Origin of the sequence: Peribacillus sp. NPDC096622 (assembly GCF_044762665.1) — a bacterium.
GTDB classification, from domain to species: Bacteria; Bacillota; Bacilli; order Bacillales; family DSM-1321; genus Peribacillus; species Peribacillus frigoritolerans_B.
The window spans coordinates 173,015-230,213 of record NZ_JBIWES010000007.1; the positions used below are offsets into that span (position 1 = coordinate 173,015).

General features: G+C 40.5%; 63 protein-coding genes and 2 other annotated features (2 of these 65 cut by a window edge). Of the genes, 45 read left to right on the forward strand and 18 right to left on the reverse strand.

The window, feature by feature from the left end:
* The 3 genes from ACIQYG_RS14880 to ACIQYG_RS14890 form a co-directional block, all read left to right on the forward strand.
* Positions 1-727, forward strand: the 3' portion of a protein-coding gene (locus tag ACIQYG_RS14880) for an SDR family oxidoreductase (protein WP_402839197.1). 59 nt of this gene lie to the left of the window's left edge; only the last 727 of its 786 coding nucleotides appear in the window; its start codon lies off the left edge, out of view; the stop codon is at positions 725-727.
* Positions 728-734: 7 nt separating this feature from the next.
* Positions 735-1,637, forward strand: a complete 903-nt coding sequence (locus ACIQYG_RS14885) for an NAD(P)-dependent oxidoreductase (RefSeq protein ID WP_402839199.1) — start codon at positions 735-737, stop codon at positions 1,635-1,637.
* Positions 1,638-1,702: 65 nt separating this feature from the next.
* Positions 1,703-2,068, forward strand: a complete 366-nt coding sequence (locus tag ACIQYG_RS14890) for a hypothetical protein (protein ID WP_034314117.1) — start codon at positions 1,703-1,705, stop codon at positions 2,066-2,068.
* 99 nt (positions 2,069-2,167) lie between these two features.
* Here the strand turns inward: ACIQYG_RS14890 and ACIQYG_RS14895 are convergent, their stop codons facing one another.
* Complete coding sequence (locus ACIQYG_RS14895) at positions 2,168-3,316, reverse strand: aminotransferase A (protein WP_402839201.1); 1,149 nt, start codon at positions 3,314-3,316, stop codon at positions 2,168-2,170.
* 154 nt (positions 3,317-3,470) lie between these two features.
* Between ACIQYG_RS14895 and corA the strand changes: the two genes are divergently transcribed.
* Together corA and ACIQYG_RS14905 are read left to right on the forward strand one after the other, a co-directional pair.
* On the forward strand, positions 3,471-4,445 hold the full coding sequence (corA, locus tag ACIQYG_RS14900) for a magnesium/cobalt transporter CorA (protein WP_402839203.1): 975 nt from the start codon (positions 3,471-3,473) through the stop codon (positions 4,443-4,445).
* A gap of 329 nt (positions 4,446-4,774) precedes the next feature.
* Positions 4,775-5,680, forward strand: a complete 906-nt coding sequence (locus tag ACIQYG_RS14905; RefSeq protein ID WP_402839205.1) for a chemotaxis protein — start codon at positions 4,775-4,777, stop codon at positions 5,678-5,680.
* Positions 5,681-5,735: 55 nt separating this feature from the next.
* Here the strand turns inward: ACIQYG_RS14905 and ACIQYG_RS14910 are convergent, their stop codons facing one another.
* On the reverse strand, positions 5,736-6,242 hold the full coding sequence (locus tag ACIQYG_RS14910; protein WP_402839207.1) for a YkyB family protein: 507 nt from the start codon (positions 6,240-6,242) through the stop codon (positions 5,736-5,738).
* Positions 6,243-6,533: 291 nt separating this feature from the next.
* The gene (locus ACIQYG_RS14915; RefSeq protein WP_402839354.1) at positions 6,534-6,845 is read right to left on the reverse strand and encodes a hypothetical protein; all 312 of its coding nucleotides are present in this window, start codon (positions 6,843-6,845) and stop codon (positions 6,534-6,536) included.
* A 162-nt stretch (positions 6,846-7,007) separates the two neighbouring features.
* On the opposite strand from ACIQYG_RS14915, the gene ACIQYG_RS14920 reads away from it, so the two are divergent.
* On the forward strand, positions 7,008-7,388 hold the full coding sequence (locus ACIQYG_RS14920; RefSeq protein ID WP_402839209.1) for a fluoride efflux transporter FluC: 381 nt from the start codon (positions 7,008-7,010) through the stop codon (positions 7,386-7,388).
* Positions 7,385-7,747 (forward strand): fluoride efflux transporter CrcB, encoded by a 363-nt coding sequence (gene crcB, locus ACIQYG_RS14925; RefSeq protein ID WP_402839211.1) that lies wholly within the window; start codon positions 7,385-7,387, stop codon positions 7,745-7,747. Before ACIQYG_RS14920 ends, crcB begins: the two co-directional genes overlap by 4 nt.
* 171 nt (positions 7,748-7,918) lie before the next feature.
* Here the strand turns inward: crcB and ACIQYG_RS14930 are convergent, their stop codons facing one another.
* Positions 7,919-8,782, reverse strand: coding sequence for a metallophosphoesterase (locus ACIQYG_RS14930; RefSeq protein ID WP_402839213.1), 864 nt, complete (start codon positions 8,780-8,782; stop codon positions 7,919-7,921).
* Positions 8,783-8,942: 160 nt separating this feature from the next.
* Between ACIQYG_RS14930 and ACIQYG_RS14935 the strand changes: the two genes are divergently transcribed.
* From ACIQYG_RS14935 to ACIQYG_RS14950, 4 genes are all read left to right on the forward strand, one after another.
* Positions 8,943-10,802: an SLC13 family permease gene (locus tag ACIQYG_RS14935; protein ID WP_402839215.1), complete on the forward strand. Its 1,860-nt coding sequence runs from the start codon at positions 8,943-8,945 to the stop codon at positions 10,800-10,802.
* A gap of 199 nt (positions 10,803-11,001) precedes the next feature.
* Entirely contained in the window at positions 11,002-12,207 is a 1,206-nt protein-coding gene (locus tag ACIQYG_RS14940) for an EAL domain-containing protein (protein WP_402839217.1), read from the forward strand.
* 74 nt (positions 12,208-12,281) lie between these two features.
* Complete coding sequence (locus ACIQYG_RS14945) at positions 12,282-12,509, forward strand: hypothetical protein (protein WP_127777019.1); 228 nt, start codon at positions 12,282-12,284, stop codon at positions 12,507-12,509.
* Between the two features lie 182 nt (positions 12,510-12,691).
* Positions 12,692-13,171 carry a DUF3993 domain-containing protein gene (locus ACIQYG_RS14950; protein WP_402839220.1) on the forward strand — a complete coding sequence of 160 codons (480 nt, stop codon included), beginning with the start codon at positions 12,692-12,694 and terminating at the stop codon, positions 13,169-13,171.
* Positions 13,172-13,266: 95 nt separating this feature from the next.
* Here ACIQYG_RS14950 and ACIQYG_RS14955 read toward each other — a convergent pair whose 3' ends face one another.
* Together ACIQYG_RS14955 and ACIQYG_RS14960 are read right to left on the reverse strand one after the other, a co-directional pair.
* Positions 13,267-13,500, reverse strand: coding sequence for a glutaredoxin family protein (locus ACIQYG_RS14955; protein WP_402839222.1), 234 nt, complete (start codon positions 13,498-13,500; stop codon positions 13,267-13,269).
* Between the two features lie 91 nt (positions 13,501-13,591).
* Positions 13,592-14,551 carry an MBL fold metallo-hydrolase gene (locus ACIQYG_RS14960; RefSeq protein WP_402839224.1) on the reverse strand — a complete coding sequence of 320 codons (960 nt, stop codon included), beginning with the start codon at positions 14,549-14,551 and terminating at the stop codon, positions 13,592-13,594.
* Positions 14,552-14,734: 183 nt separating this feature from the next.
* Here ACIQYG_RS14960 and ACIQYG_RS14965 point away from each other — a divergent pair, with 183 nt between their 5' ends.
* The 4 genes from ACIQYG_RS14965 (at position 14,735) to ACIQYG_RS14980 (ending at position 17,430) form a co-directional block, all read left to right on the forward strand.
* The gene (locus ACIQYG_RS14965) at positions 14,735-14,974 is read left to right on the forward strand and encodes a YkuJ family protein (protein ID WP_034314086.1); all 240 of its coding nucleotides are present in this window, start codon (positions 14,735-14,737) and stop codon (positions 14,972-14,974) included.
* Positions 14,975-15,089: 115 nt separating this feature from the next.
* Entirely contained in the window at positions 15,090-15,236 is a 147-nt protein-coding gene (locus ACIQYG_RS14970) for a hypothetical protein (RefSeq protein WP_402839226.1), read from the forward strand.
* A gap of 120 nt (positions 15,237-15,356) precedes the next feature.
* Complete coding sequence (cbpB, locus tag ACIQYG_RS14975; protein WP_402839227.1) at positions 15,357-15,797, forward strand: cyclic-di-AMP-binding protein CbpB; 441 nt, start codon at positions 15,357-15,359, stop codon at positions 15,795-15,797.
* 127 nt (positions 15,798-15,924) lie between these two features.
* A complete protein-coding gene (locus ACIQYG_RS14980) occupies positions 15,925-17,430 on the forward strand; it encodes an MDR family MFS transporter (RefSeq protein WP_402839228.1) in 1,506 nt (501 codons plus the stop codon).
* Between the two features lie 41 nt (positions 17,431-17,471).
* On the opposite strand, the gene ACIQYG_RS14985 is transcribed toward ACIQYG_RS14980, so the two are convergent.
* Entirely contained in the window at positions 17,472-17,750 is a 279-nt protein-coding gene (locus tag ACIQYG_RS14985; RefSeq protein WP_402839230.1) for a hypothetical protein, read from the reverse strand.
* A 192-nt stretch (positions 17,751-17,942) separates the two neighbouring features.
* On the opposite strand from ACIQYG_RS14985, the gene ACIQYG_RS14990 reads away from it, so the two are divergent.
* The 4 genes from ACIQYG_RS14990 (at position 17,943) to ACIQYG_RS15005 (ending at position 21,582) form a co-directional block, all read left to right on the forward strand.
* Positions 17,943-18,827: a transcriptional regulator CcpC gene (locus tag ACIQYG_RS14990; protein ID WP_063231999.1), complete on the forward strand. Its 885-nt coding sequence runs from the start codon at positions 17,943-17,945 to the stop codon at positions 18,825-18,827.
* Between the two features lie 124 nt (positions 18,828-18,951).
* Positions 18,952-19,662, forward strand: a complete 711-nt coding sequence (dapD, locus tag ACIQYG_RS14995) for a 2,3,4,5-tetrahydropyridine-2,6-dicarboxylate N-acetyltransferase (protein WP_402839233.1) — start codon at positions 18,952-18,954, stop codon at positions 19,660-19,662.
* A gap of 74 nt (positions 19,663-19,736) precedes the next feature.
* Positions 19,737-20,861, forward strand: coding sequence for an N-acetyldiaminopimelate deacetylase (locus ACIQYG_RS15000; RefSeq protein ID WP_402839356.1), 1,125 nt, complete (start codon positions 19,737-19,739; stop codon positions 20,859-20,861).
* A gap of 61 nt (positions 20,862-20,922) precedes the next feature.
* Positions 20,923-21,582, forward strand: coding sequence for a potassium channel family protein (locus ACIQYG_RS15005; RefSeq protein ID WP_063231996.1), 660 nt, complete (start codon positions 20,923-20,925; stop codon positions 21,580-21,582).
* 736 nt (positions 21,583-22,318) lie between these two features.
* On the opposite strand, the gene rnjA is transcribed toward ACIQYG_RS15005, so the two are convergent.
* Together rnjA and ACIQYG_RS15015 are read right to left on the reverse strand one after the other, a co-directional pair.
* A complete protein-coding gene (gene rnjA, locus ACIQYG_RS15010; RefSeq protein WP_034314071.1) occupies positions 22,319-23,989 on the reverse strand; it encodes a ribonuclease J1 in 1,671 nt (556 codons plus the stop codon).
* Positions 23,990-23,992: 3 nt separating this feature from the next.
* Positions 23,993-24,202: a DNA-dependent RNA polymerase subunit epsilon gene (locus tag ACIQYG_RS15015; protein ID WP_034314070.1), complete on the reverse strand. Its 210-nt coding sequence runs from the start codon at positions 24,200-24,202 to the stop codon at positions 23,993-23,995.
* Positions 24,203-25,087: 885 nt separating this feature from the next.
* Between ACIQYG_RS15015 and ACIQYG_RS15020 the strand changes: the two genes are divergently transcribed.
* A complete protein-coding gene (locus tag ACIQYG_RS15020; protein ID WP_402839236.1) occupies positions 25,088-25,855 on the forward strand; it encodes a Cof-type HAD-IIB family hydrolase in 768 nt (255 codons plus the stop codon).
* A gap of 46 nt (positions 25,856-25,901) precedes the next feature.
* On the opposite strand, the gene def is transcribed toward ACIQYG_RS15020, so the two are convergent.
* Positions 25,902-26,456: a peptide deformylase gene (gene def / locus ACIQYG_RS15025; protein ID WP_402839239.1), complete on the reverse strand. Its 555-nt coding sequence runs from the start codon at positions 26,454-26,456 to the stop codon at positions 25,902-25,904.
* Between the two features lie 241 nt (positions 26,457-26,697).
* The gene (locus tag ACIQYG_RS15030) at positions 26,698-26,853 is read right to left on the reverse strand and encodes a YjcZ family sporulation protein (protein ID WP_402839240.1); all 156 of its coding nucleotides are present in this window, start codon (positions 26,851-26,853) and stop codon (positions 26,698-26,700) included.
* A gap of 207 nt (positions 26,854-27,060) precedes the next feature.
* Between ACIQYG_RS15030 and ACIQYG_RS15035 the strand changes: the two genes are divergently transcribed.
* The 7 genes from ACIQYG_RS15035 to ACIQYG_RS15065 all read left to right on the forward strand — a co-directional run bounded on the left by ACIQYG_RS15035 (position 27,061) and on the right by ACIQYG_RS15065 (position 34,764).
* On the forward strand, positions 27,061-27,723 hold the full coding sequence (locus tag ACIQYG_RS15035; protein ID WP_402839242.1) for a YkyA family protein: 663 nt from the start codon (positions 27,061-27,063) through the stop codon (positions 27,721-27,723).
* Positions 27,724-28,367: 644 nt separating this feature from the next.
* Positions 28,368-29,483, forward strand: a complete 1,116-nt coding sequence (pdhA, locus tag ACIQYG_RS15040; protein WP_076366782.1) for a pyruvate dehydrogenase (acetyl-transferring) E1 component subunit alpha — start codon at positions 28,368-28,370, stop codon at positions 29,481-29,483.
* A gap of 3 nt (positions 29,484-29,486) precedes the next feature.
* A complete protein-coding gene (locus ACIQYG_RS15045) occupies positions 29,487-30,464 on the forward strand; it encodes an alpha-ketoacid dehydrogenase subunit beta (protein ID WP_034314063.1) in 978 nt (325 codons plus the stop codon).
* A gap of 120 nt (positions 30,465-30,584) precedes the next feature.
* A complete protein-coding gene (locus ACIQYG_RS15050; protein WP_402839245.1) occupies positions 30,585-31,943 on the forward strand; it encodes a dihydrolipoamide acetyltransferase family protein in 1,359 nt (452 codons plus the stop codon).
* A 3-nt stretch (positions 31,944-31,946) separates the two neighbouring features.
* Complete coding sequence (lpdA, locus tag ACIQYG_RS15055) at positions 31,947-33,359, forward strand: dihydrolipoyl dehydrogenase (protein WP_402839247.1); 1,413 nt, start codon at positions 31,947-31,949, stop codon at positions 33,357-33,359.
* Between the two features lie 277 nt (positions 33,360-33,636).
* Positions 33,637-33,894 carry a hypothetical protein gene (locus ACIQYG_RS15060; protein WP_306804763.1) on the forward strand — a complete coding sequence of 86 codons (258 nt, stop codon included), beginning with the start codon at positions 33,637-33,639 and terminating at the stop codon, positions 33,892-33,894.
* A gap of 42 nt (positions 33,895-33,936) precedes the next feature.
* Entirely contained in the window at positions 33,937-34,764 is an 828-nt protein-coding gene (locus ACIQYG_RS15065) for a polysaccharide deacetylase family protein (RefSeq protein ID WP_402839249.1), read from the forward strand.
* 26 nt (positions 34,765-34,790) lie between these two features.
* On the opposite strand, the gene ACIQYG_RS15070 is transcribed toward ACIQYG_RS15065, so the two are convergent.
* Positions 34,791-35,225, reverse strand: a complete 435-nt coding sequence (locus tag ACIQYG_RS15070) for a DUF1885 family protein (RefSeq protein ID WP_137018837.1) — start codon at positions 35,223-35,225, stop codon at positions 34,791-34,793.
* A gap of 363 nt (positions 35,226-35,588) precedes the next feature.
* On the opposite strand from ACIQYG_RS15070, the gene ACIQYG_RS15075 reads away from it, so the two are divergent.
* Positions 35,589-35,714 carry a GapA-binding peptide SR1P gene (locus ACIQYG_RS15075; protein ID WP_402839252.1) on the forward strand — a complete coding sequence of 42 codons (126 nt, stop codon included), beginning with the start codon at positions 35,589-35,591 and terminating at the stop codon, positions 35,712-35,714.
* Positions 35,715-35,859: 145 nt separating this feature from the next.
* Here ACIQYG_RS15075 and ACIQYG_RS15080 read toward each other — a convergent pair whose 3' ends face one another.
* A complete protein-coding gene (locus ACIQYG_RS15080) occupies positions 35,860-37,317 on the reverse strand; it encodes an aminotransferase class I/II-fold pyridoxal phosphate-dependent enzyme (protein WP_402839254.1) in 1,458 nt (485 codons plus the stop codon).
* 408 nt (positions 37,318-37,725) lie between these two features.
* On the opposite strand from ACIQYG_RS15080, the gene ACIQYG_RS15085 reads away from it, so the two are divergent.
* The 9 genes from ACIQYG_RS15085 to trpA all read left to right on the forward strand — a co-directional run bounded on the left by ACIQYG_RS15085 (position 37,726) and on the right by trpA (position 46,179).
* Complete coding sequence (locus ACIQYG_RS15085) at positions 37,726-38,685, forward strand: NAD(P)H-dependent flavin oxidoreductase (RefSeq protein WP_402839256.1); 960 nt, start codon at positions 37,726-37,728, stop codon at positions 38,683-38,685.
* A gap of 57 nt (positions 38,686-38,742) precedes the next feature.
* Positions 38,743-39,018: a UPF0223 family protein gene (locus tag ACIQYG_RS15090; RefSeq protein WP_402839258.1), complete on the forward strand. Its 276-nt coding sequence runs from the start codon at positions 38,743-38,745 to the stop codon at positions 39,016-39,018.
* Positions 39,019-39,087: 69 nt separating this feature from the next.
* Positions 39,088-39,318 (forward strand) — a binding site (T-box leader).
* Between the two features lie 35 nt (positions 39,319-39,353).
* Positions 39,354-39,591 (forward strand) — a binding site (T-box leader).
* A gap of 159 nt (positions 39,592-39,750) precedes the next feature.
* On the forward strand, positions 39,751-41,145 hold the full coding sequence (trpE, locus tag ACIQYG_RS15095; RefSeq protein WP_402839260.1) for an anthranilate synthase component I: 1,395 nt from the start codon (positions 39,751-39,753) through the stop codon (positions 41,143-41,145).
* On the forward strand, positions 41,142-41,747 hold the full coding sequence (locus ACIQYG_RS15100; protein WP_402839262.1) for an anthranilate synthase component II: 606 nt from the start codon (positions 41,142-41,144) through the stop codon (positions 41,745-41,747). The genes trpE and ACIQYG_RS15100 overlap by 4 nt, the downstream gene beginning before the upstream one ends.
* A 27-nt stretch (positions 41,748-41,774) precedes the next feature.
* Complete coding sequence (gene trpD / locus ACIQYG_RS15105; RefSeq protein WP_402839264.1) at positions 41,775-42,797, forward strand: anthranilate phosphoribosyltransferase; 1,023 nt, start codon at positions 41,775-41,777, stop codon at positions 42,795-42,797.
* A complete protein-coding gene (gene trpC, locus ACIQYG_RS15110) occupies positions 42,797-43,573 on the forward strand; it encodes an indole-3-glycerol phosphate synthase TrpC (protein ID WP_402839266.1) in 777 nt (258 codons plus the stop codon). Before trpD ends, trpC begins: the two co-directional genes overlap by 1 nt.
* Positions 43,574-43,583: 10 nt before the next feature.
* Complete coding sequence (locus ACIQYG_RS15115; RefSeq protein ID WP_402839268.1) at positions 43,584-44,201, forward strand: phosphoribosylanthranilate isomerase; 618 nt, start codon at positions 43,584-43,586, stop codon at positions 44,199-44,201.
* Entirely contained in the window at positions 44,202-45,407 is a 1,206-nt protein-coding gene (gene trpB / locus ACIQYG_RS15120; RefSeq protein ID WP_402839270.1) for a tryptophan synthase subunit beta, read from the forward strand.
* The gene (gene trpA, locus ACIQYG_RS15125; protein ID WP_402839272.1) at positions 45,400-46,179 is read left to right on the forward strand and encodes a tryptophan synthase subunit alpha; all 780 of its coding nucleotides are present in this window, start codon (positions 45,400-45,402) and stop codon (positions 46,177-46,179) included. The genes trpB and trpA overlap by 8 nt, the downstream gene beginning before the upstream one ends.
* Positions 46,180-46,430: 251 nt before the next feature.
* On the opposite strand, the gene ACIQYG_RS15130 is transcribed toward trpA, so the two are convergent.
* Positions 46,431-47,051 carry a YktB family protein gene (locus tag ACIQYG_RS15130; RefSeq protein WP_402839274.1) on the reverse strand — a complete coding sequence of 207 codons (621 nt, stop codon included), beginning with the start codon at positions 47,049-47,051 and terminating at the stop codon, positions 46,431-46,433.
* Positions 47,052-47,245: 194 nt separating this feature from the next.
* On the opposite strand from ACIQYG_RS15130, the gene ACIQYG_RS15135 reads away from it, so the two are divergent.
* Complete coding sequence (locus ACIQYG_RS15135) at positions 47,246-47,443, forward strand: hypothetical protein (RefSeq protein WP_402839276.1); 198 nt, start codon at positions 47,246-47,248, stop codon at positions 47,441-47,443.
* Positions 47,444-47,804: 361 nt separating this feature from the next.
* Entirely contained in the window at positions 47,805-48,608 is an 804-nt protein-coding gene (locus ACIQYG_RS15140; RefSeq protein ID WP_402839277.1) for an inositol monophosphatase family protein, read from the forward strand.
* Between the two features lie 95 nt (positions 48,609-48,703).
* Here ACIQYG_RS15140 and ACIQYG_RS15145 read toward each other — a convergent pair whose 3' ends face one another.
* The gene (locus ACIQYG_RS15145) at positions 48,704-48,886 is read right to left on the reverse strand and encodes a YlaF family protein (protein WP_402839279.1); all 183 of its coding nucleotides are present in this window, start codon (positions 48,884-48,886) and stop codon (positions 48,704-48,706) included.
* A 124-nt stretch (positions 48,887-49,010) separates the two neighbouring features.
* Here ACIQYG_RS15145 and typA point away from each other — a divergent pair, with 124 nt between their 5' ends.
* The 3 genes from typA to ACIQYG_RS15160 are packed head-to-tail and all read left to right on the forward strand — an operon-like array spanning position 49,011 to position 51,478.
* The gene (gene typA / locus ACIQYG_RS15150) at positions 49,011-50,858 is read left to right on the forward strand and encodes a translational GTPase TypA (protein WP_283917343.1); all 1,848 of its coding nucleotides are present in this window, start codon (positions 49,011-49,013) and stop codon (positions 50,856-50,858) included.
* 22 nt (positions 50,859-50,880) lie between these two features.
* Complete coding sequence (locus tag ACIQYG_RS15155; RefSeq protein WP_402839282.1) at positions 50,881-51,189, forward strand: YlaH-like family protein; 309 nt, start codon at positions 50,881-50,883, stop codon at positions 51,187-51,189.
* Positions 51,190-51,193: 4 nt separating this feature from the next.
* The gene (locus ACIQYG_RS15160; protein ID WP_402839358.1) at positions 51,194-51,478 is read left to right on the forward strand and encodes a hypothetical protein; all 285 of its coding nucleotides are present in this window, start codon (positions 51,194-51,196) and stop codon (positions 51,476-51,478) included.
* A gap of 468 nt (positions 51,479-51,946) precedes the next feature.
* Here ACIQYG_RS15160 and ACIQYG_RS15165 read toward each other — a convergent pair whose 3' ends face one another.
* Both ACIQYG_RS15165 and ACIQYG_RS15170 read right to left on the reverse strand, forming a co-directional pair.
* A complete protein-coding gene (locus ACIQYG_RS15165) occupies positions 51,947-52,147 on the reverse strand; it encodes a YlaI family protein (protein WP_072272690.1) in 201 nt (66 codons plus the stop codon).
* Positions 52,148-52,292: 145 nt separating this feature from the next.
* Positions 52,293-52,892: a YhcN/YlaJ family sporulation lipoprotein gene (locus ACIQYG_RS15170; protein WP_402839284.1), complete on the reverse strand. Its 600-nt coding sequence runs from the start codon at positions 52,890-52,892 to the stop codon at positions 52,293-52,295.
* A gap of 266 nt (positions 52,893-53,158) precedes the next feature.
* Here ACIQYG_RS15170 and ACIQYG_RS15175 point away from each other — a divergent pair, with 266 nt between their 5' ends.
* Positions 53,159-54,490, forward strand: a complete 1,332-nt coding sequence (locus ACIQYG_RS15175; protein WP_402839286.1) for a PhoH family protein — start codon at positions 53,159-53,161, stop codon at positions 54,488-54,490.
* 62 nt (positions 54,491-54,552) lie between these two features.
* Here ACIQYG_RS15175 and ACIQYG_RS15180 read toward each other — a convergent pair whose 3' ends face one another.
* Positions 54,553-55,056, reverse strand: a complete 504-nt coding sequence (locus ACIQYG_RS15180) for a peptidyl-prolyl cis-trans isomerase (RefSeq protein ID WP_402839288.1) — start codon at positions 55,054-55,056, stop codon at positions 54,553-54,555.
* Between the two features lie 221 nt (positions 55,057-55,277).
* Between ACIQYG_RS15180 and ACIQYG_RS15185 the strand changes: the two genes are divergently transcribed.
* Both ACIQYG_RS15185 and pyc read left to right on the forward strand, forming a co-directional pair.
* A complete protein-coding gene (locus ACIQYG_RS15185; RefSeq protein WP_402839290.1) occupies positions 55,278-55,559 on the forward strand; it encodes an Fpa/YlaN family protein in 282 nt (93 codons plus the stop codon).
* A 622-nt stretch (positions 55,560-56,181) separates the two neighbouring features.
* On the forward strand, positions 56,182-57,199 hold the 5' end (the start) of the coding sequence (pyc, locus tag ACIQYG_RS15190; protein ID WP_402839292.1) for a pyruvate carboxylase. The gene runs 2,420 nt beyond the window's last position; the window shows 1,018 of its 3,438 coding nt (coding positions 1-1,018); its start codon is at positions 56,182-56,184; the stop codon falls past the right edge of the window.

Consider the following 57,199-nt stretch of genomic DNA (forward strand, 5'->3'; position numbering starts at 1 on the left):
GAAGGCTATGGCAGCCGAATTGGTTAAAGAAGGAGCAAATGTCATGCTAGCCAGCCGTGATGGAGAAAAGCTAGCCGCCGTACAAAGGGAATTATCGCAGCTTGGGACTGGAAAAGTTTCTTATATGGTAACGGATATAACAAAAGCTGAAGATATTAAAAGCCTGGTTGGGCAAACTGCTGAGGAATTCGGCGGTATCGACATTCTTATTAATAACGCCGGAGGTCCTCCAGGGGGTTCGTTTTCAGATTTCAATGATGAAGAATGGCAACAATCTTTCGAACTTAATTTGCTAAGCTTCATAAGGACGATTCGTGAGAGCTTGCCACATTTAAAAAAACAGGGCGGCAAAATCGTTAATATTGCTTCTTCATCCATTAAGGAACCGATCCCAGGACTGATATTATCGAATACATTCCGGACGGCAATCGTTGGATTGTCAAAGACATTAGCTTCAGAATTAGCACCAGACAGGATTTTGGTCAATACAGTCGGACCAGGAAGAATCGCAACGGACCGCGTTCAGCACCTTGATGAAATGAATGCAGAGAAACAAGGCGTCACTCCTCTGGAGGTGACTGAACAATCCATTAACAAAATCCCTCTTGGCCGTTATGGGGAACCCGAGGAATTTGCAAAGTTCGTTACTTTCCTTGTTTCAGGTGCTAATACATATTTGACAGGGCAGTCCTATTTAGTTGACGGAGGAATGATAAAGTCCATTTAAGTTTTTTTTGAAACAAAATGATTGGGAGGAATCTGCAGTGATGCAAACGAACAAAGTGATCGGATTCATAGGTTTAGGAGTTATGGGAAAAAGCATGGCCGCACATCTACTTAAGGCGGGATTTGAGGTATTTGTTTATACAAGGACGAAAGATAAGGCAAGTGAACTGCTCTCACAGGGTGCGAAGTGGGCATCTTCACCAAAGGAAATTGCCCAAAAAGCTAATGTGATCATTTCCATGGTGGGATACCCTAGTGATGTGGAAGAAATCTATCTTGGGGAAAATGGGCTTATCGAGAACGGGAAACAAGGAACCCATTTAATCGATATGACGACCTCCACTCCAACTTTGGCAGTGACAATAGCAGAGGAAGCCAAGAAAAGGGGCATGGAATCATTGGATGCACCGGTTTCCGGAGGAGATATCGGTGCTCGTGATGCAAAGCTCACGATCATGGTCGGCGGGTCTAGTGAGGCATTTGAAGCGGTCCGGCCCATTTTTGATATCATTGGCAGCAATGTTGTCCATCAAGGCCCGGCTGGCTCAGGACAGCATACGAAAATGTGCAATCAAATCGCCATTGCATCCAATATGATCGGAGTGACTGAAGCGATTTCCTATGCCAAAAAAGCGGGGTTGGATCCGGACCGGGTATTAAGAAGCATATCATCGGGGTCTGCCGGGAGCTGGTCATTGTCCAATCTTGTACCGAGGATGGTTGAAGGCGATTTTGAACCTGGTTTTTATATCAAGCATTTTATCAAGGATATGAAGATTGCACTTGATGAAGCGGAAAGAATGGGAATGGACGCTCCTGGATTAAGCCTGAGCAAATCCCTGTATGAGGGGCTGGCAGAAGCTGGCGAAGAAAATAGCGGTACACAGGCATTATATAAACATTATAATTAAGTGCTAGCATTTCTTTATCATGAATAAGCTGATAGCGACAGCCTTTACAAAAAGGAGTGAAAGCTATGGGCGAATTCGATGATATCAATATGAAATTCCAGGAATTGGAAGATGGTAGATATATTGTAAGGATTGAAGGATTTAAACGAGAAAAAACCATTCATCAAACAAAGCCCATTCGTTGGGATCTGAAATTAATGAATGAAAGTCCGCTAATCTTGCCGGTGAAATTCAGTCATATCGAAACGAATGCCGGTTTTCAGATACTGATGCGCGAATTGAAGAGCTTAGGTTTTTCAAAGCCGCGCTCCGCAAAGGAATTTGAAGAAGTGATGGCTGATTTACTTGGGTCCATCGTCGAAGTGAGCCTTACCACGACAAACAAGGAAGAAGGATATCGGGAAATTCGTTTTTTACGGAGATTGTATTAGTTGGCTTGCTTGGTGAAAAAACTTAGGTAGCCTGACATCATTGAAAATAGGAAAGTGGCCTTCAATTGTCCATTCAATTGAAGGCCACTTTTTTTTCGATTACTTTTTAGCTAAAAAAGCTTCAATACGGTCCAAGGCCTTTTCCAGGGTCTCCATGGAATAGGCATAAGATATCCTGAAGTAACCTTCGCCAAGGGGAGAGAAGGCATCTCCAGGGACCACTGCCACTTTTTCCTGTTGAACAAGCTTGAGGCAAAAATCAAGGGAAGAGGCAAAGCCTTCAGGCAGCTTTATAAAGAAGTAAAAGGCACCATTCGGTTTGACTATTTCCAGTTTCATCGCTTGTAAGCGACTGTATACGTATTCCCGTCTCCGTGCATACTCGGTCTTCATGGGTATTGCATCATTTCTGCCTGCCGTCAATGCTGCCAAGGCAGCTCTCTGAGATATGGAAGCGGCACATGTCACATTGTATTGATGAACCTTCAGGAGATGCTGAGAGATGGCTGCAGGTGCAAACAGAAGGCCGATCCTCCACCCGGTCATGGAATGGGACTTGGACAGTCCGTTCAGGACGATGGTTTGTTCTTTTAAGAAAGTGGCAATCGAAACATGCTCCTGATCGAATACCAGTTCACTGTAAATCTCATCAGCCAATATGAAGATGTCCTTGCCCCTAACAAGTTCGGCAATGTCCAATAATTCTTCGGCAGATAATGTAACCCCGGTCGGATTCGACGGATAGGGCAGAACGATGCACCGAGTATGTTCAGTTATGTACTTTTCAAGTATATCTGCAGTCAAACGAAATCCATTTTTTGTTGTATCGGCATAAACAGGTGTTGCACCGCACATCTTAATGATGGGTTCGTATCCCGGATATACCGGACCCGGTAATATTACTTCGTTCCCTGGGATGAGGATTGTCCGAAAAGTAATGTCTATGCCTTCGCTGGCACCAGAGGTCACTATCACTTCATTCGCCGGATCATAGCCAAGCTTGTATTTATCTTTTACATAATTTGAAGCGGCTTCCCTTAACTCCAAATAGCCCGCATTGTGAGTATAAACGGTATAGTCATTATCGATGGCTTGTTTTGCCGCTTCTTTAATATGCATCGGAGTTGGAAAGTCAGGCTGCCCTATCGTTAAGGAAATGGTGCCTTCGATATCGGCGACCATATTGTAGAATTTACGGATTCCTGATATTTGAACGTCTTTTACTAGAGGGTTTATTAAATGTTCCATCTATGAATATCCTCCCTTTTCTAACTACATGAATTATGTACTGTTTGACTCATTCATTCTATTTTATCATTTAGTTTGGAGGGGGAGAAATCTTTTTGAGATTAATGAATTAAAGGTATAATGTATGATAAGAAAATTTTGAGGGTTGATACATATGATAAGGACTTGCGCAATTACTTCAAATCATGAAGTCAGTTTTGGTTTACCGCTAACGGAAATGAATAATCCGGATATCGAGTGGTACTGGGTGGATTTTTCCAATCCCACGAACAAGGAAATCGAACTTTTAACCAATCATTTTCTCTTTCATCCGCTGGCAATTGAAGACTGCCTGGATGATTTTAACCAACGTCCCAAAATGGATTTTTATGAGGGCTACCAATTTCTTGTGATTCATGCTCTAAGGGAGAAGGTATTTAAAGCAGTGGAATTGGACATGTTTGTTGGTGAAAAATGGATAGTCAGTTTTCATAAGGAGGATTTGCTTGAACTGGAAAAGGTTTGGGAAGAAATTGCTGGTAATAAAATGTTGAAGCAAAGTCCTTTTTTCTTGTTGCATAGGATAATTGACAGGATCGTCGATGAATTCTTCCCTCCTGTTTATAAAATTGAAAGCGAATTGGGCAGCATAGAGGAAAATACTGAAAATGATTCGATTAACGAATTGATGGATCAGCTTTTCGATTTACGGACAGATATGTCCAGGCTCCGTCGGACCATATTGCCGATGCGTGATTTATTGTACAGAATGATTTCATCAGAGCGTCTGAATTACTTGAAAGATCAGCATCTTTATTTTAATGATGTGTACGATCATCTTCTTAAATTGACAGAAATGCTTGAATCGTATCGAGATTTTTCGTCCGATATCCGTGATAGCTATTTGTCTGTGAACTCTAATAATATGAATTCAACGATGATGACATTGACTGTGATCACTACCATTTTCATGCCGCTGACCTTCATAGTGGGCGTTTATGGGATGAATTTTGAATATATGCCGGAATTAAATTGGCATTATGGTTATTTCCTCATTCTTGGAATGATGGGCTGTATTGCCTTGATGATGTTTTTATTCTTTGTAAAAAAAGGTTGGCTCAATCCAAAGAAAAGGTCACGAAAGAGATGAGTATCAGTTGAGAAATTGGTGAATAAGCTGGGTTTTGTTTGCTCAGTTAGAATATTGAGGGGGTTAGAGGCAGGCCTTACGATCGATAGGTTGGCTGGAATGGCAGTGGTGAAAAATGGGCTTGGAAAAAGGGGACTCTGATGGGTCCCTATTTAGTTTGGCTTTAATAAATGATTACTTATTGATTCTTTTTTTATCTGTGCTCTAAACAAAAGAAATATTTAACCGAATTATTAGGTATGAGTTCATTGATAAAACCATGATTTTTTCCTAGCGGTTAATTGATTATGGAATTATGAAATGAAAAAGCAGAAGGGCGAGATGAAACAATGGAAGCGAATAAAGGAATATTACTGGAAAGTGGAACGAATGAGCTTGAGATAGTGGAATTCGGTCTCGGAAAGAATAAATTCGGCATTAACGTAATTAAGGTGAAGGAAATCATTAATCCTGTCCCCATCACGCTTGTCCCTCATTCCCATCCAAATGTGGAGGGGATCATCGAGCTTCGCGGAGAAGTCCTGCCAGTTGTGAGTGTCGCGGATGCTTTAGGATTTCCGCCATCTGAAACTCCTGAGCAGGATAAATTCATAGTGGCTGAATTCAATCAGCAAAAAGTGGTTTTCCATGTCCATACCGTAACACAGATCCACCGTATTTCCTGGTCCCAAATCGAAAAGCCTTCGGATATGTATCAAGGCCTTGAAAGTCAGATTATCGGAGTAATAAAATTAAATAGTGAAATGTTACTGTTACTCGATTTTGAAAAAATAGTGGTCGAAATCAATCCAGAATCAGGAATAAACATCCAACAGGTTAAAAAGCTTGGTATCCGGCAAAATTCAGACAAGAGAATCCTGATTGCGGAAGATTCTCCATTACTGAGAAAGCTGCTGTTTGATACATTGTCAGAAGCCGGATTCAAGTACTTGGAGTTTTATGAGAATGGACTTGATGCATTTAATTATCTGGAGAATTTGATTGAATCAGGAAAAGTGGTTGAAGATGAAGTGCAACTGGTGATTACCGATATTGAGATGCCTCAGATGGATGGACATCATTTGACTAGAAGAATAAAGGAAAACGGGGAACTCGCTGGTTTGCCAGTGATTATTTTCTCTTCTTTGATTACTGACAGCCTGCGTCATAAAGGTCAGGTCGTAGGGGCTGACGCACAAATCAGCAAACCTGAAATTGCAGAGCTTATAAAGTTGATAGACAAATTGGTATTATGAATGTGAAAACGGGCCGATGAGGTGTTACCTCACGGCCCGTTTGGTTTATCAATGATTAATACTTGGAACCTTTTCCTAAAAAGGAGGATGGGAATGGATTGTGAAAAGGTTGCTTGACCGACCCGCGCCCGTGAGGCCTTTTCTCGGTGTTGGTTGGGTTCGGTTGTTTTTCACCTGCTTGTCCAACATAAGATTGCAGGATCTGTTTTGCTTTGGATAATGACAACGCGGCTTTAGGGTTCCGTATGGAGGCTGCCCGGCTGCCGAGGTGGGGTAGTTTTTTCAAATCTTCCTTAGTGGGAGGTAAATGAAAAACATATGATCCGCATTCGACAATGACGTCGGATTGTTGTGCTGCAAAGCGAGGGTTATCAGAGAAATGAAGTCCAATCTTCTTCGCTTTTCCTTCTTGCATAAGCTTGCTTAATGCGAGCCGTTTTAAATTATATAAATTCTTGGGCTCCAATGCAGTCTTTGCATGTTTATTGACAATAAACACGGCTTGGGCAAGGGAGTTTATCGAAAACTCATCCCTTTCAGAATGTCCTTTCGTTTGGTTCATTAGTGGAAACTCCTTTTCTTAATAAGGTTAGAAGGACGTTACAAACAGACTTCCTTCAGCAAAAACCTGTTTTATATATTGGTTGAAATAGAGACATGTGTGCAACCAGGCAGAAAATAGCGAAACAATTATGCATGTACATCTCTAGGGTATGACCATCATTTCCCAACACTTTACCATCTATTCATTTTCATATTATACCACTTCAAAATATATAGGGAAGTAAAATTCAATCGGACTCCCTTTTGGTCCAAGAAAAAGAAGGCGTTTATGCCGCCTTCTGTCCAACCCTTATTGAGTGTATATATTGATATTTTCAGATACCCCAGCCTGTGCGCCGAATTGTTGTTGCTGGTAACCCTGATAGCCTTGATAGGGAGGGTACGCTGGATAAGCAGGGTAAGGAGGGTAAGCGGGTGGGTATGGAGGAGGATATGGAGGATAGACAGGTGGACGGTTATTGAATAGCAACGGTCCAATTGCCAATCCTGCAACAAAAGCTACAGGCGCCAATAGCGGAAAGAAAGGAAAGTAGCGCTGGTCATTCCAATATTCAGGTCCATATTCATTCCCATATGCATTTCTGTAATCGTTCTGCAGCATTATGGTCTGCGGATAGTGGTAGTAAGGAAAATACTGTGTTTGCATAATTAGCCTCCTTTTCTCAAATTCTTTACATAGTATGGATTTTTTTTAGAAAAGAGCCTGTTTCATCTTAATCTGTTATAATGAATCTACTTATGAGAAAAATTTGGGGGGACCTTGATGGATCGGTTTAAAGGCATTTTTGCAGTCGGTTTTGGAGGAGCGGCTGGAGCGATGTTGCGTTATTGCGTAATCTTGACTGCGGGCCATTCCTTCTTTCCGTTTGGAACCCTTTTAATAAATATAGTAGGCAGTTTTTTACTTGGAATGATAAATGGGTATTTCGCCTCGAAAAAGAAATCGTTTGTTTTTTTGGCGCTGGGCAGCGGGTTTTGCGGCGGTTTCACCACGATGTCCACATTTTCCCAAGAAGTGGTGAATCTCCTGCAGACTTCTCTGCCATTGGCGGGACTGTATCTTGGAGCCACGCTTTTATTTGGTTTGGTGGCCGGTTTCCTCGGACTGGGCCTGTTTAATAGCCGGAGAGGTGAGACTCTTTGATTGAGGTTCTTTCGGTTTTTATAGGAGGATTTTTTGGAGCGGCCTCTAGATATGTCTTGCAGATTATTTTTAATAGGCTATTGCCATCTGTCTCGATACCCATTAGCATTTTACTGATTAACCTTATAGGTTCCTTTGGGCTGGGAATGGTGTTGCCACAGAAAGAAAGCTGGGCTTTATCTTTGCAGGTTTTTCTGACGATAGGTTTCCTGGGCGCTTTTACGACCTTTTCTACATTCAGTATGGAAACACTTGAACTTATTAGAAAACACCGTTATATAGATAGCCTTATCTATATAACGGTGTCTGTTTTAGGTTGCATCGGCACTTTCCTGTGTGGTTATTTAAGTATGGTATAACCTTTATGGCAATTACCATTGGTACTGGTAAAAAAAACCTGGTTTTCTCAGATATACTTCTAATGCTATAATTCATAGGAGTCGATTACAAATGATTCATGGCAACAAGTTGTTTTATCCGCACAGGTTTTGTTAATAAGTCTGGCGGTTTTTCCCTGTGTTCTTTTTCTATCATTTTTCGGCTTGGAATTCGTAAACAGTTAACTCCGGACGTGAAAGAAAACGATATGGGAGACGGGTAGTGCCAAGTCCTCTATTAACATGTAACGTTAATGAATCGATTTCATATGTGCCTTCCCGGTACTTTTCAGCGTATGGAGGAGTTACTAGGGCACCGGCAAAGGGGATTTGTACTTGACCTCCATGACTGTGACCGCTTATTTGATACTGGATGTCATAAGTCCTTGATATGTCGGCAAGGTCAGGGGCATGCGAAAGCATAATGGTGAACACTTCTTCCGGGATGCCAGAAAGTGCTTTTTCAAAATCCGGTTTTCCAAGCATGGCATCATCAACACCGGCAATGACTATTTCTTCATCTGTTAATAAGGTAATTTTAGTGGAGGTATTTTGCAACATGGTAAAATGGGATTTTTCCATGATATCGCTGTAAATTTCTGAGCCATATCCCCCATGATCATGGTTACCGTAGATGCTGAATTTTCCAAGCGGCGCTTTGAGCTGTTTCAAAACGAGAGGGATTTTCTGGTGAGCCTTGTATTTATTAGGCTGGTCCATCAAATCTCCGGTAAATAAAATAACATCAGGGTCCAGTTCGTTTATCTTATTGACAATTGTTTGTAAATCTTTAAGCTGAAATTGAAAGCCTAAATGCGTATCACTGAATTGGGCCATTTTCATGCCATGAAAACCTTTTGGGATAAGCGGGTGACTGATAATTTTATGCTTGATTTCTAACCATTTTGGCTCCAAATTGTGGGCATAATAGCTTCCGCCGATACCTAAACCGGTTAAGGTAGCCAAAGTGCCAAGACTTTTCTTTAAGAATGTTCTTCTGGATATGGGTTTATTCAAATTAATCAACCTATCTAATATAAAAATGTTACTTCCTCATACTAACAAACAATATACATAAAAAGAAGAAAATATCTTCTATAAGCCTATGAAAAACATGTAAACTGGGGTTTGATAAAACCGTATCCGGTTTGAAATTGAACATCTATACGGAGGTAACATGATGACCGAACCAATGTTTATTACACTGATAATACTTCTATGCGCGATTGCGCTTTTTATACAAGGAAAATTTCGAGCAGATTTAATTGCACTTAGTGCACTATCCATTCTGGGTTTACTGGGGATTCTTACATTGGATGAGCTAGTGGCAGGTTTTGCGAATCAAGTGGTCATCATGCTGGCTGGACTATTTATCGTCGGTGCCGGCCTGTTAAATACAGGAATCGTGGAAAAAGCAGGAAATAAGTTATTGGGTTTATGTGGGGGCAGTGAATGGAAATCGCTGCTTATCGTCATGCTGACAGCAGGAATATTAAGTGCTTTTTTAAGTGGGGCAGGAATTGTTTCCATACTGCTTCCGCTCGTTATGAGCATGGCGTTACAACAAAAAACAAGTCCGACAAGGTATTTATTGCCCCTTGCCTATGCAAGCAGTATTGGAGGGCTATTAACACTGACAGGTACTCCCTCCAATATGATCGTTGCTGATGTATTACGGCAAAACGGAATAGGGACTTTAGCATTTTTTGACTTTACACCTGTGGGCTTAATCGCCTTTGCGGCAGGGTTATTCTTCATGCTGACACTCGGACGCCTGTTGCTTCCCGAAAAGACCATTGCCGCGAACAATAGTGTCAAGGGACTGTCGGCAGGGGAGCTTGCCGGCATGTACAAAGTATATGATCGATTGCATTATCTGCATATACCCGCTACTTCCGATATTGTTGGGGAAAGGCTGTCGGACCTCCAGCTTCCTATTCAGTATGAATTGACTTTGATTGAAATCCAGCGGAAGGCAAAGGATAAGCAATTGCCGCTGTTGCAAAGGCAGCAGACGATTTCAGCCAGGGCGGATGAGGTTCTTCACCCTGAAGATATCATTTTGGTGTTTGGAGAAGAAGAAGCGGTTGAGAGATTGGCACTTAACTATGAACTGGAATTTAAACATTTCAATACCGAACAAATAAAGAAACATTTTCTTAGCAGTAGATTTGGATTGACGGAAATATTGATCGTCCCGAACTCGGATTATGAAAATCAAACCTTGATAGATGTCCATTTTCGTGAGAAATACCAATGTAATGTGCTGGCAATCAATCGGAATGGGGAATATATTCAAGCGGATGTCGGAACGGAACGCCTGAAACCGGGGGATGCAATCCTGATACATGGAGAATGGGAAAACATTGAAAGGATTTCCTCGGATTTACAGGATGTCATCGTTATTGGGAGTACATCGGAAGATGGCTCTCCGGTGAACTCCAAGGGCAAAGCATGGATTGCCTTGGGAATCACTGCTTTGATGGTCATTCTTTTATCGATGGAGTCTGTCCCTGCTGTACTGTCGGTGCTGACGGCAGCATTGTTGATGGTGATTACTGGCTGTGTCCGTTCGATGGAGGATGCTTACCAAAAGATTAACTGGGAACCTGTTCTATTGATTGCCGCCATGTTCGGAATAACGGCTGCATTGGATAATACGGGTGGAGTGAGAATGATAAGTGATTGGCTGGCCGTTTTATTCAGTAATATCGGGGCACACGGCATTTTAGCGGTCTTTTACCTCCTGACACTGATCCTGAGCCAATTCATCCCGTATGGAGCCGCGACGGTTATTATGACGCCAATTGCCCTGACATCTGCCGTTAATCAAGGAATCGATCCACTTCCTGTATTTCTATGCCTTGCCGTTGCTGGCAGTTTGGCGTTATCCACTCCAAGGGTTGCCACTACCAACGCGCTTGTCATGACGGCAGGTGATTACAAGCATAAAGATTTTATCATGATCGGGATATCCATACAGATCTTCATAGGGGTTATCATGGTGATCACGATACCATGGTTCTTCCCTTTTTGATAAGACATAAGGCATTGTCCATTTATGGGCAATGCCTTTTCAGTGTGCTTCTTTCCAATTGGATAGGATGAATGGGGAATTTTAATGTACTGAAAAAAGAGTTATGCAGTAGGAATTAAAATTATTTATTATCAATGCAAGAAACTAATGGTATAATTTTGGCATATTGGTGTTTTCGTAATTAGGGGGAAGATGCATCATGGATACAGAAAAGATATTGAAGAATTTAGACAGGGTGACACCATTCTTTCAACCGATTTTCAGTGCAGATCAACATCAGGTAATCGGATATGAAATTCTAGGTCGCTATGAGGAACAATCTGAATATAAAAGCCTTGGCCCATTTTTTCACGATTCTGCAGTGCCGGAAGAGTATAGGGTGGAAGTGGATAATTACGTACTTGAAATTGCCTTGGAGAGAATAAAAGACTATGGTGAAGATTTTCTTATCTTTATCAACAGAGATCCTAATTTGCTTATGCTGGATCATGGCGAAGAATTCATGGAGATTTTACATCGTCATTTTCAACCGGAGGAAATGCACCGGATCGTGTTGGAATTATCAGACACGATCAGTCCGGAAAACTTAGATCCTCTGCAGCATGTGCTTGCTTACTTTAAAACATATGGGATTAAGATAGCTTTAGATCATTTAGGACAAGATACGCAATTGGACCGAATCGCGCAGATTTCTCCGAATATTTTAAAAGTTAACCTGGATCAGCTTCGCATCTCAGGCGGAGATGCCTATCAGGTCATCCTGTTTTCTTTAAGCATGCTAGCACGTAAAATCGGCGCCAACTTACTATTTGAAAACATTGAGTCCGAATACCAGCTTCGCTTTGCATGGAAGAATGGGGGACGATATTATCAAGGGTATTTTTTGGCGAAACCGGAAGGCGAATTCATTAATAAAGATTTACTTCGTGAAAAATTCCATCAAGAATGCCAGTCCTTCATTTCTTTAGAGACCAAGAAGCTTGAAGCCGTTTATCAAAAGACTTTGCAATTCAACGAGAATATGCAAAATTTCTTAAAACAGCAAAAGCGTGCCGGCTCCCATGAAGAGTTTCTCGGTGTTTTGGCGAAAAAATTGGATTCCGTATGTTTTCGTCTTTATATTTGTGATGAAGAGGGGTATCAAAAATCCCCCAATATCCTCCATAAGGACGGGCAATGGTTAGTCCAACCCAGTTATATGAATAAAAATTGGAGCTGGAGACCTTATTTCCTCGAAAATATCGTAAAGATGCGAAATGAGAAAAAAGGAATACTATCCGATTTATACAGTGATATCGAAACGGGGGAAACCATTCGGACCTTTTCATATCCACTGAATAATAAGGAATACATTTTCTGTGATCTTTCTTATAGTTATTTATATGAAAATGAAGCACTATTATAAAAAACGATTCATGAATATTATCGCTTTAAATGTGTAACGATAAGCAGAAATGATGCGCTTGGAGGAGACATATTTTGAGCACGTACATCTGGATTCTAATCATAATCGTTACAGTCATGGCGTTATATCTGCTCTTTTATACTTATTCTGTAGCAAGGGCACAGAAAGTGAAAGTCAGATATGATTCGACTATCGATGATTCAGTTAAGGAACACCCTTATTTAAAGAACCCGATATTCGTTTCTCTTTTTATTGGTACGATTTTGGTTGCCGGTTTTATTTTTTACTATGCTTTTCGATAATTGTAAGAAGAAGATTTCAATATCATGAAATCTTCTTTTTTATTGTGAAGGATGGGCAATGGTTTCAAGGTCTAACGGAGAATGTGATTTTGTAGTTTGGCTTTGATTCTTGACGGGTATTGAAAGACATAGGCAAAAATCCGAATCAGTAGGAGAAATTCTATAACTAGGAGATGATTGTAATGTGTAAGTATTTAGTTGCATGTCTTGCCAGCGTCCTTTTATTTTTAAGTGGGGGGTTCACTGCTTCAGCGGAGGGCTTACATAGAGAGGAAGTACTATCTATAGTACAAGATGCCATGGAGAATCAAGGTTCTATCAGTGAGGAAGTACGTTCTAAGGAAGCTATAGAAGGAAAGTTGGATCAACATTTCACAGATGATTTCATCGAGAAGTTTGTCCAAGCGAATGTAGTGAAAGTCGATGGCGGTTATATCGCATTTGGTTCAGATTTCGCTCCTTATTATATCCCTTTTTTCAGTTACGACAAGAATACTGAAATTGTATATGGGAAAAACGGTGATGTCATTTATGTCCAGGAAGAATTCCAGGACACTGGGGACGGACCTGTATCGATGGGAAAACATGTTGAATCAGTTACTTTGAAAAAGGAAAATGGCGTTTGGAAGGTAATGGATGTAAAGTATGAAAAGGGAAAATGAAATGGAGATATTAAAGGAAAGTCCTTCAAAGTTAAAAAGTATGGGGCTGAAATGAAAAAGTCTAGAGGAGGCCACAGCCTTCTCTAGACTTTTTATTATATATTCAGTTCTTTTTTTATTTCTTCCAATTCAAAACCAATAATGGCTTTCCCATCGATGACGACCGTTGGTGTGGAATATGCCCCATATTTATTGGTTAGTTCTTTACGTGCATGCCCATCTGTTTTAATATCTTTTTCTTTGTATACTATATTATTATCATCAAAGAACATTTTCATGATTTTGCAGGGAGGGCAATCAGGTTGGGTATACAGTGTAACGTCTTTCATTTCATTCCTCCATATATGCTTTAGGTAAGGTTCCCTTTTAATTATAGAGAATGCCAAGACATTTGAATAGGGATAAACCTTAAGGATCGTTTTACCGATCTTTCTCCTGTTTTACAAGATAGTCTATCAATCCCATGGAACAAACGTTCAGGTCCATGGCAATGATATCAAAAACAGGATGATCAGCGGTAATTCCTTTTTCGCTTAAATGAACAGAGACTTCCGTGAAAATATTTTTACTGGTTGCTGCCACTTGATCCTCGAAGCTAGCATATTCCCTATATGCCGATTTGGCAGTCTCCACAAATATAGGCAACCAGTAATGAAGTTGTTTATATACTTCCTTAGGATTTTCCGATACCCCGTAATGGCCGAAATATATACGTTCGACGCCGATGCTTTCATACAATTCCGCTGCAGCAAGCATCGCATCGGGATTAAATTGGTTTGGCGATGTTGAAGGTAAGTAAAATTCCAAACCTTCTTCATCGAGTTCACGATAATAGATGCCTACGGTGTCACCTGAAAACATCCCTTTGGAAACCGAATCGTAAATGCTTAAATGATGGTTCGCGTGTCCTGGCGTATCATAAAAGGTCAACGTGGAAGTTTCACTTGTTTTTAGGGATTCCCTATCTTGTTTAATCAGCATTCTTTCAAATGGAATAGGTAATATCGGATTGAAAAGCTTATTGAATTCTTCACCATAGACTGCTTTAGCCCCAGCGATCAAACGTGTTGGATCTTCTAGATGCCGTGCGCCTTTTGGGTGGACGATCACTTTGGCATTCGGACAATGCTGTAAAAAAAGTCCAGCTCCACCTGCATGGTCCAAATGAATATGGGTAAGAATGATATATGTAATATCTTCGAGGGCGATTCCCAAATGTTTGAGCCCCTTCATTAAGTGGGGGATGGAAGGGCTGGCGGAAGTTTCGACTAAGGTGATGTCTTCATCGGCAATTACATATGTTCCTGTACGATTTCTTCTATCCAAATCAAAACCATCAATCAATGAAATACGATAACCAAGCTCACTAATGTTTTGCAACAGAATCTACCCCCAGAAAATTTTTCATGTACAAAATCCATTCCTTATTTTATTCTGTTAATAGTGCCATGTAAAGAATGAAGTTTTAAATTATTCTGAATTTATTTCGGCGTGGCTACTGGATAGAAAAGTATGGTATAGTGAAACCTATCGAAAAGGTTTTATTCAGAAAGGAGAGGGAGTATGTCTCAATTACAGGGCATCCTTACCAGATTGAAAAGTCTTCAAGAGCAAGCGAAGGAATCTGAATCTGCTCAACGTTTTTTTGAAATAGATGGTGTGAAAAAGTGCCAGGTTACATATTTCAGCAAAACAGAAATGTTCGAGCTTGAAGTATACAGTGATAAAGGGAAATCATCAAAATATCAATTCGATAATATTGATATGATTACCATTGAAATCTTTGATCTTCTTCAATCTTAAAAAAATCACAAAAGGCCGCCTTCCATTGGAAGCGGCTTTTTTATTGTGACCCGGTCAATTTTTACTTGAATGAAGTAGTGATTTTTACGACATCTTATTAATTGGAGGGATGTAAATGAAAAATCCAATGGTAATATGCCCGAAATGGGGTGAGAAAAGGGAAATGGAAAATGTATTAACGGCACAATCCAACCAAAATGTGATTTATCAATGCCCGGAATGCGGTTTTAAACAGGTTAACATCAAAACTAGTAAGGGCTAAAGATCTCTTGCGAATCCCATCGTTTGGGATTTTATTGGTCTAGGAATGAGCCTTTTCTGCTTACATATGTTAAACTATAGAAAGAGCTGTATATAAAAACATATGGTAAGGGGTTTTAACATGATCGGTACTCATGATGGGGATTTATTGGCATCCAGCGTTAAAGACTTAATGATTTCTTCTGAACGCGTGGCCCACGTGCAGGTAACCAATAATTTAGAACATGCACTATTGGTATTAACAAAGAGCGGTTATACGGCCATTCCTGTGTTAGATCCGATGTATAAACTGCATGGTTTAATTAGCACACCAGTCATTCTTGATTCAATCTTGGGACTGGAACGAATTGAATTTGATAATCTTGAGCATAAAAAAGTTTCCGAAATAATGAATATAGAAATACCTCGCCTGCATATTGAAGATACATTGACCAAGGGTGTGGAATTGTTGATTGATCATCCATTTGTCTGTGTGGAGAATGACGAACATGTATTTGAAGGTATCTTAACAAGAAGGGCAATCTTGAAAAAAGTATTTAAACAATATACACCTGATAAATAAGCAAGGCATAAAATGACGGTTAACCTCTAGACTCGCCAGTTGGCGAGTTTTCTTGTTTTTTACATATTTGATCCAGTTAGTGGTGAAGTCTATAAACAGTTAGGATCATTAGGAGAGGATGCGAAAATTGGGCCATACAGTGGATAGTGCAAAAGTGCAGAATAAAAAATTGAAACGTCCCTTCATATTAGCTGCCATCATGTTGGCTATGTTTATGAATGCTATTGAAGGGACTATCGTTTCGACGGCAATGCCGGCCATTGTTAGTGATTTAGGTGGTTTTTCACTATACAGCTGGGTCTTTTCAGGCTATTTGTTAATGAACGCCGTAACAGTTTTGATATATGGAAAGCTATCGGATATTCTCGGGAGAAAACCTGTCTTATTATTTGGAATCGTTGTCTTTTTAATTGGCTCCCTTCTTTGCGGCTTTGCCAATTCGATGACGGAACTCATCATTTATCGCTTTGTACAAGGTTTTGGGGCGGGAGCTGTAGCTCCTGTAGCTTCGACAATTATTGGTGATATCTATAAAAATGAAGAGAGAGCACGCGTTCAAGGGTATCTCTCGAGTGTTTGGGGCATTTCAGCTATCATGGGCCCAGCTTTGGGTGGCTTGCTCGTTGAATCCCTGACTTGGAAGCTTGTCTTTTGGGTCAATATTCCTTTGGGCTTACTATCTTTTATTGGAATTTGGTTTTTCCTTCATGAAAATATCGAAAAGAAAAAACGTGATATCGATTACCTAGGTGCAACTCTATTGACATTATCCATTTCCACTCTAATGGTGCTGCTCGTAGAAGGAGGAGTGAAATGGTCATGGGCTTCAGCTCCGGTCATATCCTTGGCATTAGTGGCCATCATCACCTTTATCCTATTCATTCTTCAGGAAAAGAAAGCGGCCGAACCGATGATGCCATTTGAAATCTGGCAGGAGCGTTCCATTCTGATTGCGAACCTAGTATCCTTGACGACCGGGGTGATGATGATTGGATTATCAAGTTTCCTCCCCACATTCGTTCAGGGCGTGATGGAGCGCTCGCCTACCGTAGCTGGTTTTACATTGACAGCCATGTCAATTGGCTGGCCGATCGCATCTATGGTCTCAGGCAGGTTATTGTTGAAAATAGGATTTAAATCAACCTCCCTTCTTGGAGGGTGCTCATTGATCCTTGGGAGTTTGATCCTAGTATGGATGAAGCCGGAATCCGGGCCCGTTATTGCTGCCATGGGATCCTTCTTTGTCGGTGTAGGTATGGGCTTGACTTCTACCTCATTCATTGTCGTCATTCAAAAAAACGTCAGCTGGGAACGAAGGGGGATTGCGACAGCTTCCAATATGTTCATGCGTAATTTAGGAAATACTGTAGGTGCTGCATTACTTGGGGGAATCATGAATATGAGGCTTCACGCTTATTTGAACGAGCATGCGCCAGCCGGTTCGGGAGTGACAATAGATACGGCTAATAAACTGTTGAACAGCCAAGAACGCACGTCGCTTCCCGAAAATGTGGTAAATGTTTTACAGGAAGGACTTACATTGTCTTTACAGACGATTTATCTCATCGTACTGGTCTTCTCTGTAATCAGCTTCCTGTTACTTACGAGACTAAGAAAGAATAAGAAGGCATAGGAAAAAAGGGCAGACTCATTAAATGGAGTTTGCCTTTATATTTAAGGAAACGCAACTCTGATGACCAATTGAATCAATAATGCGATCGTGACCGAATGTAAAATGAATTTCAACTGTCTAGTGAAGATTTTTTGAGCCACACACAAGGCCAGCTGTGATCCGATAAGGGAACCGATCGTGTAATAAATGGCAATCCCCCATGCAATGTTACCGGCAATGAAATAGGTAATGAATGCAGACGTACAGCTAATAGAAGTTTGAATTCTAGTAAAGGCCAGGGTTTGAAGGTAGGTGGCACCATTTCTTAAAAAGGTATACATGAGCATGGTCGCCTGTCCCAGCCAATGTGCCGACAAAGGATGCTGCAAAACTGATCGCAAGCAATAAAATGATCGTCAAAGGATATTCACTCCATTTCTTTTCTCTTGTATTATAAGCGGACTTTGTTGATAATAAAATTTAAATAAATTAAATCATCATGATAAGAATTAATTATCAAGAGGTTGGTGTGTATGTCATTTTCAGAATTTCATTTATTATCAGTGCTTGCTCAGGAAATGAATATGAGAAAAGCAGCTGAGCGGTTGTTCGTTTCCCAGCCGGCTTTATCCCAGCGTTTACAATCAATAGAAAAGGATTGGGGCTCGAAACTGTTTCTGCGTTCACAAAAAGGGCTGTCACTGACGCCTGCAGGTGAAGCGGTAATTCGTTTGGCCAATGAGGTTATAGAAAAAGAAGAAAAGGTCAGGGAAAGCATTCAAGCCATGGACCATGAAGTATATGGCACTTTGAAAATAGCCTGTGCATCGATTGTCGGTCAAAATTGGCTGCCGCAAGTATTGAAAAAGTTCGTCCAAAAATACCCGTATGCAAAAATTTCCTTGATTACTGGCTGGAGCAGTGAGATTTTAAAGTCTTTGTATGAAGGGCAAGTGCATATTGGCATCATAAGGGGAGCCCCGGATTGGAAAGGGGTTAAACAGCATTTATTCACGGATATGCTGTATTTAGTGGATACTGAAATGAAGGAACTGAATCAAGTGTTCGAAACGGACCGGCCATTCATTCAGTTTAAAAGCGATTCGAATTATTACCAGGAAATCCAGGACTGGTGGCATCGGCAATTTAAAACGACACCAAAAAACACCATAGTCGTTGATCAAATCGAAACATGCAAACAAATGGTTTTTAATGGAATTGGTTATGCGATCCTGCCAGCCATCACTTTACATGATAAAGATACGAATGTTTTTAAAATCCCTTTACTGGATGGGCATAATCACTCAATCGAACGTGATACATGGCTTTGCGGCTATGAATCTGCCTTCCAGTTAAAGCAAGTACAGGCATTCACGGAAGTGGTGAAAGAGCATATTCGCGACCAAGGAATGTTATAGGTTCGCCGACAAAAATGTCAATAGGGCAGAATAATATATAAGAGTGACATTCAACTTGTCTTGCCGGCAGTTGTCTGGTAAATTTAAAACGAGTAATGATACATAATTAGGAGGTTTACCCGGAATGAATAAAATGGATGCAAACGAAATTATTTCTTTTATCTCGAATAGTAAAAAATCAACACCTGTAAAGGTATATGTCAAAGGCGATTTAGAAGGCGTGGATTTTGGTGCAGCTTCTAAAACTTTCATAACAGGAAATACAGGGGTTGTATTCGGTGAGTGGTCTGAAGTCGAAGAAGCAATCAAGGCAGCAGGAACAAAAATCGAGGATTATGTAGTTGAAAATGATCGTCGTAACTCTGCGATTCCTTTATTGGACCTAAAAGGCATCAAAGCCCGTATCGAGCCAGGCGCAATAATCCGTGACCAAGTGTCCATTGGAGACAATGCAGTCATCATGATGGGTGCATCAATCAATATTGGTTCTGTCATCGGTGAAGGTACAATGATCGACATGAACGCAATTCTGGGCGGACGTGCAACAGTGGGCAAAAACTGTCACGTAGGTGCTGGTGCCGTTTTAGCAGGTGTCATCGAGCCGCCTTCAGCCCAGCCGGTCATTTTGGAGGATGATGTGTTAATCGGAGCCAATGCGGTCGTACTAGAAGGTGTCAAAATCGGTGAAGGTTCCGTTGTGGCAGCTGGTGCAGTTGTAACGAAAGACGTTCCTCCTTACTCCGTGGCTGCTGGTATCCCGGCGAGGGTCATTAAACAAATTGACGAAAAAACTAAATCAAAAACAGAAATCATGCAAGAACTTCGTCAACTTTAATTTCTTTAGTGAATATTGCCTGAAGCGTGGATAAATATATCCACGCTTTCTGTATAGGAGGGAATAATGTGGAAATAAACCCTTTTGCCAAGATCCGGCGTGATTTGCATCAAATACCGGAGATAGGGTTCAAAGAATTCAAGACACAGCAATACCTACTGAATTACATAATGAATTTGGCCCAGGAGCGAATGGAAATAGAAACTTGGCGGACTGGGATATTCGTGAAAGTGAAGGGAATGAACCCTCGAAAAACAATTGGCTACAGGGCTGATATTGACGGTCTGCCGATAAAAGAGGAAACCGGATTGCCGTTTTCATCCAATCACGGGGAATATATGCATGCCTGCGGTCATGATTTTCATATGAGCATAGGTTTGGGATTATTGACATATTTCACGGAAAATCCGATCGATGATGACTTGCTATTCATCTTCCAGCCTGCAGAAGAGGGTCCTGGCGGAGCTGAACCGATGCTTAAATCGGAAACCATGAAAAAATGGAAGCCGGATATGATTCTTGCTTTACATATTGCTCCAGAGTATCCAGTTGGGACGATTGCCGTTAAAGAAGGGCTTCTATTTGCCAATACATCTGAATTATTCATCGATTTGAGAGGGAAAGGAGGACATGCAGCCTATCCGCACGAAACAAATGACATGGTCATTGCGGCCTGCTCGCTTGTAGGGCAGCTTCAAACGATCGTTTCCAGGAATGTCAATCCACTTGATTCGGCTGTCATTACAGTTGGGAAGATTACTGGAGGCACCGTTCAAAATATTATTGCGGAGACAGCGCGGTTAGAAGGCACAATACGCACTCTTAACCCTGAATCGATGGTTAAGGTCAAGTCTAGAATAAAAGCGCTTGTGGATGGTATACAAGTGGGATATGAGTGCTTTGCTGAAATCGACTATGGCTCGATGTATCACCAAGTGTATAATGAAGAACGGTTGACCCGGGAATTCATGGAATTCACAGAGAAGTCAACATCTGTTCATTTGCATCAATGTACTGAAGCGATGACTGGTGAAGATTTTGGTTATATGTTAAAGGAGATTCCAGGATTCATGTTCTGGCTGGGGGTTTCATCGGAATACGGATTGCATCACGCTAAGTTAAGCCCGGATGAAAAAGCGATTGAACTTGCCATAGATCACTTAACGGATTATATAACGTTTAAAGGAAGCGAAGCGTAAAAATGATTTTCAGTACAGAACATGCTCTAAAGAAAGAACGAATGACGTTGGAGGGCTTATTGTGAAAAAAGAATTTGCGGTGATTGGACTTGGCCGTTTTGGCGGCAGCATAGTCAAGACATTAGCTGAAGAAGGATTAGGGGTTCTGGCTATCGATGCCGACGAAGATCGAGTGAATGAATTTGCCAGAATAGCTTCACATGCCGTAGTAGGGGATACGACAGATGAAAATGTACTGAGAAACATAGGAATTCGTAATTTTGATCACGTCATTGTAGCGATTGGCGAGAATATTCAAGCTAGTATATTGACGACTCTCATGCTTAAGGAATTGGGTGTCGGAAATGTTACGGTTAAAGCGCAAAATGATTATCATGAGAAGGTTCTTCGTAAAATCGGGGCCGACTTTGTCGTGCACCCCGAACGAGATATGGGGAGAAGGATTGCCCATAATATCGTCTCCAATAATATTCTCGATTATTTGGAGCTTTCTGATGAACACTCCATCGTCGAAATTGTTGCAAGCCAAAAGATGAATGGAAACTCGATATTTGACCTTGATATCCGTGCTCACTATGGGCTGAATATAGTCGCGATCAAAAGAGGGAACGAAATAAATGTCTCCCCACAGGCGAGCGATTTAATTCATAAAGGTGATATATTGATCGTCATCGGCGCGGATTCGGACATCAATCGCTTTGAAAAAAAGATTGTGGAATAAGTAAACGTCCTGCTAAAATCGAGCAGCACTTTTATCAAAGGAAAACAAAAAGGTTTCGGAATGGTCTCATTCCGAAACCTTATTTTTTTTGGATTTTAAGTAGTTATAGAGAATAGCCTGCATTGACAATTTTTTAATTCCCTTAAGTAGTCCTGGAAAACCATTCTTTTCTTTTACATCTGAGAGTACAAGCAATATTGTTTCTTTGCGTTTCGCATAATAGATTTAACATCTACATAATGACAAAAATGATCTTTACTTTCTGTACACTGTGATAAAAGTGAACAAGTCGCACAAATGGGTTTGGATGATTTGTACTCTATTTTGATTTATTTCTTCTTGAAGAGTACTTGATAAACTCGTATTTCCAGCACTGGCTTTCCACAGTGTGGAATCAACAAATACATGCTTCTTATCAGTTTAGTTTCGGAAGCTTTCCGATAGAAAATCTATTCAAGCATCCTTATCACCTCAAGTTTTAATACTCCTTTTTTAAAACAAAAAAGACAGTAGTCAAAAGGAGTTCTATCTAACTGTTAAAACAAAGTTGATTGGAATGGGTGTTCGAGACTCCTGCGGGAGTACGCGTCCAAGGGAGACCCAACATACGCTAAGGCGCCGAGGAGGCTCCCGGACTGCCCGCGAAAAGCGAGTGCCTGGAGTGTGGAATTCAACGTTCGAGATTTACAAACCTAAACAAAAAAAGCCCAGCTGAATGATGGCTGGGCTTCTATTATTATTGGACTTCCATGATGATCGGCAGGATCATTGGACGGCGTTTAGTTTTTTCATATAGGAATGGAGATAAAGTGTCTGTAATTTCATTTTTAATTTCAGACCATTGTGTAGTTTTGCGATCCATCACTTTATTTAAATGCTTTGTGATCAAGGATTGAGCATCGCTGATAAGGTCTCCGGATTCCCTCATATAAACAAATCCGCGTGAGATGATGTCAGGACCGGATGCAATTTTGAATTCCTTCATATTGATGCTGACAACAACAACGACAAGGCCTTCCTCGGAAAGAATCCGACGATCACGGAGAACGATATTACCGATATCCCCAATGCCGCTTCCATCGATATAAACTGAACCTGAAGGGATTTTACCAGCGATTTGAGCTGTGTTTTCACTTAAGGATAGAACTTCACCATTATCCATGATAAAGCAATTTTCTTCCGGAACACCGCAATCGACTGCATGGCGGGCATGCAGTTTTTGCATACGGTATTCACCATGGATTGGCATGAAGAATTTTGGTTTTATCAAACGAAGCATTAGCTTTTGTTCCTGCTGTCCGCCATGTCCTGATGTATGAATGTCATTCAAAGGACCTGAAATGACGTCTGCTCCTGCACGATATAATTGATTGATCGTTCTGGAAACACTGATTGTATTACCTGGGATGGGTGAAGATGAAAATACTACCGTATCACCAGGAATGATTTGAATTTGACGGTGAGTGCCATTCGCTATGCGCGATAGGGCTGCCATTGGTTCACCTTGGCTGCCTGTACAAAGGATGGTTACTTTATTCGCAGGCATACGATTCAATTGCTGTACATCAATAAATGTATCTTTAGGCGCTACGATATAACCAAGGTCTTGTCCAATTGATATGGCTGAATCCATGCTTCGGCCAAAAACGGCTATTTTACGGCCGTTAGCCACGGCTGCTTCCACAACTTGCTGAAGGCGATGGATGTTCGATGCAAACGTTGCAAAAATAATCCGGCCGTCAACCTTACGGAAAATGTCTTGAATGGTATCGCCGACACGGCTTTCGGACATAGTAAAGTTCTGCACTTCACTATTGGTGCTATCCGAGAGTAAGCACAATACACCTTCTTTACCGATTTCAGCCATTTTGGTCAGGTTTGCTGGCTCGCCCACTGGTGTGAAGTCGAATTTAAAATCACCAGTATGGACAATTTGTCCAGGTGGGGTTTTAACAACGATTCCATATGAGTCAGGGATACTGTGAGTTGTGCGGAAGAAAGAGACGGACGTTTTCCGGAACTTGATCACTTCATCTTCACTGATTTCAATCATGGTTGTCTGACGTAAAAGGCCGTGTTCTTCCAATTTATTACGAAGCAGTCCAAGTGCAAGCTTTCCGCCGTATACAGGGACATTCACTTTTCTAAGTAAATAAGGAATTCCGCCAATATGGTCTTCATGACCATGGGTAATGAAAACACCTTTAATTTTATCTACATTTTTCTCTAAATAGCTGTAATCTGGAATCACATAGTCAATACCGAGAAGTTCATCTTCAGGAAATTTAATTCCAGCATCAATGATGATGATTTCATCTTGAAACTGAACAGCATATGTGTTCTTACCGATTTCGCCTAAACCGCCCAGGGCGAATACAGCTGTTTGATCGTTTTTTACAAATTTCATAAATTATAGCTCCAATACTTTGTAATCTTCATTTTGTTTTTCATATTCTAAATATGCTCCGGTTACGGGTAGTACGATTTCTACGTTATAAGGTTCTTTTTTTAATTTTAAACGAACGTCACGAACGGATTCACCTTCGACAAACATTGTTTTAGTATTCTCCCTGATGGGAACTTCTGATATGGTTACTTGATAGTATACCTTAAAAACCATTTTAATCTCTCCTCACTTGTTTGCATTGCTTTTTTCATTATATATAAAAACAACAATTTTTTCATGTTTTTCAACATCATGTAAAAATAAACCCAGCTCCGCCATAAAAACGGAAGGGGTTTGATGAATTAAATATACCAATGTCTAAAAGTATATAAAAAAATAGATGGCCGATTCTGGTATCAATCCAATTGTAGCTTCCTCTATCTTATATCCTATCCGTTTTTGCCATGTGTAAAACTTAAATCATGGGATCTTTTTTCGTAAACGATTTCTTTCTAAATTAATACAGTGCCAGTGTACAGAGTTTCATGAAAACACAATGGACTCATATATTGATTGAAATATGTATTCACCTGACCGTATAACAGCCAAGATAGAAAGAATGCTTAACAAGAACTTTACAACAAGGAAGAAGCCCTCCGCAAGTTTTTGAAGGGCTGTCCGAAAAAAATTCGCATATGGATGACGGCCAAGGCAGGAATGAGTGGCAAATCATGCGATAGATTTTTTTCTTAAAAGATCATTCCACTGTTTAGCAAGCTTTTTACGAAGCTTTTTTAACATGGCGATCACGCTCCCTTAGTTATTATTGTATAGGATTATTCAATAATGTAAATACGTCTTTACAGGTCCTTGGCCCATTTTTGAAAAAAAAGGCTCTTTCAAACAAGCAACTGGGATTATTAGAGGCAAGAAGGATGGGAGAAGTGTAATCTCGAAAGCCTGAGTTGGTTTCTATTAAGAATAGTATATGCCCATTCCTGAATTAAAAACGTAACTTTGAGTTGGATCCGGTAGAGTTACTTGACTTATCTTGATGACAATTATTAAATGGGTACATATTAAAAAGGAAAAAATGAATGAATTGGAAGTGAATCGTTAGTGAAAATCGTATTCTTTGATATTGACGGAACATTGCTTGATCATGAAAAAAAATTACCTGCTTCAACAAAAGGAGCCATTAAGCAACTGCAGGAAAGCGGGGTTTTTGTAGCGATTGCCACAGGAAGGGCTCCGTTCATGTTCGAGTCTTTAAGGGAAGAGCTTGGCATCGATACATTCGTAAGTTTCAATGGACAATACGTTGTTTTTGAAGGGAAAGTCGTTTATAAAAACCCTTTGAGCATACCTGAGATAAAACGGCTCCACGAACATGCTGAAAAAAATGAAATACCGATCGTTTTCATGAATGAGGAGACAATGAAATCGAGTGTTCCACATCATAGTAGAATTGAAGAAGCATTAAGCAGCCTTAAGTTTCCCCACCCTGAACATGTGGCGGATTTTTATGAGGACCATGATATATACCAAGCCTTATTATTCTGCTCGGAAGATGAAGAAGTGAACTTTGTTGGTGAATATGATGATTTTCACTTCATTAGATGGCATGAGTATTCGACGGATGTACTTCCATTCGGTGGTTCAAAGGCTGAAGGCATTAAAATATTAATGGAAAAAGTCGGGTTTGCTCTTGAGGATGTTTATGCCTTTGGAGATGGCTTAAACGATATAGAGATGTTAAAAGTAGCGGGATATGGCGTGGCAATGGGGAATGCCGGTCAGCTTGTGAAGCAAGAGGCCGACTTTGTAACGAAGGATGTCGATGATGATGGCATACTTTTTGGTTTGAAGGAACTTGAACTGATATAAAAAATAAACCCCCGTCAACAAACAGACGGGGGTTTTGCTTATTACATTACCTTTCCACCGCAATTGAATTTTCCGGAATGGCATAGGGGTCTTCCTGATTGATATGATCATAAAACATGATTCCATTAAGATGGTCGATTTCATGTTGAAAGCAAATGGCTGCGATGCCTTTCAGGCGGAGTTGAACCGATTTTCCTTCGAGGTCCGTACCCACAACCGTTATTCGGGCATAACGTGGCACATAGCCGGAAACGGGACGATTTACGGAAAGACAGCCTTCCCCGGATGTCAAGTATGCTTTTTCCACTGAATGGCTAACGAGTTTAGGGTTGAAAAGTGCATAGCTATAAAGTTGATCATCTTTATCTTTCAAATGAACCGCAATCATCCTTTTTGAAACGTTAACCTGTGGTGCAGCCAAGCCAATTCCTGCCCTTAACCCGTATAGAGAAGCAATATCAGGCTTCTGGCTGTTTTGGACATATTCCATCAAGCTGGCTAAAAGTTGCTTATCTTCATATGATGCCGGAAGCGGAACCTCTGCTGCAACTTGCCTTAAGATTGGATCGTCTTCATTAACAAAATCATCCATGGTAAGCATAATCTTTCACCCCATAAAAATTCTAATAATATGTATAGGATTATTTTAACAAAAAAAATGCTGAAAGTTAATGGATGGTTTAATGAAAGAAAAATGGAAGGGATGGATTCAAGTCGTTGATTTCCTATCCCAGCCATTATTCTATTTGCGTGTTAGGTGTCTATTTAAAAAAATAAATCATTTTTTGTGAATCAGGGTAAATAGTTAACATTTTCGGGTAAAGGTAATAGTAATTATCTGCTTAGCATAAGCAAGCGCCGACGATGATTAACAAAATGAACAGGACAATGATCAGGGCAAAGCCGCTTCCAAAGCCGCAGCCTCCACCATCACCATATCCATAGCTGGGTGCAACGGAAACCGGATAACAACATTCTTGGTTGAAACCTCCATACATAATTTCATACCTCCGTTTTTGTATTATTAAAATGCTGACCACTCTGATTTGAAACGGTCCCTACAGCCTATGCAGTATGGTTTAAAGGGTGTAGGCTAGCGCCCAGTAATGAAAAAAACCTGTTCGGAATATGATTTTAACAAATGTCTGCGTCTTATAGGAATTGAGAAATATGAATCTTCGAAGAACTATCAGAAGGAGTTGTCTATGTTGAATCGTTTTGGTCCATTTGTTATCTTACTTCTTTCTTTAGTGATCTTGACTGGTTGTTTTAATGGTTCACCGGAAGAAAGAATCCACAAAATCCTGGAGAAAACTGCAGAAAAGGAAAGTGACTTCACCGAGAATCAAGAGCCGCTTAATGATTTGGAGAAAAAAGAAAAAGAAAAATATGAGAAAATCATTAAACTTGGATTGGATGATTATGAACAGATCGTCGAGCTTTCAAATGAAGCAACCAAGAATATCGACGAAAGGGAAAAAATAATTGAAAAGGAACAAAGCAGTATGCAATCCTCAAAAGAACAATTCAATCAGATAGATGAACAAATCGGGAAAATAGAGGATGAAAAGATAAAAAAAGAAGCGACTGAAATGAAAAAGGTCATGAGTGAACGCTATAGCACCTACGATGATTTATATGATGCCTATCAACAAAGTCTCGCTTATGATCGTGAATTATATGAGCTTTTTAAAAAAGAGGATTTGAAAATGGATGAATTACAGGTGCAAATCGAGAAAATAAATACCGCATATGCAAAAGTTTTGAAAGCGAATGAGGAATTTAATGTATTAACGGAAAAATCAAATCAAAAAAAAGAAAGTTTTTATGATAGTTCCGGCATAGAAATGGCGGATTCAACAAAATAATATAAATAATGATGGGCTGTGATCCTCACTCACAGCCCATATTTTGTTCAATGCAGTTCTTTTTTGGGCTGAAAAATTCTAGAATGGCTCTTTTTTGTGCAACCAGCTTGATGTGAAATTTTCATACCTGTACTAAAAAAAAACGATAATTAAAAATCAAACAGCAGACTAAAATGAAAGCGTTTGAATATTTTTTTGGAATATTATTTTAAAGGCTCAAACGCCTTTAGTTAAAGCGGTTTTGGAATCGATGGGATATGCTGGGGAATTGAAATGTTATCCTTCGCCATCCTTAAATTCATAATTACGGGAAATTTAATGGTACAGTTGTAAATCGAAAACTAATACAGAGAAGAAGTATGGGTATTGGAAATTCTATTAAATCAAAATTATAAGGAACTCCAAGTGATTGACTTGATGTTAATTCATCTTGTAAACTTAATCTATAAAAATTCTTGTATCATTTTCCTTGATTTTTTTTATGGTACAGAATAAGATTGAGACATATTAAGCATATCCACGTTTGAGGATTGGTCTTAAGGGAAAAATAAAAGAATGAATTGTTGAAGAAACTAAAAAGCAAACTATTTTTGCTTTATAGAATAATAATAGCAAACCTTTTTAATGAAAGGATGAGGTGCCAAATGGCTCAAAAAACTAAACAAGCTAAAATTAATGTTCAGGATCAGCTTAAGAAAGTAGAAGAACAATTTGAAACTTTTCAAATTTTAAATGAAGAGGGAGAAGTCGTTAATGAAGCGGCTATGCCTGATTTAAGTGATGAACAATTGCAAGAATTAATGCGTCGTATGGTTTATACACGCATCTTGGATCAGCGTTCCATATCACTGAACCGCCAAGGCAGATTAGGTTTCTATGCACCGACTGCCGGTCAAGAAGCTTCTCAAATCGCTTCCCAGTATGCTTTGGAAAAAGAAGATTTCATTCTGCCTGGTTACCGTGATGTTCCGCAAATCGTTTGGCATGGCCTGCCGCTTTGGCAAGCATTCCTATTCTCCCGGGGACATTTTAAGGGAAATCAAATTCCTGAAGACGTCAATGTAATTTCTCCTCAAATCATTATCGGCGCTCAATATGTCCAAGCTGCCGGAGTGGCTCTTGGGTTGAAGAAACGCGGGAAAAAAGCGGTTGCCATTACATATACGGGTGACGGTGGTACTTCACAAGGTGACTTCTATGAGGGAATTAACTTTGCAGGTGCATATAAAGCGCCAGCTATCTTCATCGTGCAAAATAACCGTTTCGCAATCTCGACACCAGTTGATTTGCAATCAGCAGCGAAAACATTGGCCCAAAAAGGTGTGGCTGCAGGTATTCCTGGAATCCAGGTTGATGGTATGGATGCGTTGGCCGTTTATACAGCCGTTAAAGAAGCGCGTGAACGTGCAATCAATGGTGAAGGCCCTACATTGATTGAAACATTAACTTACCGTTATGGACCACATACGATGGCTGGGGATGACCCGACACGCTACCGTACTTCCGAAATGGATAACGAGTGGGAACTGAAAGATCCGTTGGTTCGTTTCCGCAAATTCTTGGAAAACAAAAAACTTTGGAATGAAGAATTAGAGAACGAAACGATAGAAAAAGCAAAAGACGATATTAAAGAAGCAATCAAATTGGCTGATGCAGAACCTAAACAAAAGGTTACAGACCTAATTGAAATCATGTATGAAGAAATGCCTTATAACTTAAAAGAACAATATGAAATTTATAAAGAGAAGGAGTCGAAGTAAGCCATGGCTCAATTGACGATGATTCAAGCAATTACAGAAGCATTACGTACAGAACTTAAAAATGACGAGAATGTACTCGTTTTTGGGGAAGATGTAGGTCTTAATGGAGGAGTTTTCCGTGCAACGGAAAATCTTCAAAAAGAATTCGGTGAAGATCGTGTATTCGATACACCTCTTGCTGAATCTGGAATCGGTGGATTAGCGGTCGGTCTTTCTTTACAAGGTTTCCGTCCTGTTCCTGAAATTCAATTCTTTGGGTTTGTATATGAAGTGATGGATTCCGTAAGCGGTCAGCTTGCTCGTATGCGCTACCGTTCAGGCGGACGTTACAGTGCACCGGTTACCATTCGCTCACCTTTTGGGGGCGGAGTGCATACTCCGGAAATGCACGCTGATAGCTTAGAAGGTTTAATGGCTCAGCAACCAGGGTTAAAGGTAGTTATCCCTTCCACTCCTTACGATGCAAAAGGCTTATTGATTTCAGCGATTCGTGATAATGACCCTGTCATTTTCCTTGAGCACATGAAATTATACCGTTCTTTCCGTCAGGAAGTTCCTGAAGAAGAATACACAATTCCATTAGGAAAAGCGGATGTGAAAAGAGAAGGAACGGATTTATCCATTATTACGTATGGTGCGATGGTGCAGGAATCCATTAAGGCAGCTGAGGAATTGGCTAAGGATGGTCATTCCGTCGAAGTGGTCGACTTACGGACTGTATCTCCATTGGACATCGATACAATCATTGCTTCTGTAGAAAAAACAGGACGCGCTATCGTTGTTCAAGAAGCACAAAAGCAAGCTGGTATAGCAGCGAATGTCGTAGCGGAAATTAACGAACGTGCCATTTTGAGCTTGGATGCTCCAGTACTGCGCGTGGCGGCAGCTGATACGGTATTCCCGTTTTCACAAGCTGAAACAGTATGGCTCCCTAATTATAAAGACATTATTGAAACGGCGACTAAAGTCTTGAAGTTTTAACAATCTTAAGTAATGGAATGAATGTCCTGCTTGGGAAAGTGATTTTGCATTAACGGTAATGCAAGATAAAGGACTTTATTCAAAGCACTAAGTATGATTTAATATAGGAGGTTGAACTCAGTGGCATTCCAATTTAGACTCCCTGATATCGGAGAAGGTATACACGAAGGTGAAATAGTGAAATGGTTTGTAAAACCAGGAGATAAGATACAAGAAGATGACGTGCTTTGCGAGGTTCAAAACGATAAGGCCGTTGTTGAAATCCCATCACCGGTGGAAGGTACCGTTGAAGAAATCCTTGTTCAAGAAGGAACGGTTGCCGTTGTTGGCGATGTACTTGTAACATTCGATGCTCCAGGTTATGAAAATCTTCAGTTTAAAGGGGATCATGGAGAAGAAGCGAAGGCAGAAGGCGAGAAGAATACGGAGGCCCAGGTTCAAGCAACTGCTGAAGCTGGACAGGAAGTCAAGAAAGAGGCTGCTCCGGTTCAAGAAAATAGCGGAGTAACGGGCGCGGGAGCACAACCACAGGTTGAGGCAGATCCTTCACGCCGTATTATCGCCATGCCTTCTGTCAGGAAATATGCACGCGAACAAGGGGTAAATATTCGTGAGATCACTGGTTCTGGGGATAACGGCCGCATCATGAAGGAAGACATAGATGCTTTCAAAAACGGCAAAACCGCTCCACAGCAACCAGCAGCTCAAAGTGAAGCTTCACAACAAAATGATACGGAAACAACCGAAAAACAAAAAGTTTCAATTCCAGAAGGGCAATATCCTGAAACTCGTGAGAAAATGAGCGGTATGAGAAAAGCGATCGCAAAAGCAATGGTTAAATCCAAGCAGACAGCTCCGCATGTAACATTAATGGATGAAGTCGATGTGACGCTATTGGTTGCTCACCGTAAGAAATTCAAGGAAATTGCTGCACAAAAAGGAATCAAGCTTACATTCCTACCTTATGTTGTTAAAGCGTTAACAAGTGCATTGCGTGAATTCCCTATGCTTAACACATCATTTGATGATGAAGCTAGTGAGATTATCCATAAACACTATTACAATATCGGAATTGCGGCAGACACAGAAAAAGGACTGCTCGTTCCAGTTGTAAAAGATGCAGATCGTAAATCAACTTTTGCTATTTCACAAGAAATTAACGAATTAGCAACGAAAGCCCGTGACGGCAAATTGGCTCCTAACGAAATGAAAGGTGCTTCTTGCTCCATTACGAATATCGGTTCCGCAGGCGGTCAATGGTTCACACCTGTAATCAATCATCCAGAAGTTGCCATTCTAGGGATTGGACGCATTGCCGAAAAAGCAATTGTACGCGACGGGGAAATTATCGCCGCTCCAGTTCTGGCATTATCACTGAGCTTTGATCACCGCATGATTGATGGAGCAACAGCTCAACATGCATTGAATCATATCAAAAAGTTATTGAACGACCCAGAATTATTGTTAATGGAGGCGTAAACAATGGTAGTAGGAGATTTTCCAATCGAAACAGATACTTTAGTAATCGGTTCAGGACCAGGGGGATATGTTGCCGCAATTCGCGCAGCACAGCTTGGACAGAAAGTAACGGTCGTTGAAAAAGGAACAATCGGCGGAGTTTGTTTGAATGTAGGCTGTATCCCATCGAAAGCATTAATTTCGGCTGGACACCGTTTCCATGAAGCTCAGCATTCAGAAGATATGGGTATCTTTGCAGAAAAAGTTACTGTTGATTTTTCTAAAGTACAAGCTTGGAAAGGTTCTGTTGTAAAAAAATTAACAGGCGGTGTAAGCAGCCTGTTAAAAGGCAATAATGTTGATGTTGTAACTGGCGAAGCCTATTTCGTTGATGAAAACAGCATCCGTGTTATGAATGATGACTCAGCCCAAACATATACATTTAAAAACGCAATCATCGCCACTGGTTCAACGCCAATCGAGATTCCGTCATTTAAATATACGAAACGTGTACTTAATTCCACTGGCGCTCTTGCTTTGGAAGAAGTTCCAAGTTCGATCGTGGTAATCGGCGGAGGTTACATCGGAACGGAGCTTGGCGGAGCATTCGCAAGCTTTGGCACTAAAGTGACGATCCTTGAAGGTACGGAAGAAATCCTTTCAGCGGGCTTTGAAAAACAAATGGCTGCACTTGTTAAGCGTAACCTTAAAAACAAGGGTGCTGAAATTGTTACTAAAGCAAATGCTAAAGGCGTGGAAGAAACTGAAACAGGTGTAACCGTTACTTATGAAGTAAAAGGCGAAGAGAAGAAAGTTGAAGCCGATTACGTTTTAGTAACAGTTGGACGTCGTCCAAATACTGCTGAAATCGGTTTGGAACAAGTCGGAATCAAAATGACTGACCGCGGTTTGATCGAAACGGATAAACAATGCCGTACAAGCGTGAAAAACATTTACGCAATCGGTGATATCGTTTCTGGACCTCAGTTGGCTCATAAAGCTTCTTATGAAGGTAAAATTGCAGCTGAAGCCATTGCAGGACATTCATCTGAAATCGACTATCTTGCTATTCCGGCTGTTGTATTCTCTGAACCGGAACTTGCTTCTGTCGGTTATAATGAAAAAGAAGCGAAGGAAGCTGGAATCGAAGCGCTTGCTTCTAAATTCCCATTCGCTGCAAATGGACGTGCTCTTTCCTTAAATAATACGGACGGATTTGTGAAGCTTATCACTCGCAAAGAAGACGGATTGGTTATTGGAGCACAAATTGCAGGACCAAACGCTTCTGATATGATTGCAGAACTTGGTTTGGCTATCGAAGCAGGAATGACTGCCGAAGATATTGCGATGACAATCCATGCACATCCAACTTTAGGGGAAATCACAATGGAAGCTGCTGAAGTTGCCCTTGGAACTCCTATTCACATCATTAAGTAATTGAGTTATATAAAAAGCGTACTGCATAATGCAGTACGCTTTTTTTTGTGATACCAGATTCACAAAAATGAAGGATGTCTCCCCATTCATGATTTTCTTCTCGCCAGTTAAATGAAAAGGTCAAAAAGGGCATAAGCTATAAAAAGGACTTCTTACTTTTTTCCTTGAAAGGGTTTGAAAACGGTAATAGAGGATAAAAAATAAGATGAGCGATTTGTTAAAGGAATATTTTTTGCCAATAAAAAGATCATGGCTGATATATTCATATTAAAATGGGGTGGATCACTTGAAAAATTATCTGGTAATCCTCTTTCAACTAATCGTTTGGAGTGGGTATACATTAGTTGAATGGCTGTCTGTTAACGATCGATTCGTTTTCAAAGTATTCATGTTTCTGGTTTTTTCTTATCTAGCCATTTACATTGGTAAAATGATTTTAAAATCCAATAGACGAACCATGCTTGTTACCGTAATAAGTCTATTATGTTACGGGATTTTGCAAATCCTTTTGGAAACGCTGGTACCCGTTTATTGAATTTGTCGTAAGCTTCATGACACAAGAAACCACGGAGGTATCATGATAAACAAAGTAGTAGCATTATTTACATTTGTATCATTTTTATTGATGGCTTGTAATGACCCGAGTTCCGGTCAAACTGAAAATGAGAATAAAAAAAGTGTGGAAACGACGACAAAGGTCCAAGATGAAAGTCAGCAAGAGAAAAATTTGAAAAAAGAAACGTCACAAACAATTGGCGAAGGGAATGTAAAGGCGGAATATCGGGTGGATAAAGAGAATTGGTCATTTAAACCGATTGGGGATGCAAATCCGAAAGTTGTGCTGCTAACATTTGATGATGCACCTGATAAATATTCCCTGGCAATCGCCCAAACCCTGAAGCGACTTGAAGTACCTGCGATATTTTTCGTGAACGGTCACTTTCTTGAAAATGATGAAAATAAAGCGGTGCTGAAAGAAATTCATGAAATGGGTTTTTCCATCGGCAATCATACGTATTCCCATGTAAATTTAAAAGAGTTGAACGAAAAGGAACAAGAGCGGGAAATCGTAAAATTGAACAATTTGGTTGAGGGAATAATAGGGGTACGCCCTAAGTACTTCAGGGCGCCATTTGGATCGAATACCGAGCATTCAATAAAAGTCGCTGAGAAAGAAAAAATGTTGGTCATGAATTGGACTTACGGATATGACTGGGAAAAAGAGTATCAGGATAAAAAAGCTTTAACGGAAATCATGTTGAACAGCCCTTATTTAGGAAATGGTGCGAACTTACTGATGCATGACCGGAAATGGACGAGTGAAGCGATAGAGGATATCGTGAAAGGTTTTCAAAGGAAAGGCTATGAGATCCTTGATCCCAAATTAATTGAAACGCCTGCATGAGCCAATTTCGGCATTTGCAGGTTTTTTTATTTCCTTGGATAATAATACATCACCCGTTTATTGAAGAGATGCAGCTGCGCCCGTAATTTCTTTGCAAGGAATTTGCACAATTCATTAGCTTTTCCCTTATCTCCGAAAGTTGCTGTTTCAGGGAGGGTGAATTGGATATAGGATTGAATCCGCTCTGATCCATCTTCATCCTTTACGACTTCTTGGTCAACTCCTATCAATATCATGTGATATCGATCTTCTTTGGCTTGTAGATATATGGCCTTATCTTTCATTCTTTCCGGTTCTTTCATTTCATAAGGAAATGCTTTCTTATCATAGTCCCAATCCAGTTGCTTTCCGGTTTTCGCTGTGATCATTTGATAATAGTTCAGCAATTCTTTCACGTCTTCAATGGTTACAGTCCCTTTCACGGACTCAGGAACAAGTTTGATATAGGCGTTTTCAGTCATGTGGATCCCCCTTAAATCGATAAGATGTAAGAATATATTAACATTTTATGGATGTATTATATACCTATCTATATGTAAATGAAAAGGCGAAATTCCTGTTTCACCTTGCTATGCTAAAGCGAGGAGTGTGATCAATTGAGTACAGGGCCCTTCGTTTATAAATAAATTCCCGTGTTTTTAAAAAAGAATCAGTCTAACGAACGATTGGAATCCACTTCTTTCAAGATGATCGTTCATTAAGTGGGAAAAAGTATATATGTTATACTTTTTAGCTTGAAATAATAAATGTGTTATATTATAATTCATTTAAAGCGGTTACATTACGTCAATAATGCATACAATATAGGGGAAGGTGTTGTAAAAATGGGAACTATCGTATGTCAAACTTGCAATAGCACGATTGAACATTTTGAAGATGAGAAAGTAAGTGTACTATATACACACAATCACAACTGCCAATGCTGTGATACAGCTGCCTCTGATAAATAAATGAAAAAAGGATTTTAAGATTAATAGAATGTAAGGGTGTTTCAGGATTGTAACCTGGAGCACCCTTTTTATAGAAGCCAGTGCTTAAAAAATAAAAGGTTCAAAAAAACCAGAGCAGTACCCTGCTCTGGTTTGAGGGGATCAATCAATTTTTTATGATGCGTAAATGTTTTATTTCTGGGTCCTCAGGGCCTTGAACCGGAAGGCCGGCCTCGATGTTTTTCCGGATGTAATTGATATTATCTTTAGTAATCAGTTCACCTGGAATGAAGATCGGGATTCCAGGCGGGTAAACCATGATGAATTCAGCGCTAATTTTGCCGACGGATTCCTCAATGGGAACCACTTCGGTTTCTGCATAAAATGCCTCCCTGGGTGATAAAGCCAGCGGTGGTGTATCAGGAAGCAGGACTTCGATCTTTTCATGTTCAGCTGCCATTTCCTTAAACTCATCCGCTAAGTCCCTAAGGGCAGCGATCAGCAGGTCCGCTTCTGTTTTTGTGTCTCCAGGTGTTATCAGGCAAAGGATATTGTACAAGTCGGAAAGTTCCACTTCGATATTATGCTTTTCACGAAGCCATTTCTCAACGTCGTATCCGGTAATATTCAATTCCTTGATGGATATGATCAATTTTGTCGGATCATAACTAAAGGCTGCCTCGCTCTCGAGAATTTCGCTGCCGACGCAGTAAAGATAAGGAATCTCATTAACGGCCTCACGGATATACCCTGCGAGATTGATCGCTTCATCGATCATTTCCCTGCCTACCGTCGCAAGTTGTCTTCTAGCCGTATCCAGGGAAGCCAGAAGGATATAGGAGGTTGAGGTGGTTGTGAGCATGCTCAATATGGCTTGAACACGATTTGCGGAAACCAATCCAGTCTTAACATTCAATATGGAACTTCCCGTTAGTGAACCGCCCAGTTTATGAACACTAGTTGCAGCCATGTCTGCTCCAGCCTGCATGGCTGACATCGGCAAGTCCTCATGGAAGTGTATATGGACACCATGCGCTTCATCTACGAGTACTGGGATTTGGTGGGAATGAGCAACTTCCACTATTTTTTGCAAATCAGCCGAAATGCCGAAATAGGTGGGATTGATGACAAGCAATCCTTTTGCATCGCTATGTTCCCTTAAAGTTTTTTCAACGGCATCGACGGTGATTCCATGTGAGATGCCCAAATCTTTGTCTATTTCAGGATTGATGAAAATGGGAACAGCTCCGGAAAATACAATGGCAGACATTACGGATTTATGTACATTCCTTGGGACGATGATTTTGTCCCCAGGTCCGCAGACTGTCATGACCATCGTCATGATTGCTCCACTTGTTCCTTGAACGGAAAAGAATGTGTGATCTGCCCCAAAAGCTTCAGCGGCAAGATCCTGAGCTTGTTTGATGATCCCCTTTGGCTGATGGAGATCATCGAGTGGAGCGATATTGATTAAATCTATCGATAATGCATTTTCTCCAATGAAATTACGGAAATCAGCGTCCATTCCTTTTCCTTTTTTATGACCCGGAATATGAAATTGAACGGGATTTCTTTTTGCATGCTGCAATAAGGCAGTGTATAAGGGTGTTTCATTCTGTGACAATTCTTTGTGGCCCCTTTTCAGTAAAATAGGTACGAAATATGGGAGGTTATACTCCCTTTCTATTAATGATCGTATGTTTCTCCGATTCCATTCAAATGGTTAGTAAGCTGTGGATAGACATAAAACATATGAATTATAGCACGTCTTATAATAAATGCCTAGTGACTTTAATGTCCTGACTTAAACAATTTATATATGTCTTTGTTGTTAAGGAACCCAATAAAATTATCAGCAGTTTATAAATATCCATTTTCCTAGTATTTACTGGATTTACTCAAGAATTCTTCTTTTTTATATTGTATGTGTGAGTTAAAAATTGAACGGGTAAACAATATTTGCCATAATGAAGCTAATGATTTGGATTCAGCTAAATAAACAAACCAGAAAATGAAAAGGGAGATGAGGAGTTTGAAGTGGAAAACGCGTGTGACCGATTTGTTAGGTATTCAATACCCAATCGTACAGGGGGGATTGGCCCATTTGGCATATGCAGACTTGGCTGCGGCAGTTTCGAATGCAGGGGGGCTAGGGCAGGTAACGGCCATGTCCTTGGACAACCCGGAGCAACTGGTAGATGAAATTAGAAAAACCAAATCATTGACGGATAAACCGTTTGGTGTGAACTTTGCGATCGGTCAGCATGGAAGGCCTTATGAACACATGCTGGAAGCAGCGTTGGAAGAGGGGATAGCAGCTGTTTCGGTAACCGGCGGCAACCCTGGCCCATTTCTTGATTACGTCAAAGGCACTCAAGTGAAGAAACTGGTGCTTGTTGCTGCAAGAAGGCAGGCAATGAAGGCTGAACAGCTTGGTGCAGATGCAGTGATGGTAGTTGGCCAGGAGGGCGGAGGACATTTAGGGCGTGATGATATTGGAACTTCTGTGTTAATTCCTCAAGTTGTGGACTCCGTTAAAATTCCAGTCATCGCCTCGGGTGGATTTGGCGATGGGCGCGGTTTGATGGCAGCATTGGCACTTGGTGCCGAAGGAATCGAGATGGGGACACGATTCATAGCAGTCAAGGAGTGTGTTCATGCACATGAATTATATAAAAATGCCTTGGTTTCCGGCACGGAAAATGATACCGTTATCATCAAGCGGTCCATTGGTGCACCAGCAAGGGTAATTGCAAACAGCTGGACCGATAAGATCCTTGAAATAGAAAAAGAAAACGGCGGATATGAGCAATTGCAGGATTACATAAGTGGCAAAGCGAACCAGCGTTATATCCATGACGGTGTCGAAGCTGAAGGCTTTGCCTGGGCTGGACAAGTGATGGGGCTGATTCATGATGTACCATCGACTGCCGAACTATTCAGTCGGATTATCGACCAGGCGGAAGCAATTCGTTCAAAATGGGCAGACTGAAAATAAATGATCTGCCGGACAACATGAAAAACTATCTAGAAGGAGCGTGTTTAGGGTATGGATTATCAATATCCAATGGATCTTGATTGGTCTACTGACGAAATCGTGGATGTGATTAAATTCTTTGAAGCGGTAGAAAAGGCTTATGAAAATAAAATACAAAAGGAAGAATTCATGAAGGCTTACCGAAGATTCAAGGAAATAGTCCCTGGTAAGGCAGATGAAAAAAAGTATACGGATGAGTTCGAGCAAGTCAGCACCTATTCAGCCTATCTTGTTATAAAGAAGGCAAAAGGAATCGATGACGGGGAATGGATAAAAATGAAAAATTAAAAATATAATTTTTCGAAAACTCCATTGACTTACTGAAAAGATTGTTTTAACATAATAATCAAGAAAAAGATAAAGGCAGTGACGAAGAAGAGTACCTTAATGATGTTCTGCAGAGAGCCAGTGGTTGCTGAAAACTGGTGAACGAATTTAAGCGAATGGACTTCCGAGCCCCAAACCGAAACGGATGTACGGAGTAGGCTTTGGCGATTATCTCATCGTTAATGGAGATAGGCATGTTAATGCCGTAAAGTGAGCTAATTTAGCTAATTAAGGTGGTACCACGGGTTCCTCGTCCTTTGGATGAGGGCCCTTTTTGCGTTTTTATGGAAATGATAATTAAATCTATGAATGAGAGTAGTAATCTTTTTAGATGCGTCACAGAGAGCCGGAATAGGTGGAAACCGGTACGATATAAGAAGATGAATGGACTCATGAGTGGTTTCTTGAAAATAAGTAGGGAAACTCGGCTGCCACCGTTAAAGGGTAATCGCAAGAATTTTTCATTCTTGCTTGAGAGGGAAAAATGATGCATTTTTCCAACTTGAGGTGGCACCGCGGTATACCGTCCTCTGCAGGCACATATTTGTGTTTGCGGGGGATTTTTTTATTGGAATTTCAATATATATACTTTTTAAAGAAAATATCCAGAGGAATGAAAACTCAGTCACTTGGCCAAAAGTTTTTTCCCTTCGGGGGGTTATAAGGGCGCATAAGAATCGGGAGGGAATTAATATGAATAATTTGGATGAAAAAAAAATACTCCGTTTCAAAATGGACACAATTGAAGGGGATATCCATACACCCATTGCCATATTTCAGAAATTGGATGGTGACCAGAAGTTTTTATTGGAAAGTTCGAATTCGCATCATGACAACGGCCGCTACTCATATCTAGGTTCAAAACCTTATCTGGAGGTGACATCACTTGCTGACCAAGTATATGTGAAAGACACTGAAACAGGTGATCAAATCGTAAAGAACATCAATATCATCGAGTTTCTAAAAAAAGAATTATTAGTGGAAATAGAAGAGGTTCCCATACATCTTCCGCCATTTAATGGTGGTGCAATCGGGTATATGGGCTATGATATCATTCGTCTTTATGAAAATATTGGTCCGGTTCCTCCTGATTCTTTACAAATGCCTGATGCTCACTTTCTTTTTTATAAAGAACTGTATATATTCGATCATGTTTTGCAGAAGATCCATCTTTTGACTGCGGAAGAAGATAGTGAAAAAAGTTTATTGGGAATGAAGGAAAAAATCAATCAGGCAAGCAAGCCGTCAAAGGAGATATCGTCGGAATATTTGGAATTCAACTCGAATTTCAGTCAGGATGAATTCGAGAAAATGGTCCTTGAAGCTAAATCAGCGATCATAGCTGGTGAAGTGTTCCAAGTTGTTTTATCACAAAGGTTTAAAGCGGACTTCGATGGGGAGCCTTTCGATGCTTACCGTCGTTTGCGATTAGCCAACCCCTCTCCTTATATGTTTTATATAGAATTTGGTGACTATACAATCATTGGGTCTTCTCCAGAAAGTTTAATCAGTGTTTCATCAGGAGTGGTTCATGTTAATCCCATTGCCGGTACACGACCGAGAGGGAAAACGGATGAAGAAGATAAGGGCTTCGAAAAAAGCCTGCTGATGGATGAAAAGGAACTTGCCGAGCATAAGATGCTTGTTGATCTAGGTAGAAATGATCTTGGCAGGGTTTGCGAAATCGGTTCAATCCACCTTACCGAGGAAATGGAAATACAAAGATATCAGCATGTCATGCATATTGCTTCGAAGGTTAGCGGAAAGCTTAGGGAAGGGTACACGAGTTTAGATGCACTGACGGTCTGCCTTCCTGCCGGAACAGTTTCAGGTGCTCCTAAAATCAGGGCAATGGAGCTGATCAATGAACTGGAAAATTGTAAACGGGGGATGTATTCGGGCTCGATAGGCTACATAGGTTTTGGAGGGGATCTTGATATGGCATTAGCCATTCGGACGATGATCATTAAAGATGGCAAGGCCTATGTACAGGCAGGAGCTGGAATTGTATATGATTCAGATCCAAAAACGGAATATGAAGAAACACAAAATAAAGCACGCGCTTTAATGGAGGTTCACACTAAATGATTTTATTAATTGATAACTATGACTCGTTCACTTACAACCTTTACCAGTATTTGGGCGAAGTGGAAAAAGAAATCGTAGTAAAAAGGAATGACGAAATCACCATTGCGGAAATTGAGGAACTGAATCCAATGGCAATCGTCATTTCCCCGGGACCCGGCAGGCCGGAAGATGCTGGCATCAGTATGGAAATCATCCGCAATTTTTACGAGAAGGTTCCGCTATTAGGCATTTGTTTGGGGCATCAGGCCATTGGGGCGGTTTTTGGTGCGAATGTGGTTGGAGCGAAACAAATCATGCATGGGAAAACATCGGCAATCGAACACGATGGAACAGGTGTATTCGCCAAACAGGACTTACAATTCCCGGTAATGCGTTACCATTCCCTTGTAGTTGAAAGGGCGAGTTTGCCAGAAGAACTGACTGTGACGGCAGTGGCACTGGATGATGGGGAAATCATGGCCCTTAAACATCAGGAATTCCCTCTCTACGGTTTACAGTTCCACCCTGAATCAATAGGGACGAAAATCGGCAAGGAATTATTACATCAATTTTATGAGATTGCGAGAACCTTTCAATCAGAGAAGGAACAATCCATTTTATAAAACTAAAAACGACTGGGGGAGTTAGCGGTGAAGGAGTATTTAGCGAAGTTAGCAGAGCGTCAAACATTGACGGAAGAAGAGATGAGCAGAGCAGCCCAATCGTTATTTTCAACAGATATCACCGAAAGCGAGATGGCAGCATTCATGATTGCCTTAAAAGCCAAAGGGGAAACCGCAGGTGAAATAGCAAGCCTTGTCAGAGTCATGAGAAAAGAAGCAAGAAGTGTACAAACAAGCTCCCTTAATGTAATGGATAATTGCGGAACGGGAGGAGATGGGTCACAAAGCTTCAATATAAGTACAGCATCGGCCTTCGTACTTGCTGGGGCCGGTGTCAAGGTTGCCAAACATGGCAACCGTAGCATATCAAGCAAAACGGGAAGTGCGGATGTATTGGAAGCATTAGGCGTTAATTTGTACTTGGAGCCTGACATGTTAAAAGAGCTGTTGGAGGAAAATGGAATCACATTCTTATTTGCGCCATCGGTCCACCCTAATATTGCAAGGGTAATGAAAGTGAGAAAAGAACTGAAAATTCCGACGATATTTAATCTCATCGGTCCTCTGACAAATCCAGTCCAACTCGACACGCAATTAATGGGAATCAATCGACGCGATATGCTCGAGCTTTTTGCGGAAGTGCTACATAAATTAGGCAGGAAACGCGCTGTCGTGATAAATGGTGCCGGTTTTATGGATGAAGCGAGCCTGCAGGGTGAAAACTCACTCGTCCTTTTGGAGCAAGGAGATATTATACCATTTACGCTGCATCCTGAAGAAGTCGATCTGCCGGTTTACGGAAATGATGCCATCCGTGGCGGTGACGCCAAACAAAATGCCGATATCATGCTTAGGCTTCTCAAAGGGGAAAAAGGGGCCTATCGTGATACCGTTTTATTGAATGCTGGATTGGGATTATACGCACATGGTACGGCAGAGACGATCAAAAAAGGAATCTCCATGGCCAAAGAAAGCCTCGATAGCGGATCGGCTCTTGCAAAGTTAGAAAATCTGATTGCTTATGGCAATAGAAATAAGGTGGTCATGTAATGGAAAATATCTTAACGAAAATCATCGAACAGAAAAAGGTGGAAGTCGCAAAATTAAAAGAAAGGGGCTTACAAGATTCGGTAAGGATCAACATAGTCAGACCATCTTTGGTGGAAAATTTGAAAACGGCGAAATCGATGGCTGTCATCGCGGAAATAAAACGGGCTTCCCCTTCAAAAGGGGACATTAAAATCAATGTAAATCCGATCGAGCAGGCCCTTTCATATGAAAGGGGCGGAGCGGCAGCGATATCCGTATTGACCGATGAGGTTTTCTTTAAAGGATCAATTGCAGATTTGAGAATCGTAAGCGAAGCCATACGGATTCCCAGGTTGTGCAAAGATTTCATCATCGATGAAATCCAAATCGATCGGGCCCATCAAGCTGGTGCCACTATCATTCTTTTGATTGTGGCAGCACTTTCTAAAGAACGACTTCATGAATTATATCAATATGCAAAAAAGAAAGGGCTTGAAGTATTGACGGAAGTCCATGATGAAGCCGAACTGGAATGTGCTCTAGGGCTTAATGCAGAGCTCATAGGGATTAATAATCGGAATTTAAAGACCTTCAAAGTGGATTTGGCTGTAACGGAGCGACTGGGGAAGTTACTTGATCCCAAACGCCATATCATTATCAGTGAAAGTGGGATCAAAACAAAAGAAGACGTGATGCGTGTAAAGGATGCTGGTGCAAAAGCGATTTTGGTTGGGGAGACACTGATGACTGCATCAAATCTTTCGCACACGATGGCCGAACTGCAAATGAGTATATAAGGAGATTAATATGTTAGTGAAAATCTGCGGGATAAAGACTTTGGCAGCTGCTCAGACTGCTGTTAGTTCCGGGGCGGACTTCATTGGTTTCATTTTTGCCGAGAGTAGCAGGAAGGTTGAGCCAGAGATAGTAGGAGAATTCGGAGCGAATCTAGCTGGACATATTAAAAAAGTCGGAGTGTTTGCCAATCAAACTGAGCAAGAAGTGATAAAAAGTGCTGAAATTGCGGGATTGGATTATATTCAGCTTCATGGTAACGAGCCCGCCAGCTTTGCTAGCAGAATGCCCCTACCGGTGATCAAAGCCTTTGCCGTAAATTCAGAGAAAGACCTTGAAAACCTTCATGAATATCCAGCAGATTATCTATTGGTCGATCTTCCTAAGAGTGCATCTGGAAACGGATTGACTTTGGATTGGGATATGATTCGAAAAGCGGATCTGCCACTGGGGAAGGTAATTCTAGCAGGTGGCCTGACTCCGGAAAATGTCGGAAAAGCGATTAATGCCGTTTCACCATTCGCAGTTGACGTAGCCAGTGGTGTTGAAACAAACGGAATAAAAGATGCTGTAAAAATAAAAGCATTTATTAATGAGGCTAAAAAACAGCCGGAAAAGAGGAATGAATAGATGAACACCTATACACAGCCTGATAAAACTGGACATTTTGGAGCATATGGAGGCCGCTTTGTTCCGGAAACTTTAATGGCGGCGATTACTGAGCTTGAAGAAGTATATGAACAATCTAAAAATGATCCTGAATTCCAAAGGCAGCTAAGTTATTACCTGAAACAATATATCGGTCGGGAAACACCTCTTTATTTTGCGGAGAACTTAACGAGACTGGCTGGTGGTGCAGATATTTACCTGAAGCGCGAAGACTTGAATCATACCGGGGCCCACAAAATAAATAATACGATCGGTCAGGCTTTGCTGACTCGGAAAATGGGCAAGAAAAAAGTGATTGCCGAAACGGGTGCAGGACAGCACGGGGTTGCAACGGCGACTGTGTGTGCTTTGCTGAAGTTGGAATGCATCATCTTTATGGGAGAAGAAGATATCAGGAGACAGAAATTGAATGTATTCAGGATGGAGCTTTTGGGAGCCAAGGTCATATCTGTATCACAAGGAAGCGGGACACTGAAGGATGCAGTAAATGAAGCGTTACGATATTGGGTGGCGAATGTGGATGACACCCATTATATAATGGGATCAGTTCTTGGTCCGCATCCATTCCCAGTAATTGTCCGTGATTTTCAAAGCGTGATAGGGAATGAAACAAAACGTCAATATTCTGAGGCGGTTCATTCCCTGCCGGATGCAGTAGTCGCATGCATAGGCGGAGGAAGTAATGCGATGGGGATGTTTTATCCCTTCATTGAGGATGAAACGGTAAAATTATACGGAGTGGAAGCGGCAGGGCATGGACTTGAAACACCATTACATGCTTCTAGTTTGACAAAGGGGAAACCTGGGGTGCTCCACGGGGCATTCATGTATGTTTTGCAGAACGAGGACGGTCAGATCCAGGAGGCACATTCAATTTCAGCAGGGCTTGATTATCCAGGGGTAGGGCCTGAACATAGTTATTTAAAAGATACGAATCGGGTGGAATATACTTCCGTAACCGATGATGAAGCCTTGGAAGCCCTAGCGATGCTGTCAAGGGAGGAAGGGATCATCCCTGCTTTAGAAAGTTCACATGCCATTTCCTACGGTTTAAAGCTTGCTAAGGAAATGGAGAAAGGAACAGGACTGGTGATTTGCCTGTCCGGCCGTGGTGATAAGGATGTTGAAACGGTCCAATCATTGATGGGGGGTAGTGAACATGAATAAATTAACAAATGCACTTGAAGAATGTCAAACAAAGCAGGAAAAAGCATTCATACCATATATCATGGCAGGCGATGGAGGTCTTGAACGGTTAAAGAGCCAGCTTCTTTTTCTTGAAAATAGCGGGGCGACTGCCGTTGAACTAGGTATACCTTTCTCTGACCCTGTCGCTGATGGCCCCGTTATCCAACAAGCTGGCATCCGTTCTTTGGAAAATGGAACAACTTTAAAAGATGTCCTTAAAAAAGTAATGGAAATCAAAAATGATGTGAACATCCCAATTATTTTAATGGGATATACGAATTCAATCCTGGCATATGGACTTAAAGAGTTTACGAATGACTGTCTGCTAGCAGGGATTTCCGGGTGCATCATCCCCGATTTACCGATTGAAGAAGAAGCCATCTTTTCATCAATCAAAACTGCAGGGATCGTTCTTATCCGACTTGTGACACTCACGTCTCCGGAAGAGCGCATCACCGAGATTACCGCAGGGGCGGAGGGTTTTATCTACGCAGTTACAGTCAAAGGCATCACAGGTGCCCGTGACGCCTTCGGGGAAGAACTTGGAGGCTATTTAAAGAAGGTAAAAGAGATAAGTCCGGTTCCCGTTCTTGCTGGGTTCGGCATATCGACGCCAGAACATGTCCGTGATGCAATACAATACTGCGATGGAGTCATTGCCGGCAGCAAGATCATCGAATGCTTCGAGACAGGTAAGGAAGACCAAATTAGAGACTTGATACAAGCAAGCAAAGGCTTAGTGCAAAAATAGGAATGGAGAGCTCCCAGGCTGCCCTCAGTTTGTAGGCAAGTTCTAACTTAAACAAAGTCGATGGGGCGGGTGTTCGGGACCGCCCGCGGAAAGCGAGTGCTGGTGGCAACGGTCAAATTTTAAAAACCTAAAAAACTGTAGGCAAACTCAATGATTGAGTTTGCCTACAGTTTGAGGAGAGCCTTAAGGCTCTCCTTTTATCTTAACCTTAACCAGTTTTTTTGTTGGATCCGAATAGGAATCAAATGTGTTTAATTTAATTGATATAAGGGTAAAAGATGTTCAAACGCATCTTGAATGGTTTGAATGAAATCATCATCTTTTAACTTTATAGCGTCATCACGTGAAATTTTTATACCGCATAGGATTTCGGCTTTCTTTACCGTTTGCAAACGGGTGAACATTGAATTCAAATCATCTACTCCAAGACCATCATGAGGGATGACATCAGGTTTTGTATGGTCCATTGACCAAACATAATGGGAGGGAATGCTATTCACCAAGCGGTCTGCCTGTTGCTCCAGATGCTTTCCGATTTCCATTTTATTAGGGGCTTCATAAATGACGGCATACCAGATGAACATATGCGTTTCCCATAACCCGATTTGGAAATGCGGCATCATTTTATAACCTCTGCTATTGGCAGCAAAAGCAACCCATGTATCATTGGGAGGATTCACTGTCCGTCTAGCATGCTTTGCAACGTGAGGGTGCATTTCATCGCCGGTCATAACGGACAGTTTTTGAGAAAAGTGCTCTCCTAGGGCTTGTAATTTGGGCTGGATCCGTTCTTTTAAAGCATCCATGCGCGGTTCCAATCCATCAATTTTAAAAACATCAAAATCATTTGCTGTAAAACTTTCTATATTCATTTTCATCTCTCCTACCGTAATATCTGCACATATTGTAGCATAAGTAAAAGTAAAATTTAAAAAATACGATTCGGGTTGGCGATGTAAAATTCCTTATAGGTTATAGCACAAATTAGTTGCTATTTGAGGTAGGAAGTCATATGATAAAATAAATTCAGAAAATTACGTTAATTAACGAAGGGAGAATGTTAATTATGAAACAAGTCATGAACCAAGCATTAAAAGCTAAAGAAGTTGAAAGACATAGAGCTGCAGTGTTAAGAATGGAAATGGACTATGAATTAGCAACCCTTTTTGAAGCAATCGGTGAAGAGAATGACCGAAAGAGGTCACAATGCAAGCAAAGGCTAGAACGCATCCGCTTGGAATTGTTGAAACTGAAAGCCTTGTAAATGATGGGCTGCAGAGATCTTGAAGGAGAATGAATTAAGGAAATGAATCAATTTCAATACAAGGAATTTTATTATAGATGAACGGGCACTTTATTTTATTAAAAATAATGTGTCCGTTTTTCATTAAATGTCCAATATATATAAGGTGGCATTTTATTTTGGTTCGCGTCCCTTTAATAAGGAAGGGAAGCGTCGAGTAAAGGATTAATGGATGGGCAGTCAAGGAACCTTCTTTCCCCATAAGATAAAAAAATGGAAAATTTAAGATGTTAAAAGCTTGAAGGCAAGCTATATTTGCTTTAATCTTTAAAAGAGGATCATTTTAATGTAGTTTCTGATCATAAAGGACGGGGATATTATAATGGCATCGGTCAAGGAAATGGATACATATGCGAAGTTATGGATGAAAGAAGCGGGTACCAGGCTAAGGGCGTCCTTTAAAACCAAGTTGAATATTGAAATGAAAACGAATCCGAATGATTTGGTCACTAATATGGATAAGGGGATAGAAAAGTTTTTTTGCGAAAAAATCGGCGAAGTTTTTCCAGAACACCGCATTTTTGGTGAAGAGGGAATGGGCAATGATATTAAAGACCTAAAAGGTACGGTGTGGATCATCGATCCTATTGATGGAACTTTGAATTTCATTCATCAACAGAGGAATTTTGCAATTTCTCTTGGGGTTTATGTGGACGGCATCGGAAAGATTGGCATGGTTTATGATGTCTTTAGTGATGAATTATATCATGCGATTAAGGGTCAAGGAGCATTTTTGAATGATCAAAGGCTTCCCTCTCTTGAAGAAGCATCAGTAAGCAAAGCGATCATTTCCATCAATGCAAGCTGGGTAACGGAAAACCGGAGGATAGACCCGAGTCTTTTGGCACCGTTAGTTCGCGATGCAAGAGGAACACGATCTTATGGCTCGGCAGCATTGGAGCTGGCATTCGTGGCCGCTGGAAGGATTGATGCATACATAACCATGAGACTCATGCCTTGGGACTTTGCCGGGGGAGTTTTACTGGTTGAGGAAGTGGGCGGGGAAATTAGTAATATTAAAGGTGGTAAATTGGATTTTTTAGAAGGCGACTCACTTTTTGTATCTAAACCAGGGCTACACAAAGAAGTATTCGACAAATACTTGTCAGGAAACTCCAACCATTAGTAAATGCGGCCATGATAAAAGTCTTGCACGGAAGGAATTCTCATTTAGAAATAATTAACAAAAAAAACTCGCTGTCTGTCAGCGAGTTTTTTATATTATAACTTCCCGGCTTCACGTAATTTCTTCTTCTGAGTGAAACCGAACCCCATGATTCCGCAAAGAATAACGATTGCAGCTAATATTCCAATCAAGCTTTTTTCAGCAATGAAGATGCCAATGGAGCCAATGCTGGCTGTTGCCAATAACGCTAATATTAAGAAATTCCATTTAATGTTCATTAATATCACCCCTAATAAATCTATTGTACATAATTTCTGTATTTGTTTCTAGTATGTTTGTGATATAATATGTAAGTTAATACTAGTGATACGTTTTACACAAACTTTTTTAGGAGTGAATTTTTTGAAATTAAGAGAAAATATTCGTAATATAGCCATCATCGCTCACGTTGACCATGGTAAAACGACGTTAGTGGATCAGTTGCTAAAGCAATCTGGTACTTTCCGTGAAAATGAACATGTGGAAGAACGTGCGATGGATTCTAATGCGATTGAAAAAGAACGCGGAATTACGATTCTTGCGAAAAATACAGCAGTTCAATACCAAGACACAAGAATCAATATTTTGGATACACCTGGTCATGCCGACTTTGGCGGTGAAGTGGAACGGATCATGAAAATGGTTGATGGTGTTCTTCTTGTAGTTGATGCATATGAAGGCTGTATGCCGCAAACTCGCTTCGTGTTGAAAAAAGCATTGGAACAAAAGATCACACCAATCGTTGTCGTGAATAAAATCGATAAAGATTCTGCACGTCCAAATGAAGTGGTGGATGAAGTAATTGACTTATTCATCGAACTAGGAGCAGAAGAAGAACAGTTAGACTTCCCAGTTGTCTTCACTTCAGGTATCGCTGGTACTGCAAGCTTGGATTCAGATCCTGCTAAACAAGAAAAAGACATGACCCCACTTTTCGAAACAATCGTCGAAACGATCCCTGCACCAATTGATAACTCAGATGAACCGCTTCAATTCCAAGTGGCTTTACTTGACTACAATGATTATGTAGGACGTATTGGTGTTGGCCGTGTATTCCGCGGTAAAATGCATGTAGGTCAACAAGTTTCATTAATGAAACTTGATGGGACGGTCAAACAATTCCGTGTAACGAAAATCTTTGGTTATATCGGCTTGAAGAAAGTTGAAATCCAAGAAGCCGTTGCCGGTGATTTAATTGCCGTATCTGGTATGGAGGATATAAACGTAGGGGAAACGGTTTGTCCGACCGAGCACCCTGATGCACTACCTATCCTGCGTATTGACGAGCCAACATTACAGATGACTTTCCTTGTAAATAACAGCCCATTTGCAGGCCGTGAAGGGAAATTCGTTACAGCTCGTAAAATTGAAGAGCGTTTGAGAAACCAATTACAGACGGATGTCAGCTTAAGAGTCGAAAATACTGATTCTCCGGATGTCTGGGTTGTTTCAGGTCGTGGAGAGCTTCACCTTTCCATCCTGATCGAAAACATGAGACGTGAAGGTTATGAACTGCAGGTTTCTAAACCGGAAGTTATCGTTCGTTTGATTGATGGTGTCCGTTGTGAACCGGTTGAACGTGTACAAATCGACGTACCTGAAGAGCACACTGGTTCGATCATGGAATCAATGGGAGCCCGTAAAGGTGAATTGTTGGACATGATCAATAGCGGAAGCGGTCAAGTTCGTTTACTATTCACTGTTCCAGCTCGCGGACTTATTGGATATTCAACTGAGTTCTTAACGATTACACGCGGATATGGTATCATGAACCATTCATTTGACAGCTACCAGCCAATGGCTCAAGGTCAAGTCGGCGGAAGACGTCAAGGTGTACTTGTATCCATGGAATCAGGAAAAACTACACAATATGGTATTATGCAAGTAGAAGACCGCGGTGTTATTTTCGTTGAGCCAGGTACGGATATTTATGAAGGAATGATCGTTGGGGAACATAACCGTGATAGCGATTTGACTGTTAATATCGTGAAAGCGAAACAAATGACAAATATGCGTTCAGCGAATAAAGACCAAACTTCTTCCATGAAAAAACCGAGAATCATGTCCCTTGAAGAAGCTCTGGAATATTTGAACGATGACGAGTACTGTGAAGTAACTCCGGATTCTATCCGCCTTCGTAAAAAAATTCTTGATAAAAACGAGCGTGAAAGAGCAGCTAAAAGAAAAAAAGTTGCACTTGAAGAAAAATAAATAGCAAGAGGAGGAGAAAAGATTGGATATCCAAGAGCGATTATCATTTTTTGCAGCATTGTACAGAGTGGATGAAAATCCTGAAGCAGGAATGTGGTATTTATATTTGACGGTCTTTGGATTATGCATCCTTGTCTATCAGTTGGGTTTTGCCAAAAAGTTACCTTTGCTAAAAAATGTGGTCATTTATGTGGTAATGGCACTTGGATGTACCCTTCTTTCTTTCTTTGCTGTGTTTCTTCCTATGGGGGAGGCATTAGTCATCGCTTCACTTGTTCTGGGGATTTATAGAATCCGTCTTAATAATTCGAGAAAAGAAGAACAGGCTTAAGATGATGAAATCATTACAGGATGCTTTATACAATTGGTTGACGATCAAAGTTGTCTGTGATGCAAGGCCTGATGATACAGCTGCACGTGATACAGAAATGTTTTTCATGAAGATGCTGAAAGATGATCATCAGGTGATTATCGATTCGGTTACAAAAACAGAACCTTTTTATTTCGTCGAGTATCTTTTGGGAGACGAAATGAAAAAGCAGCGTTATCCGATTGAATTGATTGATATCATGTTAGACCAAATTCAGTTAGAGCCAGAAAAGTATAAAAATATCGAGTAATGATAAAAAAAGAACCGTGCGATAATATGCACGGTTCTTTTTTTATATTGCTTTGGAGAGGGAAAATCCGTATAAAAGATGTAGGGTTGTCCATAAAAAGAAAGCTGCCAAATCAGAAGGAAGGACAACTTCTGTATTCGACAGCGCCGATAGTGGGAATTAAAGCATGATGGCTGGAATGATCGTGATAAAAGCAAGTGCGTATTTGTTCCATTTCCTGAAAAATTTCAAAGGATGAAGAATTTAAGCGTAACCATACGTAATGGACAGTGAGACAATAAGGTGGAAAAAGAACAATGATGCCTCACTCCAGGAAACTGCTCCAATTATGGGAAGGAAGTCCACATTCATTAAAAGCTTATACAAGCTTATACACTTGTTTACCGGAAAACATTTCGACCCACTTCATTATCAATCCAAGCAGAATTCCATTGATCAGACCAATCAGGGTAACTTTATGCAAATGTTCTACCATTCATCTTCATTTTTGATCGTCCGGTAAAGGCGGAAGTTACCGGTGGCAATCCGCTCGTTCGTACGCTCTTCTATGCGTTGGTTGCATGTATTGCACATATAGGTATGTATAGGACGGTTTCGAAGTTTTTTTGCTTCTGGGCTATCGTCAGGTATAGATTCAATTTGATCGCATATTACACATTTAACCTTCATTTTAGTTGAACCTCACTTCAATTTGAATATGCTTTTAAGTATACCAATATTTTTATGGTAAAACGAGGATAAAGTGAAACTAACATTTGAACGTTAATTGTTGAGTATGAAAAAGACCCGAAGATTCATTTCGGGTCGGGAAAATTCATTCTTTAAAGTGATTGGATTGATCATTTTGCTCTTTATCGAGTTCTTTTCTTTCCGTATCATCATCAAGTTTATTTTTTTCCTTTTCAATGTTCTTAGATGGCGTTGGGGTTAAAATATCACCAGGAACCTCCGGAATGACTCTACTTGTGATGTCAGCGAGTTCATTTAGTATCCCGGTTACCGGTTTGCCGTCTTTAATATCTTTGGCTACCTCCCTGATACGCTCATTTAAATCCGGGTCAGCGACGATGATGGCATTTGCACCGTCAGGATCATGTTTTAAAGTTTCTCCGACTGAGTACTTTATCGTTCCAACCTGTGAACGCTCAATATCTTGGTCAATATCTATTCCGACGATGGCGTATTTGCCAAGTACGACTGCGGTGGCATCGTTCACCTCAGGAATGGATTTAGCCAAACCGGTGAGTCTTTCCGCTGTTTGCTGACCTGTATTTCTGTCTGCTTCCTTAATGGTCGTATTATTGACTTTCGTTATATTGTTTTCCGCATTATTTTCAGACACTTCATTTTTATTATCCATTGTGCAACCTGACATCAACAGAACAGCGGCGAGCGACAATATGGTTTTTTGCAATGTAAAACCTCCTTAATGTTTTTCTTTGGTTCCAGCCTGTCCATCGCTACCTAGTCTGATGCATATGAGTATAAAATGCAGCTGAACATGGTGTAATCAATGGTGGGGATTGCATTCTTAGCTGGAAGTTTTCTTTATAGTCTGTAAATGTTCTTCTATCTTTATGCAAAGGAACATATATTTTATCAACAGTCTCGTCCGCTACATAACTGCTGAGTGTAGTAAATGGTAAGACATATTCTATAGAGCAGGCAGGAGGCGTCATATTGGGGAAAAAAATCTATGTTTTAGATACGAATGTCCTGTTGCAGGATCCGTATTCGATTTATTCATTCGAAGATAATGAAGTTGTCATTCCAGCAGTCGTATTAGAAGAATTGGATTCGAAAAAAAGGTATATGGATGAAATCGGAAGGAATGCCAGGCAAGTATCGAAATTGATCGATAGCTATCGTGAAAAAGGAAAGCTTCATCAGAGCATTTCGCTCCATAATGGAGGCAGCATAAGGATTGAACTCAACCACCGTTCATTTCATAAACTTCAGGAAATTTTTGTTGAGAAAACGAATGATAACAGGATATTGGCAGTCGCAAAAAATTTATCTTTGGAAGAAGAGACGAAGGAAGATGGAAAAACGGTCATTCTGGTTAGCAAAGATACTCTCGTCAGGGTTAAAGCTGACGCGATCGGTCTAGAGGCAGAGGACTTTTTAAATGATCGCGTCGTAGAACTGGATCATATATACGCTGGGCACAAAGAAGTGTTTGCCTCGATTGATAATCTGAATAAGTTTTATGAAAAAAGTTTTCTGGCACTGGAAGAACTGACAAAGGATTCATATTATCCAAATCAATTCCTGTTGATGAAGGACACGCTGGGCAGTTCAGCTTCTGCGATTGGGATAGTGGATGAGAACTGCAGGTTGGTTAAGAAATTGATGTATGAAGGGGAGCATATTTGGGGAATTAAACCGAGAAATGTCCAGCAGACCATGGCCCTTGATTTGTTGCTTCGTTCGGATATCCAGCTTGTGACGCTTATTGGTAAGGCGGGGACAGGTAAGACTTTATTGGCATTGGCAACAGGATTGATGCAAACTGAAGATTTGTCACAATATAAGAAACTTTTGGTTGCCAGGCCCATTGTTCCGGTCGGTAAAGATATTGGTTATCTGCCAGGGGAAAAAGAAGAAAAATTAAGACCATGGATGCAGCCGATTTTTGATAATCTCCAATTTCTGTTCAATACGAAAAAACCTGGGGAATTGGATGCAATTTTAGCAGGCATGAGTTCGATCGAAGTGGAAGCCCTCACCTATATCAGGGGAAGGAGCATACCGGATCAGTTCATCATCATCGATGAAGCGCAGAACTTAACGAAACATGAGGTCAAGACAATCTTGACGAGGGTCGGGGAGCGGAGCAAAATTGTCTTGATGGGAGATCCGGAGCAAATAGATCATCCTTATTTAGATGAATACAATAATGGTTTGACCTATGTTGTGGAAAAATTCAAGACCGAGCGTATTGCCGGCCATGTTAAATTGATAAAAGGGGAAAGGTCTGGATTGGCCCAACTGGCAGCTACACTTTTATAATGCAATCGGCAAGGGATATCCCTTGCCGATTGCCAAAGTTTTTGGCAAGAATGAACTAAGTCTTATTTAACAGTGAAAGACCGTACATTTTTTATCGGATCATTGATGTTGGAAGCGTCTCCGAAATAAATTTCCAGAGGGCCGCCCTCGGATATTTTAAGCGGCTTTCCATCCTTGGAAAAGCCCAGGAAAAATTCAAGTGCCGTTTCCAACGGGAATGTTAGCTCCTCATCATCGGTTGTAACGATGACTTCAGACACCCCATTTTCAGGTTCGGCATTTTTTAAAAAAGGTTCAAAAGGGATGCCGAAAGTCCCTTCCAGCAATCTTTGCTTCTCGAACTTCCGTTCCGTTTTTATTGTGGGTGGCATTATTGCGCCTTCCTGTATTTCTTTTTGCCAATGTTTGGAGGCGGCAATCGTATATTCTTCTAATTCATTGACTTGGACTCTTTCAGCGTGGAAATATGTATCGATTTCAACTTTACGGTCATCAAAAATCCATACTCCAGGATCTAGCGTAATTGGATATTTCACTTTTCCATTTATAAATACGATGGGTTCCAAATATCTCATTCCTTTCTGTTGCTCTTTAATGATTATAATCAATTATAATTGAAATGTCACATCTTCATGATGGTGAACAAATTCCATGGCTGGGTATATTCATTTGAGAGGTGATCGTTATATCTCAATGGCAAATTGTTTGTCAATGTCCTTGCTTTTTCACAAAACTAAAGGTAGAATTTAGAGATAAGATTTAATCGCTCTGAGCGGGGGGATTTAACATGGCATCTGATATGCTTGTCAATCATCGAGAAAAAGCTTATGCTTTATTAAAAGCAGATGCTGACAAGATTCTAAAACTGATAAAAGTTCAAATGGAAAATCTCACTATGCCTCAATGTCCTTTATATGAAGAGGTACTTGATACGCAAATGTTCGGCCTATCACGAGAAATTGATTTTGCCGTACGCTTAGGTTTGGTAGAGGAGACCGAGGGTAAATCCCTTTTGGAAACCCTTGAACAGGAATTGTCAGTTTTGCATGAAGCATCGGTAAAAAAATAATAGATAAAACATACTAACTCAAACAAATCTCGATGATTGTTTGAGTTTTTTATTTATATACATAATTAGTTAATAATGTTATACTATATTCAATAGTGACATACTAATTAATCCGCAGAAGCTCAATTTGAGTTTTTTATTTTTTGAATTTTCGATCTAAAGTTCAATGGTCATCCCCCCCATTTTAAAAAATTTCTCAATCGCATTAAACATGTGGGTTTTTCCGGTCAAATGAATTTGACCAACAATGAATCGTTAGTAGGGGAGTCAGAGCTAATTCCTTGTTTTTTTATACGAATATATGTAATTTTTTATTTTTTTATTGTATTCAGTTAATTTTAGTATTATGGTTATATTAACTGAATGTTAAATTAAATTGATAATATATTATTATAGCTAATTTTTCATTTGCTAGTGGTGTAGGGCTCTTTTTAGTTTTTATCGGATGTGAAAAACGAAAATATAAAATATATCGAAATAATTACATCAGCGATAAAATGAGCTTAATCAGAATGGACTCCTTATTTGGGAAATGAATTCTTGAATAAAAAGTGGTGGAAATCTTTCACGCTTTTTTTCTATATATTTTCAATAAAAATACATATTGATTAGGGTGGTAGCAATGGGGAAACGTATAGAAAAAGTACTTGCGGCAAATCGTGGAGAAATAGCGATAAGGATTTTTCGGGCATGTACGGAATTAGACATTCACACAGTTGCAATCTATTCAAAGGAAGATTATGGTTCTTATCACCGATATAAAGCGGATGAGGCATATTTGGTTGGGGAAGGCAAAAAGCCGATTGATGCATACCTGGATATTGAAGGCATCATTGCGATTGCCAAAATGAGCGGAGTCGATGCGATTCATCCCGGTTATGGTTTCCTTTCAGAAAATATTGAATTTGCGAAACGTTGTGAGGAAGAAGGCATAATCTTCATAGGACCAGAATCAAGACACCTAGATATGTTTGGTGACAAAGTAAAAGCTAGAACACAAGCTGAACTGGCTGATATTCCGGTAATCCCTGGTAGCGATGGACCGGTGACCAATGTTGAAGAAGTCAAGGAATTTGGTGAACAATACGGTTTTCCAATTATTATAAAAGCCTCATTAGGAGGCGGCGGACGCGGCATGCGGATCGTCGAAAAAATCGAAGAAGTTGAAGAGGCTTATGATCGCGCAAAATCAGAAGCTAAAGCAGCTTTTGGTAATGATGAAGTCTATGTAGAGAGATTCATACAAAATCCGAAGCATATCGAAGTTCAAATTTTGGCTGATACTCATGGGAATATCGTCCATTTATATGAACGTGACTGTTCCGTTCAGAGACGGCATCAAAAAGTTGTGGAAGTGGCACCTTCCGTTTCCCTTTCCGAAGATTTGAGGGAAAGGATTTGTGAGGCAGCCGTCAAGTTGGCAAAAAATATTGATTATGTAAACGCTGGTACGGTCGAGTTCCTAGTCGCAAATGGCGAATTTTACTTTATTGAAGTCAATCCACGGGTGCAGGTTGAGCATACCATCACTGAAATGATTACGGGCATTGATATCGTTCAATCTCAAATCATGGTTGCTGAAGGGCATGAACTCCATGGCAAAAAGATTGGGATTCCCGAACAAGCAGGAATTAAAACTC

Excerpts from the sequence above, each read along its gene's own strand:
- ACIQYG_RS15015 (WP_034314070.1), bottom strand. The coding sequence starts at position 24,202 with ATGGTTTTTAAGGTATACTATCAAGTAACCATATCAGAAGTTCCCATC.
- dapD (WP_402839233.1), top strand. The coding sequence starts at position 18,952 with ATGAATAAAATGGATGCAAACGAAATTATTTCTTTTATCTCGAATAGT.
- ACIQYG_RS14890 (WP_034314117.1), top strand. The coding sequence starts at position 1,703 with ATGGGCGAATTCGATGATATCAATATGAAATTCCAGGAATTGGAAGAT.
- ACIQYG_RS14940 (WP_402839217.1), top strand. The coding sequence starts at position 11,002 with ATGGATACAGAAAAGATATTGAAGAATTTAGACAGGGTGACACCATTC.
- ACIQYG_RS14935 (WP_402839215.1), top strand. The coding sequence starts at position 8,943 with ATGATGACCGAACCAATGTTTATTACACTGATAATACTTCTATGCGCG.
- ACIQYG_RS14985 (WP_402839230.1), bottom strand. The coding sequence starts at position 17,750 with ATGTATACCTTTTTAAGAAATGGTGCCACCTACCTTCAAACCCTGGCC.
- ACIQYG_RS15090 (WP_402839258.1), top strand. The coding sequence starts at position 38,743 with ATGGATTATCAATATCCAATGGATCTTGATTGGTCTACTGACGAAATC.
- ACIQYG_RS14990 (WP_063231999.1), top strand. The coding sequence starts at position 17,943 with ATGTCATTTTCAGAATTTCATTTATTATCAGTGCTTGCTCAGGAAATG.
- trpE (WP_402839260.1), top strand. The coding sequence starts at position 39,751 with ATGAATAATTTGGATGAAAAAAAAATACTCCGTTTCAAAATGGACACA.
- ACIQYG_RS14910 (WP_402839207.1), bottom strand. The coding sequence starts at position 6,242 with ATGAACCAAACGAAAGGACATTCTGAAAGGGATGAGTTTTCGATAAAC.
- ACIQYG_RS15030 (WP_402839240.1), bottom strand. The coding sequence starts at position 26,853 with ATGTATGGAGGTTTCAACCAAGAATGTTGTTATCCGGTTTCCGTTGCA.
- ACIQYG_RS14950 (WP_402839220.1), top strand. The coding sequence starts at position 12,692 with ATGTGTAAGTATTTAGTTGCATGTCTTGCCAGCGTCCTTTTATTTTTA.
- ACIQYG_RS15075 (WP_402839252.1), top strand. The coding sequence starts at position 35,589 with ATGGGAACTATCGTATGTCAAACTTGCAATAGCACGATTGAACATTTT.
- trpC (WP_402839266.1), top strand. The coding sequence starts at position 42,797 with ATGGAAAATATCTTAACGAAAATCATCGAACAGAAAAAGGTGGAAGTC.
- ACIQYG_RS15145 (WP_402839279.1), bottom strand. The coding sequence starts at position 48,886 with ATGAACATTAAATGGAATTTCTTAATATTAGCGTTATTGGCAACAGCC.
- cbpB (WP_402839227.1), top strand. The coding sequence starts at position 15,357 with ATGATCGGTACTCATGATGGGGATTTATTGGCATCCAGCGTTAAAGAC.
- ACIQYG_RS15115 (WP_402839268.1), top strand. The coding sequence starts at position 43,584 with ATGTTAGTGAAAATCTGCGGGATAAAGACTTTGGCAGCTGCTCAGACT.
- ACIQYG_RS15070 (WP_137018837.1), bottom strand. The coding sequence starts at position 35,225 with ATGACTGAAAACGCCTATATCAAACTTGTTCCTGAGTCCGTGAAAGGG.
- ACIQYG_RS15035 (WP_402839242.1), top strand. The coding sequence starts at position 27,061 with ATGTTGAATCGTTTTGGTCCATTTGTTATCTTACTTCTTTCTTTAGTG.
- ACIQYG_RS14915 (WP_402839354.1), bottom strand. The coding sequence starts at position 6,845 with ATGCTGCAGAACGATTACAGAAATGCATATGGGAATGAATATGGACCT.
- ACIQYG_RS15100 (WP_402839262.1), top strand. The coding sequence starts at position 41,142 with ATGATTTTATTAATTGATAACTATGACTCGTTCACTTACAACCTTTAC.
- trpB (WP_402839270.1), top strand. The coding sequence starts at position 44,202 with ATGAACACCTATACACAGCCTGATAAAACTGGACATTTTGGAGCATAT.
- ACIQYG_RS14970 (WP_402839226.1), top strand. The coding sequence starts at position 15,090 with ATGAAAAATCCAATGGTAATATGCCCGAAATGGGGTGAGAAAAGGGAA.
- ACIQYG_RS14955 (WP_402839222.1), bottom strand. The coding sequence starts at position 13,500 with ATGAAAGACGTTACACTGTATACCCAACCTGATTGCCCTCCCTGCAAA.
- ACIQYG_RS15140 (WP_402839277.1), top strand. The coding sequence starts at position 47,805 with ATGGCATCGGTCAAGGAAATGGATACATATGCGAAGTTATGGATGAAA.
- lpdA (WP_402839247.1), top strand. The coding sequence starts at position 31,947 with ATGGTAGTAGGAGATTTTCCAATCGAAACAGATACTTTAGTAATCGGT.
- trpA (WP_402839272.1), top strand. The coding sequence starts at position 45,400 with ATGAATAAATTAACAAATGCACTTGAAGAATGTCAAACAAAGCAGGAA.
- ACIQYG_RS14895 (WP_402839201.1), bottom strand. The coding sequence starts at position 3,316 with ATGGAACATTTAATAAACCCTCTAGTAAAAGACGTTCAAATATCAGGA.
- ACIQYG_RS15165 (WP_072272690.1), bottom strand. The coding sequence starts at position 52,147 with ATGAAGGTTAAATGTGTAATATGCGATCAAATTGAATCTATACCTGAC.
- ACIQYG_RS15065 (WP_402839249.1), top strand. The coding sequence starts at position 33,937 with ATGATAAACAAAGTAGTAGCATTATTTACATTTGTATCATTTTTATTG.
- ACIQYG_RS15135 (WP_402839276.1), top strand. The coding sequence starts at position 47,246 with ATGAAACAAGTCATGAACCAAGCATTAAAAGCTAAAGAAGTTGAAAGA.
- ACIQYG_RS15160 (WP_402839358.1), top strand. The coding sequence starts at position 51,194 with ATGAAATCATTACAGGATGCTTTATACAATTGGTTGACGATCAAAGTT.
- rnjA (WP_034314071.1), bottom strand. The coding sequence starts at position 23,989 with ATGAAATTTGTAAAAAACGATCAAACAGCTGTATTCGCCCTGGGCGGT.
- ACIQYG_RS14920 (WP_402839209.1), top strand. The coding sequence starts at position 7,008 with ATGGATCGGTTTAAAGGCATTTTTGCAGTCGGTTTTGGAGGAGCGGCT.
- ACIQYG_RS14905 (WP_402839205.1), top strand. The coding sequence starts at position 4,775 with ATGGAAGCGAATAAAGGAATATTACTGGAAAGTGGAACGAATGAGCTT.
- def (WP_402839239.1), bottom strand. The coding sequence starts at position 26,456 with ATGCTTACCATGGATGATTTTGTTAATGAAGACGATCCAATCTTAAGG.
- ACIQYG_RS14965 (WP_034314086.1), top strand. The coding sequence starts at position 14,735 with ATGTCTCAATTACAGGGCATCCTTACCAGATTGAAAAGTCTTCAAGAG.
- ACIQYG_RS15045 (WP_034314063.1), top strand. The coding sequence starts at position 29,487 with ATGGCTCAATTGACGATGATTCAAGCAATTACAGAAGCATTACGTACA.
- ACIQYG_RS15130 (WP_402839274.1), bottom strand. The coding sequence starts at position 47,051 with ATGAATATAGAAAGTTTTACAGCAAATGATTTTGATGTTTTTAAAATT.
- corA (WP_402839203.1), top strand. The coding sequence starts at position 3,471 with ATGATAAGGACTTGCGCAATTACTTCAAATCATGAAGTCAGTTTTGGT.
- pdhA (WP_076366782.1), top strand. The coding sequence starts at position 28,368 with ATGGCTCAAAAAACTAAACAAGCTAAAATTAATGTTCAGGATCAGCTT.
- ACIQYG_RS15185 (WP_402839290.1), top strand. The coding sequence starts at position 55,278 with ATGGCATCTGATATGCTTGTCAATCATCGAGAAAAAGCTTATGCTTTA.